Consider the following 53,839-nt stretch of genomic DNA (forward strand, 5'->3'; position numbering starts at 1 on the left):
AACCCAAAGTGTCGCGGGATGGAGCAGCCCGGTAGCTCGTCAGGCTCATAACCTGAAGGTCGCAGGTTCAAATCCTGCTCCCGCAACCAAAACAGTCGAACAAAGCACCAAACGAGCCGCCCAAGGGCGGCTTTGCTCGTTCTCAACAACCCAACCACCGCCGCCACAAAAAAGAAAGATAGGCGGAGGCGGCATTAATGCGCAATCGAAGCTCCCAAGACGCAGGCTACGACCGACAAACGAACCACCGAGCCACGTCAGCGATCGGTCAGACTGCGTACACCCTTACACGCGCGCTTTTTCAAATGCAGCCCAAGCGACTTCAAACTTCTCGAAATTGAAGCCGGGTTCAGAAGCCGCGCTCAGAATTATTCGTTCGGTTTCAAAGAGTTTCAGAATGGCGTGTTCGATCCGATCAATCAGATCAGCAGGTACGACAACAGCACCATGCCGGTCCGCATGGATAAGATCCGATGGATTGACCGTCAGGCCGAAGATCGAAACAGGCGTGTCGATTTCTCGGACGTGAACGAAACCATGGCTGGGCCCGATAGAGCCGGCGATGACCGGGAATCCTTGCTGCATGTCACCAAGGTCCCGCATGACCCCGTTGGTGAGTGCGCCGGCCATTCCGAACCCTTTGTGCAAAGACGTATTGATTTCGCCCCAATAGGCGCCGATGCAGGAGGGGAAATCGACATCCTCAACCACTGCAACAGAGGGAGCCGGGGCCTCGGCCATGTATCTGTAATAGTCCATTCGCCGCTGCCTGATGACTTCTGGCGCTTCGGAGGGCGGCTGCACCGCAGCGATCTTGGCTGTACGGGCAAATCCGACGATTGCGCCCTCGGACGGGGCCGAGCAGAACATCGTACCACGCGTGAATTGGTCAAACCCGCGCTTGCCTTGTGCCATCTCGATGGCGTTGCAGACTGTGGGTGTGTCGACCTTGCGTAGCAAGGCAAGTAGGGACGGTGTCATGGAACCTCCAACCAACGGCGCAACGCCGCTGTGGTTTCCTGGGGTCGCTCGAGGGTGGGCAGGTGCCCCGCACCGATTACGACCTCCAGCGTGCTGTTTCCGAGAAGCTTGTGCATCAGTTCGTGCCGCTCCAACGGACATAGTCTGTCATCCTCGCCGCATAGAACGAGGCTTGGACCTTGAAATGCGGACAAGGTGTCCGTTTGATCCGGGCGGCCCATGAGTGCGATGGACTGGCGAAGAAAGACCTCGGGGCCCAGATCGGCTGCCATGGCCATGCAAAGGTCAAGAATTGCGCCCTGCCGAGGGCCATCGGCCAGATAGTTCGGCTTCAACTCGTCACGCATTACCTGCCGCAATCCACCTTGGCGCACGGCCTCCATCTGCGGACCGCGCCGGGTTTTGACCTCGTCTGCTTCGGCCAGAGGGTTCGTGTCCAGAAGGGCCAGCCGTTCCACACGTTCTGGCGCCTGGCGCAGAACTTCCATGGCAACGATCCCGCCCATGGAAAGTCCCGCAAGGGCAAATACCGGCGGTGCATGGCTCAGTACATCGGCGGCCATTGCCTCGACGCTGTCTTGGACGCTCAGCGGGTGGGTCATCAACGGCACCCGTCCGGACAGGGCCTCGATTTGCGGCCCGAACAGTCGGGCATCGCACATCATTCCGGGAAGAAGAACCAGGGGCGTCATGCCGATGCCAATCTTGCACCTTCGGCCAGGGAGGCCAGCTTGGCATAGGCGATGTCGGGGTCGACCGCGCCGAAGCCGGCAAAAGTGCCAAACCCACAGTCACTCCCGGCGATGACCCGTTCCGCCCCAACGATGTTGGTGAACCGCTCGATGCGTTGCCGCACCAGCTCGGGGTGTTCGATGAAATTCGTTGTCGTGTCTACGACGCCGGGCACAAGGATCTTGTCGTCCGGGATTTCGCTCTTGCGATCTCGGAAAACGGTCCACTCATGGGCGTGGCGCGGGTTCGATGTTTCGAACAGAACATAGCGGGATTTGGTTGCCATCAGGGTTGTGAACACCTGATCCATCGCAATGTCGCAGCAATGCGGGCCTTCGTAGTTGCCCCAGCAGATATGCACCCGGACCCGATCTTGCGGGACATTCTGCAGCGCGTGGTTCAGGGCTTCGACATGCATCTCGGCGATCGCGATGAATTCGGCATCGGACAGATCAGCGAACAGCATGTGCCGGGACAGGGCCAGATCGGGGCAGTCCAGCTGAAGATCCAGTCCCTCTGCGACGATCGTTTCATATTCCTGCTTCATCGCATCGGCGAGTGCGGCCAGATAGGCCTCGCGGCTGGGGTAGTGGGCGTTCTGCAGAAACAAAGAAATCACCCCGGGCGAGGCGGCGTTCATGAAGCCATGTTCGACTCCGTACTCAGCCATTGCCTGCTTGAGGTTGCGGATATCCTTGTTCAGTTCGTCCTGGCCTTTCGAGCGAACGTCGCCCGTGCATTGCGGCCGGGCGTATTGGGGTGTGCCCCCTTCGTTGGCAAGACGTTGCAAAAAGCTGGGAAACATCTTCAGGTCCGCGGGGGCATTCCGTGGACTGTCCCCCGAGAAACCTGTGTAGCGGTCCTTTACGTATGTCGCATACGAGATTTTTGAGGTCTCTCCGTCGCTGACGATGTCCACACCGGCCTCGACCTGACGCCGAACCGTTTCAGACACGGCCTTGGTCATGCAACTGTCGAACGCAGCGGCGTCATAGGGCTCATTCCGCTCGCGCGCAAAGATGAAGTCGACAACTTCCTGGGATCGGGGCAGAGACCCCACATGGGTGGTGAGTATCTTTGTCATGCGGGGTCCTTTCTTGATCAGTCGCCGGTCCAGGTTGCGCCAGCAGGATCGTCGGTCGCGGTGATGCGATACAACCCGGCCGTTCCGGTCATGGATGGAGTGATGGTATAGGCTTCGCCGGGCAGCACCAGTACAGTATCCCCGCCCGAAATCGTGGTTTCGACATCCTCGACAGTGACCCGCCAATGGCCGCTTGCCGGCATCAGCACGACGGGCTTGGCCGATTTGGTGGGGTCTTGAACACCAGAGCCACGGGTCAGGAAGTCGACCTCAAAGCCGGGCTTGTCCTTGATCAGACCGTTTTCACCGATCACCTTGGCGGGTTTGTCGGCCGCCAGCGCCATCAGGTCCCAGTAGCGTGCCACGTATTTTCCAATCACGGCTTCGACCGGCACTTCGGGATAGGATTTCAGCTGCTCCTCGGTCAGCAAGGGCATAGGCCGGACGTTGTGCGGAAGGTCCTGACCCTTCTTGCTGTCGTAGAGTACGCCGTTGTCACCCAGCATCAATCCATGCGCACGGGCGTCTTCAATGACCTGAGGTGCCCAGGTTACGCCGCCGCCGGCATCGTCACCGCCCAGAATGGACATGATCATCCCGTAGTCGTCGCCCACGTTCTCGAACCCGCGGAAAATGCCGGTAGGAATGTTGAAGATGTCACCTTCCTCGGCAATGAACTCGCCCGCCGTGCCGTAGCGACCCCAGAAAAACCGCCAGCGGCCCTTGGCGACAAAAAAGACCTCGGCCGTCGTATGGCTGTGCAGCGAGTTGCGGCATTTGGGCGGCTGGCCGGCGGCCCCGATATTGAAGCCGATCTTGTCGGTAATATGAACGTGCTGATCCGGCGACTCCGAAACACCGCCGCCGATGATGGTAAAGTTCTCTTTCTGATCGCTGCCCGGCGTGTGGGCATCAATGAAGGCCGTCTTGCACGGCTTGAGCTCTCCATAACGGACGATGCGTGATGCGATGGTTGATTGTGTCATGGTACTGGTTCCGGATTATGCGTTTGAGGGAATGGTCGGCAGATGCTCGATCACGTTCCCGGAGGCCGCAAATTCAGGCGGCGCGCTCGAAGGCTTTGCCGGAATAGGTGAAAGCGCCGGCTTGCACCGGTCTCGCGCAGGCCACAGGCCAGAACACGATATTCGACCGGAGCGAGCATTCAGACCTCTGTGCCCTGCAGAAGGATCTGCTTCCAGACCGAGGTTTCATCAAACAGGGTGTATTCGCGGCGCAGCTTGGGCTGGCCACTGATCAGTTCACCGAATTCGGCATGGCTGATGCCCAGAACATAGACCTGCGCTCCGGTGGGGGCTCCAAACACCCCCCAGCCGTCATTCTTGCCCCACAGGCTCCAGCGCAGTGCGGCACGGGGTGGCATGTTGGGATCGTCGCGGCCGATCTGGTGCTCGATGCGGAACTCGGCGTTGGGGAAGCTGGCCCGCAATCCCATCCAGAACCGGTCGACCGAGTCCCAACCGTGTCCGGTGACCCCGCCGACATATTCCGACTGCACCGCGCGGTCGTATTCAGCCCCGATCGCGCCCATGTCGGCGTTCATGATCCGGGTCAGAATATCGGCATAGCGCTGGCCCCATTCATTGTCGTTGCCTCGACCCTTGTAAGGGCCGGGCTGGTCGATCTCGGGCGTCAGAGGTTTCACGCAGTTTTCCGGCCCACCTTCGCGAGCGATCAGGTCGGCTGCGTATTCCTTGGGGTCCCAGCCCATCTGGCGCACGATAGCCCCCTGATCGCGGATCAGCCATTCATCGTTGATCTGATTGTCGATCGCATGGCAATCGGCCAGAATCCGGTACCGCAGCTTGGTTCCGGTTGGTTTGCCATAGACACCTTCGGCAAGGTGCGTAGCGGTCGAGATAATGCGGTGGGAACTCAGCATCCCCTCTTCGGGCGTGCCCGACCAGATCACGTCTTCGCCCAGAAGCTGCCGGTCGGGAAATTCGGCCAGGGTCGCCATCGTCGCGCCGATGACGCTTTGATTGCCCAGCACGACTGAACCCGGTGAACGGACAACGATGTCGTCGCTGTAATATTCATGCAGCGTGGCGATCCCGCGATCTTCCCAGATTTCCTTGGTGATGCCGATGATATAGTCGGGAAAATCCCGGAATTTGGGGTCAAATCCCTTCATGTGTTCGTCCTTTTCGGGTTCCATCCCTTGGGCAACCGGGCCGAGGTTCGTACGATCAGCGGTCCGTCAATTGCCACCTTGCGGGGTTCAGAAGTCTTGGGTTCTTCGATGTGATCAAGCAGCGCGGCAACGGTTTCCGCGACCATCAGGTTCGCCCGCTGCCGGATCGTCGTCAGATTGTATGCGGGCCATCCGGCGGGGGGCACATCGTCATACCCCACGACCGAGACGTCTTCGGGGATGCGCAGGCCCAGCTCAAAGCGTAGAACATCCATGACCGCCAAAGCCATGTGATCGTTGGCGACGAAAACCGCGTCAGGTCGGCGCTCCGGTGCCACGTCGAACATGGTTCGGGCCGCCGCACGGGCATTTTCGGTGTGAAACTCGCCGATCCCATGTGCAAAAAGATCGCTCCCGGCGTCGCGCAGTGCGGCAAGGAAACCAGCCTCGCGGTCGCGCTGGGTCGAGGCACCCTGCCAGCCCGCGATATAGGCGATACGTTGATGCCCGCCCGCCAGCAGAAACTCGGCCACCTTGCGGCCGCCGGCATAGTTGTCCGAGGTCACGGTGGTGATACCCTCAAGATCCTGGCTTCGGTTGAACAGCACCACCGGAACGCCCGCTTGCTGGCAACGGGTAGCGATATCCGACGACATCGGCACCGAGGCCAGAATGACCCCGTCCACCTGATAATCCAGGATCTCTTCCATCACGTCGTCGATGTTTCCGGCCGAGCGCGAGGCCATGAAGATCAGCACGTGATAGCCATGCTCCTGCAGGCGGTTGGACAGTTTCTCCAACGCCTCGGGATAGAAGTAGTTGTCCAGGTAGCCGACCACCAGGCCGATGATCCGGCTTTTGCCCGACACCATCGCCCGCGCCAGCACGTTGGGACGATAGCCCAATTCGGCCGCCGCCTTTCGCACCTTTTCCTCGGTCTTCTTGCTGACCGAAGCGCCGGGCGTGAAAACCCGGCTGACCGCCGACTGGCTGACGCCGGCCAATTGCGCGACCTGAAGCGATGTGACCTTTTCCGCCATCAGTCCGCCGTCCATCCGCCGTCGATCAGCATCGACGTGCCGGTGACCAGACCCGAGGCGTCGGAGGCAAGATAGAGAACCGCGCCCATGATATCCTCGACCTCGCCCACGCGGTTCAGCTTGATCTTGTCCATGATCCAGGCCGCGCGTTCGGGGTTGTCGAAAGTCGATTGCGTCAGCGGGGTTCGGATGAAGGTCGGGCAGACCGTGTTGATGCGGATGCCCTGCTTGCCCCATTCGATCGCCATCGCCTTGACCATACCTTCCAGCCCGTGCTTGGTCGCACAGTACAGCGCCCGGTCGATGCCGCCGACATGGCCCATCTGGCTGGAGATATGGATGATCGAACCGGGCCGCCCGGCCGCCATCAGCGCCTTGGCCGCGTAGGCCGACAGGAAATAGGCCGAGCGTAGGTTGACACTCGTGACCGCGTCGAAATCCTCGGGCGTGGTGTCGACCGCCGGCCCGTGCCGCGCGGTCCCGGCCGAGTTCACCACCACGTCAAAGACCCGGCCGTTAAACAGCGCATGCAACGCGGTCAGGTCGCCCTGATCCATCACCCGCCCCTCGGCCGACCAGCCCTGCGCCTGCAGGGCGGACACCGCTTCGTCCAGCCGCTCGGCCCCGCGCGCGGCGCAGACCACATGCGCCCCGGCCTCGGCCAGGGCGACAGCGCACCCCAATCCGATGCCCGAAGACGCGCCGGTGACCAATGCGGTCTTGCCGCTCAGCGAGAACGAAGGGGTGCGGGGCAGTTGTGTCATCAGCTCATTCCATCCGGGGTTTCAATGCGGCCCAGGTTCCGGGCCTTGTTGAATTCCCGCAGGCGGGCAAAGACGTCAACACCAAGCTGCGCATAGGCGTCCAGAAGATCGACCAGAACCCAGTTTTCGCGAAGCAGTCCGTTCTCCAGTCGCCAGAAATCGAGGCTGCGCATGGTGATCCGCTTGCCCGAGGGCGCAATGCCCATCCACCCGTCATGGGTGACGGTCTGGATCATGTTGGGCCAGCCGGTCACCGCCGCGTAATCGCCATCGCCGAAGAAATGATAAGTGATGTCATCGACATATTGCCCGCGATCCGGCATTCCGTTCAGGAACGGGATCTGGTGCCAGTTGCGGAACCCGGCATAGCCGCGCCCGGTGCCGATACCCGAAGGCCCGTACCAGTTCATGCGCGGATGCCAGAACCGCTCCATCTCCATCACCTCGGGGCCACCTTGCGAAGGGTGTTTTTTCAGATGTTCCAGCATGTCGATGATGTGCTGGCAGGTGGCGCGGCCCTGGTCGGCGTCATAGGGCCCCGGCACCAGACCGTCCTGCGTGGCCGGGCCGGGCACATGCCATTCGCGGCCCAGGCTAGGCGCCATCGGCCAGGCACGGGCCTGCATCATCACCTCGGGGATGTCCCACAGGGCCTGCATTTCAACGATCCGGCCGTTCTCGAACCGGTAGAACTCGTGAAACCGCATGGTGACCTGATGGCCGGTGGGCGGGATGTCCAGCCACGGACCGGTGAAAGTGCCGGTGTAGTAGCCGCCGCAGCCGACCCAGTCGGCGCCGAACTCGTCCGGCCCGGCCATCACGATATAGTCGCGCCGCTCGAGGTCCGGCCAGGCATCCAGCAGGCCCTTGTAGGCCAGATCGTAGAACGCCTCGCTGCCGGTGCTGTCACCGAAGGGGTGGCACAGGCGGAACAGGGCGTCGGGCGCGGTCACCTGGGCCAGCGCGGCCCGCACGCCGGGTTCGTCGAAATCATACATCGCCGCCCGAAGCGGCGCGATCAGCGCTTTGTGCTGCGTATGCCTGTCACTCATTCGGCGGCATCCCGGTATGGGGCCGGCGCGCCATAGGGCACGTTGATGCCGCCATAGCGGCGCACCCGCACGTTGCATTGTTCGGCATGCCCCACGAAGCCTTCCAGCAGACACAGGCGCGAGCCGTACTCGCCGATCAGGGTTGCCGCCTCGTCGGTCAGAATTTTCTGATAGCTGTGGGTCTTCAGGAATTTGCCCACCCACAACCCGCCGGTATAACGCCCGGCCTTCTTGGTGGGCAGCGTGTGGTTGGTGCCGATCACCTTGTCACCGTTTGATACGTTGGTGCGCGGCCCCAAGAACAGTGCGCCATAGCAGGTCATGTTCTCCAGAAACCAGTCATCGCGGTCGGTCATGACCTGAACATGCTCCGAGGCGATCTCGTCGGCGACCTGCAGCATCTCGTCATAGCTGTCGCACAGGATCACCTCGCCATAGTCCTGCCAGCTGACCCGCGCGGTGTCGGCCGTCGGCAGGATGCCCAGCAGGCGGTCGATCTCGGACAGGGTCTCTTCGGCCAGCTTGCGCGAGTTGGTGACCAGAACCGCGGGCGAGTTGTAGCCGTGTTCGGCCTGCCCCAGCAGGTCGGTGGCGCAGATCTCGGCGTCGACGGTTTCGTCGGCGATCACCATGGTCTCGGTCGGGCCGGCGAACAGGTCGATGCCGACGCGGCCGAACAGCTGGCGCTTGGCCTCGGCCACGAAGGCATTGCCGGGGCCAACCAGCATGTGCACCGGGTCGATCGTTTCGGTCCCCAGCGCCATGGCGCCGATGGCCTGGATGCCACCCATGACATAGATCTCATGCGCGCCGCCCAGATGCATGGCGGCGATCACCGCCGGATTCGGCTTGCCCTGGAACGGAGGGGTGCAGGCGATGATGCGCGGCACACCCGCAACGCTGGCCGTTGCCACGGACATATGGGCCGAGGCCACCATCGGGAACTTGCCGCCGGGCACATAGCAGCCCACCGACTGCACGGGGATGTTCTTGTGGCCCAGGATCACGCCCGGCAGGGTCTCGACCTCGATATCGGTCATCGAGGCGCGTTGCGCGCGGGCAAAGTTCGTCACCTGCGCTTGCGCGAACTTGATGTCGGCCAGCTCGCGGTCTGACAGCTGAGCGATCAAGTCGTCGATCTCGTCCTGCGACAGGCGGAACGAGGCGGGCGAATAGTTGTCGAACTTCTCGCTCAGCTCGCGCACCGCGGCGTCGCCACGGATTTCGATATCCTTCAGAGTCGCCTCGACCACGGCGCGGGTCTTGGCGTCATCCTCGGCCCGGTCTGCGTCGGACTTGCCGCGTTTGAGATACTCGATTGCCATTGTCTTGATCCTCAGTTGTCGGGGCGGGGCGGAGTTTTCTCTCCCCGGTCATATGCTTCCCAGCCGTGGCCCTGGAACAGGTCGACGCCCAGCTGCGCGGCGACATGGGCGAAATCAACGTTCACCCAGTTGTCGACGATCTTGCCGTCGACCACTTTCCAGAAATCCATGTAGCGGATCTCGACCCGCTTGCCGGTGGGCGGGATGCCCAGGAATTCGCCCGAATGGGTCGCCTCCTGCCGGCCGAAGGCCGCGGCCCATTCACCCATGTAAAGCCGCGCCTCGTCGATGCAGACCTTGTCGGAAAACGCGGCCTGGAAGGGGCGCTGCCAGTTGTCCTGAAACTCTTGCAGACCGTTCTTCGTGCCGCAGCCCTGGTTGCCCATCCAGCGGAATCCTTCGGCGAAGAACTCGCCGATGTCGTTGATGCGGTGGTCATTCAGGCCGTCGACCATGGATTCGATCACGCGGCGCGTGTCTTCGGTCTTGGTCAGGTCAGTGTCGCGGGTCAGAACCGCTTGTTCAGGTCGGGAACCTTTCATCGTCTTGTCCTTGTCAGGTTGTCAGGGATTGGGGATCGGGGGGACATGCCCCCAAATCCGGGAAAATCCCTGGGCAACCTGTTCAGCGCCGGATGGCGCGTCAGGGCGTTATGGCGGAACCGGCGGCTCATCAGCCTTTGACCGCGCCGGCGGTCAGGCCGCTGACGATCTGGCGCTGGAAGATCATGACCAGGAAGAACAGCGGCGCGGTGATCGACACGGCGGCGGCCACGGCGACGACCTGGTCGGTGGTGGTGGTTTCGCGGTTGAACATGCCGGCGATGGCCGGAACCATGGTCTGGTTCTGCGCGTCCAGCAGCAGCGAGGTCACCAGAAAGTCGTTGTAGGCCAGCAAGAAGCTGAACAGCCCGGTGGTGATGACGCCCGGCCACATCACAGGCATGATCACCCGACGGAAGGCTTGGAAATGGTTGCAGCCATCCACGCGCGCGGCTTCGTCCAGCTCGGCCGGGATGTTCTGGAAGAACGACCGCAGCATCCAAATGGTAAAGGGCTGGTTGATCGCCACCAGAACCGCGATTACGGCAAAGGGCTTGCCGTACAGCGTGGGCGCGTTTTCCCCCAAGATCGGGCGCAGCCATTCGGCCGAGTTGATGAAGACGGGCAGATAGCCCGCCACCAGAACCGAGTGCGGCAGCGCGCGAAACACCAACGCGACAATCAGGATCCAGAACGCTAGCGTCGAGCCCGACCGCGCCAGCCCATAACCCGCCAGCGTGCCCACGGTCAGCGACACGGTCACGACGCCCGCGGTAACGATCAGCGAGTTCTTGAAGTTGTTGGAAAAGCCGCGGTCGATCCAGACGGTCTTGTAGTGCTCGGTCGTCAGACCAATCACGTCCCGCCCCAGCGGGCCGAACAGTGGGTTCAACACGTTCAGAACGGCCGGCAAGATCACGAAAAACACCAACAGAAAACCCATCACCAAGGCCAAACCGCCGATGATCCAGCCGAACCAGGCCTGACCCGGCTTGGTGTAGGTTCTGACCATCGAGGGCAGTGTCTTGGTCGTCGCAATCACCGCGACCCAAATGGTGACGATGCCGAGGATGATGTCGAGGATGGAAAGGCCTTCCCCGGTCGCAAGAGTCGCTGGACCGAAGATCACGTTCAGCGCGTTGCTGTCGAATGCGTCCACGGGTGATTTGAAGCTCATCACCGCGATCCAGAAGATCGGGAAGGCCGCCACCAGGCACCAGAACGCCAGAAACAGGTTCGACGACAGGCGTAGGCCGAGCGGTTGGCGAAGGGCGCGCGAGGACATATCAGTGACCTCCTTTGTGGTCGCGCCATGTCCGGCGCAGCGGTGCGATGAGAAGGATGACGATGCCGACCATGGTCAGCATGGCGCTGGCCGAAGCCCGACTGATCGAACGGTTGCCCGCCTGATCCGGCACGAGGAAGTCGTAGGTCAGCCATTGCAGCGAGATGACGTAGCCCTGGCTTGAGAAGCCGACGATTTCTTCGAACACCCGGTAGGAGTCCATCAGATGGATCATCGACACGAAGATAATCAGCGGCATCAGGTGTGGGATGACGATGTATTTCAGGCGCTGCCAGCGGCTTGCGCCGTCGATCACCGCACTTTCAAGGCTGTCCTGGTTCACGGTCTGAAGACCGGCGTAAAACACGATCGCGGCAAAGGGTGCGACGTGCCAGACGCGGTACAGCATCATCAGCAACTCGATCGTCCAGGCCTGCGCGAACAGCGCGATGTCGCGGTTCAGCCACCATTCCAGCAGGGCCGTGAGGATACCGTCGCCGCGAAACAGCCAGTTGATCGAAAGGGCCCCGATGACCGGCGTGATGATGAAGGGCAGGAGCGACACAAAGATCACCGGACCACGTATTGCCGATGCAGCATTGTTGATCACGATGGCGATCAGCAGCCCGGTACCGATCACCAAGGGCAAAGTGATCAAGGTAAAGGTCAACGTAAAGCGCAGCGCCTTCCAGAAATTGATCGTGGACAGCACGCTCCAGCTGCCCTCGCTGATCGCGCGCCAGGCGCGTTCGGGCTCCAGCACGTTGCGATAGCTTTCCAGCCCGACAAACTGGGTCTGCGTGATGATCTCGCCCTCTTCGTCCAGCCTCGGAATGGACTTTTCCTCGGTCACGCAGGTCTGTGTCAGGAAGCCCGGCGTGCAGGTCTCGACCTCGACCGTCTCATAGATGGGCTGGGTGACGTAGAAACTCTGCTTGAACACGCTGACCAGCGGGAAAGCGATAAAGAGAAGCATCATAAAGACAGAGGGGCCGACAAAGGCGGCAAATGTCCGGAAATTCATGGCTCTGCCTTTCTCATGGTTCTCGTTGGATTGGGTGCGGGAGGGTCTAGGCCCTCCCGCGGCAGGATCAGTTGTTGACCAGTCCGGCCTCTTTCGCGGCAGTCAGATAGTCCGCCTCGATGTCTGCCAGCGTGGTCTGTGCGTCCTTGGCGCCAGTCAGGTAATCGGCCAGGCCATTGCCAAGCGCGGTGTGCATGATCCCCATCGGGCCAGATGCGGGATAGGCTTTGGCGCCGGCTTCTGCCGAAGCGGCTGCACCTGCGGCCAGATCACCGGGCTTGTAGGCAGGGTTCAGCCAGACGGCGGCGTTGTTGTTGGCCTCGACCATTTCTGCGTCCATGCCTTCCAGCGCCACGCGGAATGCGGCATCGGCTTCCTCGTCGCTCATGTTCGAGGCAAGAACGATACCGTCCCACCAGATCGTGGTTGCCGGAGCGGCCGAGCCCATCGGAGCGGCCGCCATGACGACCTTGCCGACGACCTGGCTTTCGGCCTCATCGTTCATTGCGGCCGCGCGGCTGGCCCACAGGTTGGCCATGGCGATCTTGCCTTGTTGGAACTGCTGCTGAACGTATGTGGAATCCGACACCAGATACTCGGGGTCCATGTATTCGGTCATGGCCTTGAGCGTCTCCAGAGCCTTCACGCCCTGATCGTTGTTGATCGCAGGCATGTTGCCGTCAGCAAAGAACTCACCGCCTTCGCCCAGGTACATGTTCACGAATTCCTGACCCAGGTTCCAGCCGGTCTTGAAAGTGCCACCGATGGGGTAATCCATGACGCCGGCCTCTTTGATCTTGGCTGCAGCGGCCAGAACATCGTCATAGGTCTTGGGTTCTTCGATCCCCAGATCGGCCAGAACGTCGCTGCGGTACATCAGGTGCTGGGCGTTCACCATCATGGCGATGGCCATGGTTTGGCCGTCCACCTTGATCAGCTGGTTCGGCAGCAGGTCCTGGCCATATTTCGCGACCAGATCATCCAGCGGACGAATGGTGCCCGCGTTCAGCAACGGCACCAGCGTCGCGTTCGACACGCCGCCGATCTGGTACAGAGCCGGATCCGCCGCGAAGGCTTCGGGCTGCTTCTCGCGGAACTCCTGGTCCAGCGATGCGCCGAAATTGCCGCACTCGGCCATCGCGTCGGTGACAGCCTTCCAGGCTTCGAACCCGGCGGACAGTGATTTGAGCGGAACGGTGTTCTCGAACGAACACGCCGCCCATGCTGTGCTGGTCACCATGGTCATGGCGCCTGCCATCAGAATTGTCTTGAGTTTCATGCGTTTCTCCCTGTCAGGATCGGTCCGTCGTCGACGTCCGGACCGTTGGTTGGCCCTTTCGGGCTTTGGTTGGGGTCAGCCCCCGATCCGCGCACCGCTCTCTGCTTCGAACAGGTGACAGATTTCTTTCGGCACCGAGAACGAGACCATCTCGCCTATTTCGGCGCGGAATGCTTTGTCGGCTTTGACCGAGACCAGTGCACCGCCGACCCGGACCGATATCATGGTCGCGTCGCCCAGCAGCTCGAGCGTGTAGATCGGTGCAGTGATCTGGCCCTGACCTTCGGCCAGTGTCGCATCCTCGGCGCGGAACCCCAAGGTCAGCGGGCCATCAGCAACATCCAGTCCCGGGATTTCGACACCCTTGGTCCGGAATACGCCGCCCTCAACCTGACCATCCATCAGGTTCATGGCGGGCGAGCCGATGAAACTGGCGACGAAAGTGTTGGCCGGGCGGTCGTAGATTTCGGTCGGGCTGCCGACCTGTTGTACGATGCCCTTTTTCATCACCACCACGCGGTCGGCCAGCGTCATGGCCTCGATCTGGTCATGGGTGACATAGATCGTGGTGACGGCCAGTTCGTGGCTGAGATTCTTGATCTGCGCGCGGGTGGATACACGCAGCTTGGCGTCGAGGTTGGACAGCGGCTCGTCCATCAGGAACACGTTCGGTTCGCGCACGATCGCGCGGGCCAGGGCGACCCGCTGGCGCTGACCGCCCGACAGTTCAGCGGGCTTGCGATGGAGAAAATCGTCCAGCTCGACCATGGCGCTGGCGCGGCGCACCTTTTCGTCATGGGTTGCGGGGTCGATCCCGCGGACCTTCAGCGGGAAGCGGATATTTTCATAGACATTCATGTTGGGGTACAGGGCATAGCTCTGGAACACCATCGCCACGTCGCGGTCCTTGGGTTCAAGATCGTTGACCACCTTGCCGTCGATCAGGATGTCGCCCTCGGTCACGTCCTCAAGCCCCGCGATCATGCGCATTGTCGTGGTCTTGCCGCAGCCGGACGGGCCAAGCAGAACCAGAAACTCGCGATCGGCAATCGTCAGATCGAAGTTGTGAACCCCAACAAACGATCCCCATCGCTTGCCGACATTGCGCAGTTGAATTTCCGCCATGAAGCCCCCCGGGAAGGAATCGTTTTGCATACGTTTGCAAAAGGGTATTATTGGTTTACCAATTCTGGCAAGACATTTTTGCATACGTATGCAAATATACCTGAAATCAGTGATTCACCCCCAGGCAATAACAGGCGCAAGATGCTGCAAAACAATGAAAAACAGATGAGCTTTCAAAAAGAGAAAGATCTGGTGAAGGCGTTCTATGAGGACCTGCAGTTGGCCACCAACGACAAGCTGTCAGATGTCATGGGGCGATTCTGCACGCCGAATCTGCTGTGGCGCGGCTTTCACCCGTTCGGTCAGATTTCGGGGGTCCACGACGTAGCAGAAAACTTCTGGGGCCCGCTGCGAAACAGCCTCAAACGCATGCAGCGGCGTCAGGACATATTCTTTGCGGGGTGCAACTCGCTGACCGACGAGCGCGAGGTCTGGGTGGTTTCCATGGGCCACCTGATGGGTCTGTTCGACCACTCCTGGTTGGGTATTCGACCGACAGGCAAAATGGCATTCCTGCGCTATTGCGAGTTCAACAAGGTGCAAGACGGCAAGATCGTCGAGACCGCGATGTATTTCGATATCCCGCATCTGATGGTGCAGGCCGGTCAGAACCCGTTTCCGCCCCAAACCGCAGCCCATCTTATACAGCCCGGGCCCCTGACACACGACGGTATCCTAGGCACGGATCAACCCGCCGAAGAAGGGGAGCAGACTCTGGCGCTGATCAACGCCATGATTTCTGACCTGGGCCAGTGGAAAAGTGGCCTGACCCTGAGCGAAGAGCTGAGCCGTACCTGGCATGACGACATGATCTGGTGGGGGCCCGAGGGAATTGGCGCTACTTACACGATTGAACGGTATGGCAAGCAACACGCCGGTCCCTTCCGCGCGGCATTCGCCGAGCGGTCAAAGACCAAACATGTCTGCCGGCTGGCCGAAGGTCACTACGGCGGATTTTTTGGCTGGCCGAACTTCACGGCTGTTCCGACCGGAGGGTTCATGGGTATGCCGGCGACCCAAAAGCCCGGTGAGTTTCGGGTGATCGACATCTATCGCCGCGCTGGCGACAAACTGGCCGAGAACTGGATCTTCATCGACCTTCTGCATTTCTGGAAACAGCAGGGCGTGGACGTACTGGAAAGAACCACGGGCATCGGAACGGCGCAGATTTAGCCCGGGGGGGGCGATCTGGATGCGATGGAAGGGGATTTGGTGGAGCCTAGGGGAGTCGAACCCCTGACCTCTTGCATGCCATGCAAGCGCTCTCCCAACTGAGCTAAGGCCCCTTTCCGGTACCGCCTGTGCGGTGGACGGACGTTTATGAAACGACGTGCGCGAGTGCAAGACCAAAAAATCGGATTCGGTGAAAAAAGATGCGCGGCGCACGGGGCGCGGGGCAGCCTGCGCCGCCCCGGCCGGATCACGAGTCTTCGTCTTCCGACGCGACGTCGGTGATGTCGTCCAACGAGACGTTGTCTTCGTCGTCGTCCTCAAGCAGATCATCGTCCAGATCGACATCGACTGCGTCATCATCGTCCAGCAGTTCGTCATCGGACGAGGCTTCGCGCGCCTTGACCGACGCTGCATCTTCAGCGTCGGCTGCGATCATCCGGCTTTTGCCGGTTTCCAATTCCACGATCTCGCCGGTATAGGGGCTGATGATCGGGTCCTTGTTCAGGTCATAAAACCGCTTGCCAGTGGTCGGACAAACGCGCTTTACGCCCCATTCTTCCTTGGGCATGTCAATTCCCCTTGATATCAGGTGAGTCGTATCAACGATTCAGGTCACCTGCCACATGCGGCGGGTACTGTCAAAGCCTTTGCGCCAAGGAGATCGCACCATGGGGCGACATTCATTGCCCGGACAGCCTCCCGTTGCGCTGACCTTGCGCAAATCGGCGCGGGCACGCCGCATAAGCCTGCGGATTTCCCAGTTGGATGGCCGGGTTACGTTGACTTATCCGCAGGGTGTGTCCGAATCCGAGGCGATCGGCTTTGCGCGCTCAAAGGAAGACTGGATCCGCCAGCATCTGGGCGCGCGACCCGTTCCGGCGTCAGTCGGCTTCGGGGAAACCCTGCCGGTCGAAGGTGTGCCAAGGCGAATCGTGCCGGCGGAGGGGCGCCGGGTCAGTTTGCACGCCGATCAGGTTGCGGTGCCCGAAGGGGCCGAGGCGCGGCGCCTCGCCCGCTTTTTGAAAGAGCTGGCGCGTAATCGCCTGACCGAAGCCTGCGACGACTACGCGGCCATGCTGGGGCGGGGCTACTCCAGTCTGACGATGCGCGATACACGGTCGCGGTGGGGGTCGTGCAGTGCAGCGGGGGGGTTGATGTTTTCGTGGCGGCTGATCCTAGCGCCCCCCGAAATCCTGCACTATGTCGCGGCTCATGAGGTCGCGCATCTGGCCGAGATGAACCATTCGGCGGCGTTCTGGGCGCAGGTCGAGCGGCTTTTCGGGCCGTACAAAGCGGCCCGGCACTGGCTGCGCGACAATGGGGCCGAACTGCACCGTTACAGGTTCGATGCGCCCGCCGGTTGACGTCACGGGGATTTGTGATCACATGAGGGGATGTTGACCACCCGCAGCTCCGACTCCCAGATCGCGACCCATGATCAGGTATACCGCGCCCTGCGGTCTCGAATCATGCATGGAGAAATCCCGCCCGGTCAGGCGCTGACGCTGCGCGGCATCGGCAAGGAGTTCGGTGTGTCCATGACGCCGGCGCGCGAAGCCGTTCGCCGTCTGGCCGCCGAAGGGGCGCTGTTTCTGTCCAACTCGGGTCGGGTTTCCACGCCCGAACTCACCAACGACCGGATCGAAGAATTGGCCGCGCTGCGGGCCCTGCTGGAGGTCGAGCTGGCCAGCCGTGCGCTGCCTCGGGCGCATATGGCTCTGATCGACCGGTTGCAGAGCATCAACATGACCGTGGCCGAAATGGTGACCAAGCGCGATGCGGTCGGCTACATCCGAACGAACCTCGAGTTTCACCGCACGCTTTATCTGCGGGCGCAGGCTCCGGCCATGCTTGCGATGGCCGAAACAGTCTGGCTGCAGCTTGGTCCGACCATGCGGGCTCTTTATGGCCGCCTGCGACGGACCGAGCCGCCGCATTACCACAAGCTGATCATCGCCGCTCTGAAGGCGGGGGACGAACCGGGTTTGCGGTTGGCGGTGCGATCGGATGTGACCCAGGGTCTGCGCCTGCTGGTCAGCTGAGCGGGCCTTTGCTCAAAGTGTGAAATCCAAACGGGCGGCGGTTGCGAAGCTAGCCTCAAGGCATTTGCTGCGCTACGCTGCTGCCAACAACAAACAAGAGCAGATTTCAGCCATGATCAATCGACGCACATTCTCACTGGGCCTCGGTGCAGGTTTCCTGAGCGCCTGCGCGGGCGGGTCCGCGCCAACCGGAACAACTGCGTCGCGAATGCGGGCAGTGCCCAATGCCGGCTGGGATTCTTGGGTTGCAAGTTTCAAGGCGCGCGCGGCGGGGCAGGGTATTTCGCAAGCGACGATCGACCGGGCGTTTCAGGGGGCCGGTTACCTGCCAGATGTGATCGAACGCGACCGCAACCAGGTCGAGTTCAAGCGCTCGCTCGAAGATTATCTGGCCATTGCAGCGTCAGACGAGCGGATCAGTACCGGCAAGCAGATGCTGCAACGCCACAACGCGACCCTCACGCAGATCGAGTCGCGCTATGGCGTGGACAAAGAGGTCATCGTGGCGGTCTGGGGGCTGGAAAGCCGCTATGGGCAGCGGCGGGGCGATGTGCCCGTGATTTCGGCCCTTTCCACGCTGGCCTACGACGGGCGTCGCGGGGCGTTCTTCGAAAGCCAGCTGATTGCGGCGTTGAAGATCCTTCAGAACGGTGACACGTCGCCGGCGAACATGACCGGTAGCTGGGCCGGCGCCATGGGGCATACGCAATTCATCCCGACCTCGTATCTGGCCTACGCAGTGGATTTCACCGGAGACGGCCGACGCGACATCTGGTCCGACGATCCGACAGACTCGCTGGCTTCGACAGCCGCCTACCTGTCGCGGGCGGGTTGGGTGCGGGGCCAGCCTTGGGGAGGTGAGGTCGGATCTGCAGCGGCAAATTCGGGCACACCGGTAGCAGTTCTGCAGCCGCAGAAACCCGGACCGCGCATAGCGGTGTTCCGCAATTTCCAGGTGATCAAACGCTACAACAACTCGGACAGCTACGCGATCGGGGTCGGGCACCTGTCCGATCGGATCGCTGGTGGCGCACCCTTTCAGGCGTCATTCGGGCCCGACGAAACCGGCCTGACGCTGGAAGATCGCAAAGAGTTGCAGCGGCGTTTGACTGCTGCCGGGTATGACACGCAAGGGGCTGATGGGGTGATCGGCAAGAACACCACCGCGGCCATCACCGCGTATCAGCAAGCCAAGGGCCTGCCCGTTACGGGCGTGCCCTCGGTCAGCTTGTTGCGCTCTTTGGGTGGCTGACGGATCAGGCCGCCAGTCCCTTGGATCCGAGGTCCAGGAACTTCTGACGCCGGTCCTTGATCAGTGCGGCGGCATCCCTGCCGTTCAGATCCTTCAGCATCTTGGCGATCGCCTTGCCTACGGATTCGATCGTGGCCGGGCGGTCGCGATGCGCGCCACCTTTGGGTTCGGGGATGATCAGGTCGCAGACGCCCAGCTTTTGAAGGTCCTGCGCGGTCAGGCGCAGCGCCTCGGCGGCCTCACGCATTTTTTCGGCATCTTTCCACAGGATCGACGCGCAGCCCTCGGGCGAAATAACCGAGTAGATCGAGTGCTCCAGCATCGCTACCCGGTTGGCCGTGGCAAAAGCCACCGCGCCGCCCGAGCCGCCTTCGCCGATGATGACAGACACCAGCGGCACACCGATTTTCAGACACATCTCGGTTGAACGGGCGATCGCTTCGGATTGCCCGCGTTCTTCGGCGCCCTTGCCCGGATACGCGCCGGCAGTATCCACCAAGGTGATCACCGGCAGACCAAACCGACCAGCCATTTCCATAAGGCGCACGGCTTTGCGATAGCCTTCGGGGCGGGCCATGCCGAAGTTGCGCTCGATCCGCGATTTGGTGTCCGAGCCTTTTTCATGGCCGATCACCATCACCGGCTGATCGTTGAACCGTGCCAGGCCGCCGATGACCGCCAGATCGTCGGCAAAATTTCGGTCACCAGCCAGCGGGGTGAATTCGGTGAACAGGGCCTCGACATAATCCTTGCAGTGCGGACGTTGGGGATGGCGGGCTACCTGGCATTTTCGCCAGGGCGTAAGGTCCTTGTACAACTCGTCCAGCAGCTTGGCCGCCTTGGCGTCCAGCGCGGCGGCTTCGTCAGCTACGTCCATCTCTTCGTTGGCGCGGGCCAGGGCGCGCAGCTCTTCGGCTTTGCCTTCTATCTCGGCCAGCGGTTTTTCGAAATCCAGATACTGGGTCATGACGCCTCTCAACGCGAAAGTTCTCCGCTATATGACCCGAGGTCGCCCCGGATGCAACTCGGCACCGCATGTCAGGGTACGTTTCCCTGCGCGTGGCGAAAAGGTACGCGGTCAGGCGACCTCAGTCTGGCCACAGCACCGGGTGCAAGGAAATCACCAGAAGAACCGCCATCGACCAGTTGAACACGGTCAGACGTCGCCGGTTGGTCAGCACGCGCGCCATCTGCTGGCCCAGAACCGTCCAGGTGCTGACAGATGGCAGATTCACGCAGCCGAATACAATGGCAACCAGCGCAATGGCTTGCAGGGTCTGGCCCGGGGCATAGGCGGTCGTCGCCGTCAACGCCATGGCCCAGGCTTTGGGGTTCACCCATTGAAACGCCGCCGCCTGCAGAAACGTCATGGGTCGTCCGGCGTGTCCCGGGCCCTTGGCAGGAGCCGCATTGGCAATTCGCCACGCGAGGAATAGCAGATAGGCCACCGACGCGATTTTGAGGATCACGTGGCTGACGGGATAGGCTTCGAACACCTGCACCAACCCTGCGCCGACCAACAAAACCATCAGCATGAAACCCAGGCCGATACCCAGCATATGGGGGATTGTCCGCCGGAACCCGAAATTCGCCCCTGAGGCCATGAGCATCAGATTGTTCGGTCCCGGCGTGATGGACGAGACAAAGGCAAAGGCGACCAGCGCAAGTAGAATGTCGTAAGTCATGGCGCAAAGATCGCCCAGGTTTGGTCAAATGAAATTGCGATTTCGCGCTCGATTACATAATGCTTGCAACAAATGGCGAGTATTGACCTCAAGAATCAGCAAATATTGCAAGAGCTGGCCCGGAATGGCCGGATCAGCAACCTTGAACTGGCGGACCGCGTAGGGCTTTCGCCGTCAGCCTGTCTGCGCCGGGTTCAAGAGCTTGAGCGGTCGGGCATTATCAGCGGGTATCGCGCCGTTTTGAACCCTGCGGCGATGGGTGTCGGTTTTGTCGCCTATATCGGCGTCGGACTGGGTGAGCATACAAAGACCGCCCAGGAAGGTTTTGAAAAAGCGGTGCAATTGGCGCCCGAAGTGGTCGAATGCCACAACATCACCGGTACGATCGAATACTTGTTGCGGGTGGAATGCGCCGACCTGTCGGCCTACAAGACCTTCCATACCGACGTATTGGGCACGTTGCCCCATGTCACCTCGATCACGTCCTACGTGGTCATGGGATCCCCGAAAGACCTGAGGGCCTGAGCTTGAACCCACTGCCGCAAGGACCTTGCAGGCATATGTATCCCGGAATATCGTCAGCCTGAAAGCGCCAGAAACTCGGCATCAGATCGAACAGGGCGCGATGTCAGGGAGACACGATCATGAGTTTTGTTCGGACAGGCGTACTGGCGGCCGTGATGGCGATTGTCGCCGGTGCCGCATTTGCCGCGCCTTTGAAATTGCAGCCCGCCAACCCGCAGCCCAATCCCAAGGCGGGGTTGAACGTGAAATATGTGGGGCAGGGTACTCAGAGAAAGATCCGCGATCTGAGCCAGGCCAAAAGCGTGTTGTCCAAGGCCAAGCCGGGCAAGCCACTGCGCGGGCTGGACTACGCCGACACCAACAAGGGCGAGCCGGTTTTGACATTCACGGACCCCTACAATGTTGCCGCTGAAATCACCGGGTACATGCGCTTTGATTCTCCGGGCATTTACGAGCTTGAAACATGGTCCAATGACGGGATCGAGGCCTATGTCGGTGGTCAGCAGATCGGCCGTGTCACCGGGATCCAGGGGTGTGAAGCCAACCAGCGCACCGAGGTCGAAGTTCCAAAGGCGGGCTGGTACCCTCTGAAGATCATCTATTTCCAGAAGCTGGGAACGTCCTGCCTGATGATGAAATCCGGCAAGCAGGGTGAGAAGTTTACCTGGACCCCAAACAACGTGTTCGGCCGCTGAGGCCAACCGAAGTCAGGAAAAGGCGCTCGGAACGAGCGCCTTTTTTTTGAAGCCCCCATCAGCCGTTTGCGGCAATCAGCTCGGCCTGCGCCACGATCACCTCGGCCTGCTTGATCGAGGCGATGTCGACCAACCGCCCCTTGTAGACCGTGGCGCCTTCGCCATTGGCCTTGGCTTGCTCCATCGCGGCCAGGATCTCGCGCGCTTCGGCCACCGCCTCGTCCGACGGGGTGAAGACCTGATTGGCCAGCGCGATCTGCTTGGGGTGGATCGCCCATTTACCGACCATGCCCAGCGTCGCCGAACGGCGCGCCTGGGCGATATAGCCTTCGTCGTCCGAGAAGTCGCCGAACGGCCCGTCGACCGGCAGCACCCCATGGGTGCGGCAGGCGGCCACGATGGCAGCCTGTGCCCAGTGCCACGGGTCCGACCAGTATTTCTGACCCTCGCGCAGCATGTAGTAGTTTTCCTGCGTGCCGCCGATTCCCGTGGTCTGCATCCCCATCGAGGCGGCGAAATCGGCCGCGCCCAGGCTCATGGCCTGCAGGCGTGGGGAGGAGGCCGCGATTTCCTCGACATGGGCGATACCGGCGGCGGATTCGATGATGACCTCGAAGCTGATGGGCTTGGTGCGGCCCTTCGCGCGTTCGATCGCAGTGACCAAGGCGTCAACCGCATAGACATCCTCGGCGCAGCCCACCTTGGGGATCATGATCTGATCCAGCCGGTCGCTGGCCTGTTCCAGCAGGTCAACGACATCGCGGTACCAATAGGGCGTATCCAGCCCGTTGATGCGCACCGACATGTACTTGTTGCCCCAATCCACGGTGTTCAGCGCCTCGATCACATTGGCGCGGGCGGTGTCCTTGTCGGACGGGGCCACCGAATCTTCGAGGTCGAGGTTGATCACGTCCGCGGCCGAGGCGGCCATCTTGGGGAACAGCTTGGTGTTGGAACCGGGGCCGAACAGCTGACAGCGGTTTGGTCGCGCCGGGGCGGCGGGTTGGATACGAAAGCTCATCGGCACCTCGTTGGGTAATGAAATTGCGATTTCAGTTGGCAATTGGGTATTAAATTGCGCGACCCTGCGCAAGCCTGATTGTGCAACTGCGGCAATGCTGTTGCAGAAAGCTGTGCGCAACCCCCGGAATGCGGCGGTCAAAGTTTCATCGTTTTGAAAATTTCGAAGCTTTTTGCGCCGTTCGGGGAAATCTTGCAAAATTCTCCGGTCGAGGTGCGGGAGGTCGGAGGAAAACGAGAAACGCTCGTTGACGGCCTTCAATAGGTTGGGGCGGAAGAAAAGGAGAGCGCGCGATGATCGAGACACCGTATCTGCTGTTTTTGGGTGATGCCCCCGACCAACTGGCCGCCAAGGTCGCGATCGGCATTCGGGACTGGCGCCCGGAAAACGCCGTGGGTCAGCTGCGGATGGAGGGCTGCAAGGCCGATCTGGGCCTGACCGACATGACCCTGGCCGAAGGCAAGGCCGCCGGCGCCAAGACGCTGGTCATCGGTGTCGCGAACCGCGGTGGCGTCATCAGCCAGGCTTGGAAAGAGGTCCTGATCGCCGCGCTGGAAATGGGCTATGACCTGGCCTCGGGCCTGCACAACCTGCTGCGCGACGAAGGCGATCTGGTCGCCGCCGCCCAGACCCATGGCTGCACGCTGCATGACGTTCGCGTGCCCACGGTGGGCTATCCGATCGCCAACGGCCGCAAGCGCAGCGGCAAGCGCTGTCTGGCGGTGGGCACCGATTGTTCGGCGGGCAAGATGTACACGGCCATGTCGATGGATGCCGAGATGCGCAAGCGCGGCATGAAATCGACCTTCCGCGCCACCGGCCAGACCGGCATTCTGATCACCGGCCAGGGCGTACCGCTGGACGCCGTGGTGGCCGATTTCATGGCCGGTTCCGTCGAGTACCTGACGCCCGAGAACGATCCTGATCACTGGGATCACATCGAGGGGCAGGGGTCGCTGTTCCATGTCTCGTATTCCGGCGTGACCATGGCCTTGATCCATGGCGGTCAGCCGGATGCTCTGGTTCTGTGCCACGAGCCGACCCGCACCCATATGCGCGGTCTGCCGGAATACTCTTTGCCGACGCTGGAACAGCTGCGCGACACGGCTTTGCCTTTGGCGCGCGTGGCGAACCCCGCCTGTCAGGTCGCGGGTGTGTCGATCAACACACAGCACCTGAGCGAGGAGGACGCGAAAGCCTACATCGCCAAGGTCGAGGCCGAGATGGGCCTGCCGACCACGGATCCGTACCGGTTCGGCGCGGGCAAGCTGGTGGACGCGCTGGCCGCGATGTGATCCAACCGGGGCGCCGATGGCGGGGATACCTGCCTCCGGCGCTGGAAACTGCAAAGACCAAGGAGTGGGCGCGTGCAGATCGACGTCTCTCGTGATGTGTTCCGGCTGGCGCAGGTGTTCACCATCTCGCGCGGGTCGCGGACCGAGGCCAAGGTACTGACGGTGCGCCTGACGGATGGGGCGCATCAGGGCTGGGGCGAATGTGTGCCTTATGCCCGGTATGACGAATCGCTGGAATCGGTCGAAGCCGAGATCCGCGGTTTGCCCAACACGTTCACGCGCCAGTCGCTGATGGACCTGCTGCCCGCCGGTGCCGCGCGCAATGCGGTGGATTGCGCCCTGTGGGACCTTGAGGCCAAGCGGGCGGGCAAGCGCGCCTGGGAACTGGCCGGCCTGCCCGCGCCCAAGCCCGAGATCACCGCCTATACCCTGTCGTTGGACACGCCCGACGCCATGCGGGCGCAGGCGGCGAAGAACGCGCATCGTCCGCTGTTGAAGATCAAGCTGGGCACGCCCGACGACATGCCGCGGCTCGAGGCCGTGCGGGCCGGGGCGCCGGATGCGAAGATCATCGTGGATGCCAACGAGGGCTGGTCGGCCGAGGTCTATGCCGATCTGGCGCCGCATCTGGTGCGGTTGGGCGTCGCGCTGGTCGAACAGCCGCTGCCCGCCGGCGATGACGAGGCGCTGATCGGGCTGGAGCGCCCGGTGCCGGTCTGCGCCGACGAAAGCTGCCACGATCGCGCCAGCCTGCCCGGATTGAAGGGCAAATATGACGTGATCAACATCAAGCTGGACAAGACCGGCGGTCTGACCGAGGCGCTGGAACTGCGCCGCGGGGCGCAGGCCGAGGGCTATGGCATCATGGTGGGTTGCATGGTCGGCAGCTCTTTGGCGATGGCGCCTGCGACACTGGTGGCGCAGGGCGCGCTGGTGACGGACCTTGACGGCCCGCTTCTGTTGGCCGAAGACCGCGACACCCCGCTGGTTTTCGACGCGGCCGGAGTACACCCGCCGCAGGCGGCGCTCTGGGGGTGACGCGCTGAGGTGAGGAATGGGCGCAGCCCAAGGACGAGAAGGATATGACATGACCCGCACCGTTTACGTGAACGGCGAATACCTGCCCGAGACCGAAGCCAAGGTCTCGATCTTCGACCGAGGCTTTCTGATGGCGGATGCCGTCTATGAGGTGACCAGCGTGCTGGACGGCAAGCTGATCGACTTCGAAGGGCACGCGGTGCGCCTGAAGCGGTCGCTGGACGAATTGCAGATGGCCGAGCCCTGCAGTAAGGACGAGCTGCTCGAAATCCACCGCAAGCTGGTCGAGCTGAACAGCATCACTGAGGGGCTGGTCTATCTGCAGGTCACCCGCGGCAGCGACGGCGACCGCGATTTCGTCTTCCCCTCGGCTGACACCAAACCGACGCTGGTTCTGTTCACCCAGAACAAGCCCGGGCTGGCGGATAACCCGGCGGCGAAGAAAGGGGCCAAGATCATCTCGATCGAGGATATCCGCTGGGGCCGCCGCGACATCAAGACGGTGCAACTGTTGTACCCGTCTATGGGCAAGATGATGGCCAAGGCCGCAGGGTGCGATGATGCCTGGATGATCGAAGACGGGTACGTGACCGAGGGCACCAGCAACAACGCCTATATCGTCAAGAACGGCAAGATCGTTACCCGCCCGCTGTCAAACGACATTCTGCACGGGATCACCCGCAAGGCGGTGCTGCGCATGGCGACCGAGGCGCAGATGGAAGTCGAGGAGCGCCTGTTCACGATCGACGAAGCAAAAGAGGCCGACGAGGCCTTCACCACCTCGGCCAGCGCTTTCGTGATGCCGGTGGTCGAGATCGACGGCGTAGCGCTGGGCGACGGCACGCCGGGCCCGATCGCCAAGCGGCTGCGCGAGATCTATCTGGACGAAAGCCTGAAGGCAGCGATTTGAATGCAAAGGCCCGCCGATCTGGCGGGCCTTTTCGTTATGGTGTCAGTCTTTTTTGCCCACGTTCTCTTCGAACGCGACCTTGAAGGCGGCCTGTTTTTCGGGGCTGGCCTCGGTCTGGTATTTGGACTTCCACTCATCCATGGTCATGCCATAGAAAATTTCGCGGGCTTCGTCCTTGCCCATTTCAATGCCTTTTTCATTGGCCGCCTCTTGATACCACCGTGCCAGGCAGTTTCGGCAGAACCCGGCCAAGTTCATCATGTCAATGTTCTGAACGTCGGTGCGGTCCTGCATCAGGTGTTTCTGCAGACGGCGGAAAGCGGCGGCCTGAAGTTCGATCTCGGTCTGGGGGTCCATGGTCGGGCTCCGGTTTGAAGGGATTTGATCCAGACCTAGCAAGCCCGAGGCCATTGCACAACGCGCGCCGGTTCAGACCAGCTTGAGGGCAATCCAGGGCATCAGGCAGAAGATCAGGGTCAGGATCTTGTAGTTGGCAAGATACTTGAAATAGGCCTTTCTGACCTCGGCCTTTTCCATCTGGAACATGCGGCCGTGAATGGCGGCGATGCGGTCCTGCAGGGCCACCACCATCAGGGTCGACAGCAGCAGGACCGCAAAGTTCAGAACGGTCATCCAGCCGAAAAAGGCTGTCAGGGTTTCAGGTGTCATGACGGCCTCCTTTCATCCCAGAGAATGGGGGCCGCCCGCGCGCCGCGCAAGAGCACGGGCGTCGTTTGGTCGCGGATATTTCCAGCGTTACAGCCCGCTTGCGGCAAGCGCATCCTGCAGGATCGGCGCCAGGCGCTCGGCCCAGGCGCGTTGCCCGGCATGATCGGCGATCAGGTCGTTGCGCAGCTCGATCAGTGCGTTGGGGCGGCCAAAAGCGGTGGCGTGCCGGTCGATCGCATCCCCCGGCAACACGCCGGTGTAGGGTTCGTTGACGCCGACGCACAGATCCTCCTCGGCCCGAAGCCGGTCGATCAGCGGGGCCGAGAACCGCTCGTCTGCGGTGTGCAAGATACCGACATGCCAGGGGCGCGGCGGGCGGCCCCGCAACTGGCGCGTGAAGGAATGCATCGAAACGATAACAGCGTGGGGCAGCGCGGCCATCTTGGCCAGCGCCTCGTGATAGGGGCGATAGCACAGGTTCAGGCGCCGTTCGCGTTCGGCGGCGTCGGCGTGACGGTTGGCTGGAATGATCGACCCGTCATACAGTTTCATCAGCAGCGTCGGGTCGTCCTCGCCCCGGTTCGGGTCGATCACCAGCCGCGAGAAATTGGCCGCGATCACCGGCGCGTTCAGGATCTCGCCCAGATGTTTTGACACCTCGTAGGCGCCTACGTCATAGGCGATGTGGCGCTCCATGTCCTCACGCGGAAGGCCAAGATCGCCGCCGTTGATCTGCGGCGGTACGGTGTTGGTGGCATGGTCACACGTGATCAGCCAGCGGGACGGGCGATCCGCCCCGTGCACATAAAACGGAGTGTATGTCATGAGCCTGTCATCTAGTTTGCCGCAGGTGTAGGACAGTTGCCACGGAAAGGGAATTGCGCAATAAGCGACCCGAACACTGTTTGCGGTAACATTCGGCCATCAAGGAGAGCAAGCGCGATGCGACGCCTGAGAAATGTGAAAATCGTGGCGACGCTGGGCCCGGCGTCCAACGACTATGATATGATCCGTGCTCTGCACGAGGCCGGCGCCGATGTTTTCCGCCTGAACATGAGCCATGGCAGCCACGACGAAATCCGTGAGCGCCACCGGATCATCCGTCAGATCGAAAAGGATCTCGACAGTCCGATCGCCATTCTGGCTGACCTTCAAGGCCCGAAACTGCGGGTCGGTGTGTTTGCGAATGATGCAGAAGAGTTGGTCGAAGGTGCCGCGTTCCGTCTGGATCTGGACGAAACTCCGGGCGATGTCAGCCGGGTCTGCCTGCCGCATCCCGAGATTTTTCAGGCGTTGGAAGCGGGGGCGCATCTGCTGGTCAACGACGGCAAGATCCGGCTTGTGGTTGAGAAATGCGGCCCCGATTTCGCGGATTGCAAAGTTGAAATCGGCGGGACCATCTCGAACCGCAAGGGTGTGAACGTGCCCGACGTAGTACTGCCGCTGGCGGCCCTGTCGGAGAAGGACCGGGACGATCTGGAGTTCGTTTGCCAGCTGGGTGTCGACTGGCTTGCGCTGAGCTTCGTGCAGCGGGCCAAGGACGTGTACGAAGCGCGCGCCCTGGCCGATGGCCGTGCCGCCATCCTGTCCAAGATTGAAAAACCCGCCGCGGTCGAGGCGTTCGACGAAATTCTCGACGCATCGGACGGTATCATGGTCGCCCGTGGCGATCTGGGGGTCGAACTCCCGGTCTCGGCCGTGCCTCCGATTCAAAAGCGACTGGTCCGCAAGTGCCGCGCCGCCGCCAAGCCGGTGATCGTTGCCACCCAGATGCTGGAAAGCATGATCGAAAGCCCGATGCCCACCCGCGCCGAGGTGTCGGACGTCGCCACCGCGATCTATGAGGGAACCGACGCCATCATGCTGAGCGCCGAGTCGGCCGCGGGCTCGTATCCGATCGAGGCCGTTCAGACCATGAACAAGGTCGCGATCGAGGTCGAAGCCGACCCAACATACAAACAGATCATCGACGCCTCGCGCCAGACCAAGGGAACGACCGTTGCCGACGGCATCGTGGCCGCGGCCCGTGAAATTGCCGAAAAGACCGACATCAAGGCGATCTGCTGCTTTACCCAAAGCGGCACCACCGCGCTGCTCACCGCCCGCGAGCGTCCCGGTGTCCCGATCATCGCCATGACGTCGCTGTGCGGCACCGCGCGGCGTCTGTGCCTCAGCTGGGGCTGTCACTGCGTGATGACGCCCGAGCTCGAGCGGTTCAAAAGCGCCGTGGTCAATGCGGCGCGCGCGGCGCGTGCCAGCGGATTTGCCGGCGCCTCGGATCAGATCGTGGTGACCGCCGGTGTTCCGTTCAACGTGCCAGGCTCGACAAACATCCTGCGCGTCGCCCCCTGCGACGAGCGTCTGATCTACTCGACGGATCCCGAATAGGATCAGCCACCCGGTCCGCCGGGTCTTGCTTTGGCGCCGACATGTTCTTTGACGGTCTCCATCACCGTGAAAGAGCTTGTCTGGTGTATCCCCGGAAGCTTGTTGATCTTGTCGCCCAGAACGGTTCGGAAATGCGCGATGTCGCGTGTCCGCACGGTCAGCATGTAGTCGAATGATCCGGCGACCATCAGGCAGGTTTCGATTTCAGGTACCCGTCGCACGGCCTCGTTGAAACGATCCAGCGAGTGTTCGGCTGTGGCCGTCAGCGAAACCTGCACCACCGTCAAGTGCCCCAGCCCCAGCCTCTCCTTGTCGATCACCGCGCTGTAGCCGGTAATGTACCCGCTCTTTTCCAGCCGTTTCACCCGCTCGGAACACGGCGTGTTGGTCAGGTTTACTCGGGCCGCCAGTTCGACTATTGGCAGGCGTCCATTGGCCTCGAGCTCGGCCAATATCCGTTGATCGATCTTATCCAAATCCCTGTCCATCAGGCAATTTCCCTGCGTTTTTGAGGTCTGGCGGCATATTTTCCTGAAAATAGACCGAAAAAATCTCCTTTTCCTAGTGATTTTTCCTGATACTTGACCGAAGGGCAGTCTTGTAAAACGAGTTCCAGGTTCCGGCTGCCCTGCCGGGGGCACGGGCCCCGGCCAAATCAACAAAAACGGAGGAACGAGATGACAACGAAAATTGTCATAGGACTGGACGGGACAGAGACCGGGGATCGCGCGGTCGGCTTTGCCAAGGATCTGGCAAGTCGGATTGGATCGTGTGAACTGCTGGTTGCCTATGTCATCGAATGGTCGCCCTATACTTTCCAAACTCCCGAGGAAAACGCCCTGCGGCACAAGCGGCGCGAGGAGGAGATCGCGCTTGCCACCAGCCGCGTGGTGGAACCCGCCGTCGAGGCCCTGAAGGCCGCAGGCTTCAGCGCCCGCGGTATTGTCCGCCATGGCGATGTGGCCGAAACGCTGAACGCGATCACGGTCGAAAACGGCGGATCGCAGATCGTCGTGGGACGATCCTCGGCTGACGGCATCAAAAAGCGAATCTTCGGCAGTTCGACCCAGAATCTGGTCATGCACGCCGACGTTCCGGTCACAGTCGTGAACTGACGGGAGGAGCAGACATGAAATCGATCAAAACCCTGGGCCTGTCCGGTGCGGCCGCGGCCCTGCTGGCCAACCCCGCATTTGCGCAGGAGGCCCCCGGTCTGGATGAAAAGATCAACCAGACTTTCGCGAATCTGACGGGCCCCTTCGTCAGCTTCATCTTCGCACCTTTTCCGGGGACGAGCTTTCCCTGGATCGTGATGTGGCTGGTCGTGGCCGCGACGGTGTTCACGCTGTATTTCGCCTTTGTGCAGATGCGGTTCTTCAGCCATGCGATCAGCTTGGTCAAAGGTGACTATTCCGACCCCAACGATGCGGGCGAGGTCAGTCACTTCCAGGCGCTGGCAACGGCGCTGTCCGGTACGGTCGGCCTGGGCAACATCGCGGGCGTCGCGGTGGCCGTCGGCATCGGCGGCCCCGGTGCGACCTTCTGGATGATCCTCGCCGGCCTTCTGGGCATGGCGTCGAAATTCACCGAATGTACGCTGGGTGTGAAGTACCGTAACGAGTACGAAGACGGCACCGTTTCGGGCGGCCCGATGTACTATATGTCCAAGGGCTTTGCCGAGCTGGGTCTGCCCGGCGGCAAGATCCTGGCGGTCCTGTTCTCGATCTTCTGTATCCTTGGCGCGCTGGGCGGGGGCAACATGTTCCAGGCCAACCAGGCGCACCAGCAGATCGCGGGCATCGTCGGTGACTATCCCGGTTGGATCACCGGCCTGGTCTTCGCGGCCGTGGTGTTCATGGTCATCGTGGGCGGCCTGAAGTCGATCGCCCGCGTGACCGAGAAGGTCGTGCCGTTCATGGGCATCCTGTATGTCGCCACTGCGCTGGTTATCATCATCATGAACGCTGACATGATCGGCTGGGCCTTCGGTCAGATCTTCGCTGGTGCCTTCACCGGTCTGGGTGTCGCCGGCGGCATGGTCGGTGCTCTGATCCAGGGCTTCAAGCGCGCCGCATTCTCGAACGAGGCAGGCGTTGGCTCGGCGGCCATTGCACACTCGGCTGTCCGTACCAAAGAGCCGATCACCGAAGGCTTTGTTTCGCTGCTTGAGCCGTTCATCGACACCGTGGTGATCTGCACCATGACCGCGCTGGTGATCATCATCACCCAGCAGCTGGTGATCGACCCGGCAACCGGCCTGTACGTGCTGAACGAAGCCGGCACGGCGATCGCAACCGTGGATGGCAACTCTGGCGTCAGCCTGACTTCGGCCGCTTTCGGCAGCGCCTTCAGCTGGTTCCCCTACATCCTTGCCATCGCGGTGATCCTGTTCGCCTTCTCGACCATGATCAGCTGGTCCTACTATGGCCTCAAGGCCTGGACCTATCTGTTTGGCGAGGGCCACACCAAGGAGCTGGCGTTCAAGCTGATCTTCTGCGTCTTCGTGGTGATCGGGGCTGCGGCCAACCTGGGCCCGGTCATCGACTTCTCGGACGCGGCGATCTTTGCCATGGCCGTGGTCAACGTCTTTGCGCTCTACTTCCTGATGAAAGTGGTGCGTCAGGAACTGGCCTCGTACAGCGCGCGACTGAAAAGCGGCGAAATCCGCAAGTTCGCCGACTGATGACACCAACCGGGGCGGCCCTGCTGCCCCGGTTCCCGACCCCGGTGCAAAAAGCACCCGAACGGGTCAAAAACCCCTTGCCAGCATGACCGAACTTGCGTAAACGGCGCATCTGATCGCGCGACCGGCCGATGTGGCATGCCGAGTCGCGTTTCGTACCGAACCCTGAAAGGAGACGGAAATGCCCAAGATGAAGACCAAATCGAGCGCCAAGAAGCGCTTCAAGGTGACCGCGACCGGTAAGGTCATGTCAGCTCAGGCCGGCAAGCGGCACGGCATGATCAAGCGGACCAAGAAGTTCATCCGCGACGCCCGTGGCACCACCACCCTGTCCGCCCCCGACGCCAAGATCGTCAAGGGCTACATGCCCTACGACCGCTAAGAGGAGATACCGATATGTCCCGCGTTAAAGGTGGAACCGTAACTCACGCCCGTCACAAGAAGGTCATCAAGGCCGCCAAAGGTTACTATGGCCGCCGCAAGAACACCTTCAAGGTTGCCCGTCAGGCCGTCGACAAGGCCAACCAGTACGCAACCCGCGACCGCAAGAACCGCAAGCGCAACTTCCGCGCCCTGTGGATCCAGCGCATCAACGCCGCTGTTCGTTCGCATGACGAAGCTCTGACCTATTCCCGCTTCATCAACGGCCTGAACCTGGCCGGTATCGAAGTGGACCGCAAAGTCCTGGCCGATCTGGCCGTGCACGAACCGGAAGCGTTCGGCGCGATCGTCGCCAAGGCACAGGCCGCTCTGACCGCCTGATCCTCTTTCGAGAGACAGTGAAAGAAAGGCCGTCCCGTTCGGGGCGGCTTTTTTCTTTGGATCGACCAGATTGGATTTCGCATAAACCAAGTATGGGATTCCGTCATGGTCACTACACGCATTTGGTGCAATCATCTGTTAAGTTTCACTGATGAATTGAATGCGGAATACTGAAATGCCTATTTGCCAAAGACTTACACAAGCCCTTCTTGTCTTGACGGCAGTGGCGATCTGCCACCCGACAGTGGCAAGATCACAGGACACGATCACCGAACCTGACCTTCCTGACGTTTTGGTTGAAACCTTTGATGGCGACGACACGACGCTCATGCTGGGTGGGCAGATCGACTTTCAATCGGCCAAGCCGCCCTGGGCTGTTTATGTGGCCGATGAAAAATTCGTCATGGAGAACAGACAGGATGCGCGTAGCCTTCAGTTCAACGATGTGGCGTGGGTGAAGTTTCCCGGCTCGGATTCGTTGGAGAGCACGCAGGACATGGTAATCTCTGCCGTGGTGGACGGAGAGTTCAGCGGCAAAAGCGGTGTGGGCATTCTGGTTGGCAGCGGAAAGTCCGGGAAGTATGTGGCGTTCACTGTGGACGACAAAGGGCGCTATCACGTACTGCAAAAGGACGGTCGCCAATTGCGGCTGGTACACGCGGACAGACATGACGCGATACGTGTCGGCGCCCCGAACAAGCTGACCTTCCAGGTCCGTGGGGCGCATGTGGTTTTCTTTGCCAACGGGACCAAGGTCGTTCAAACGCTGTTCTCAAAGCGAACGTCCACGAACTCCAGCCAGGGCGCTCGTGCGGGGATAGGCCTGGCAGCCTTTGGAACTGGCCGTTTCGAATTTGATGAAGTCGAAATCAAAAGGGCGAACTGACGCACAAAAACGCAGGTTGCACGAACTGGAGCTGCTTGGTGGGGTGGTTTCTAGGGTACTTGCCCCTCTGGCCTCCTCATTCAGTAAACAGTGAAAGAAAGGCCGCGCTACAAGGGGCGGCTTTTTTTGATGCCTGAGTGCCTGCTTTTTTGCGCAGGCAGACAATTAGACCAAAAACCGCTAGGCTTGCACGTGCTGAATTGACCAACATTGGTTTTGCGAGTGCCATGCTTGAATTTGATGCAGCAACAACGCGTCTACTCGATAGCGTGTATCAAGGTGCCGATGTCACCCGGCGGCGGCGAGGGTCTTTTGACGCGTTGCGACCAGCCCCGGGTGATACCATTGCGGACGTTGGATGCGGCAACGGTCTTTTGACAGCAGAGCTCGCGCGGGCGGTTGGTCCGACCGGGCGTGTTTTGGGGATCGATCCAAGTGAGGCGATGCGGAGTTCCGCCAAAAACCGCTGCCATGAATATGACTGGGTCCAGATCATGGAGGGTGAGGCAGGCCAACTTCCGGTCGAGGATGCGTCACTCGACAAGGCGGTATCGGTTCAGGTTTACGAGTATTTAGACGACATTGCCGCCGCGGTGGCGGAGGCCCATCGCTGTCTCAGGACGGCTGGTCTGCTTGTCGTGGGCGACATCCATTTCGACAGTCTGGTTTGGTACAGTGATGATCCGGCAAGAATGGATCAGATGATAAAAGCCTGGGACGAGCACTTTGTCGGGAGAGACGTGCCCGCACGACTGCCACCGATATTGAGAGACGCGGGTTTCAATGTGGAAAGCATCACGCCGATCACGATTTGCGATAACGAACTCCGGCCAGATGGGCTGGCCAATATGATGATCACCCTGCTGAAAAGGTTTGCCGAGTCCAACAAGCTCGTTCCGGATCAGGAAGCCAAGGAATGGGCGGATGAGCAGAGATCCTTGGCCGCGAGGGGCCGGTTTTTCTTTTCGCTAACTCATTTTGTCATCAGCGGGCGCAAATCCTAGACTTTGGTCTGGATGCGCTGATTGACTCAAACAAAGGCTATTGCCTGAGCAAATGGAGCTAAAAAAAGAAACCGGCGCGAAGAACGCCGGCTTCACTTGGTCTTTTATCCCGCGCTGGGTTTACCCGAACACACGCCCCAGTGCGCCATCAACCGCATCGGTGATTTGGTCGATGTCGTCCGCCGTGGCGATCAAAGCCGGAGAGAAGCATAGCGTGTTGTTGCGGCCGGGGACCGAGCGGTTGGTGACACCGATGATTACCCCTTGCGCCATGCAATCGGCCACGACCGCTTGGGCCAGCTTTTCATCCACCGGTTCTTTGGACGCCCGATCCGCGACCAGTTCGGCACCCAGGAACAGGCCCTTGCCGCGCACGTCGCCGATGACCTTGTGCTTGTCCATCAGTGCCTGCAGGTTGCCCATCATGCGATCCCCCATCGCTGCGCAATTGCCCAGCAGGTTCTCGTCTTCGATGATGCGCATGTTCTCGATCGCCGCCGCCGGCCCGGCGGTGCAGCCGCCAAAGGTCGAGATGTCGCGGAAATAGTTCATCGGGTCCGCGGCATCGTCTTTGAACATGTCAAAGACTTCCTCGGTGGTCACCATGCAGGCAATCGCGGCATAGCCCGAGGCCACGCCTTTGGCCATGGTCACGAAGTCGGGTTTCACCCCGTATTGCTGGTACCCGAACCAGGTGCCGGTGCGACCCACGCCGCAGACGACCTCGTCGATATGCAGCAGGATGTCGTACTTCTTGCAGATCTCCTGCACGCGCTGCCAGTAGCCTTCGGGCGCTTCGATCACGCCGCCGCCGGCGGTCACCGGCTCAAGGCACAGCGCGCCCACGGTGTCGGGACCTTCGCGCAGGATCACCGCTTCGATCTGATCGGCGGCCCATTCGCCAAAGTTCTCTTCGGGTGCGCCGTCCAGTTCGTGCTTGCGGTATTCCATGCAGTGCGGAACGCGCACGAAATCCGGCGCAAAGGGGCCGTATTGCGCGTTGCGCTCATCCTGACCGCCCGCCGACATCGCCGCCAGGGTCGAGCCGTGATAATCGCGGTCGCGATACAGGATCTTGGTCTTCTTGCCGCCGTACTTCTTGTGGGCGATCTGGCGGACCATCTTGAACGCCTTCTCGTTCGCCTCGCTCCCCGAGTTGGTGTAGTAGACCCGGCTCATGCCTGGCATCTTCTCGATCAGCTTTTCGGCGAAAAGCGCCCCGGGGATCGAGCCCGCCGAGTTCGCAAAATAGCACAGCTTCATCAGCTGGTCGTAGACCGCCTTGCAGATGGATTCGCGGCCATAGCCCACGTTCACCGTCCAGACGCCGCCCGAGACGGCATCCAGGTGTTCCTTGCCTTTCTGATCCCAGACGCGCATTCCCTTGCCTTCGACGATGATGCGCGGATCGTTCGTCTCGAACGGCTTGTGCTGGATCAGATGGTGCCAGATATGGGCGCGGTCGGCCTCGACCACGCGGGAAAGATCGTTTTCGTTGAACGTGCCGTCCATGACATGTCCTTTCAGTAAGACGCGACGCGCGGGAATCACGATGCCCGGCAGGCGCGGATGAACCAGATACCGCAGATCAGCCCGAAAGCCCGGTACGCAGTAGGGCCAGATTACCCGATCGCGTAGCTCCAGTATATTCGCCTCGCGTATTTTTACGGGTTTGTTTTGCGGCAACCTTTGTGCTCAATACGAAAAATCCGACGAATTGGGGAGGAGAGGCGGATGGCGACCCACAGCATTTATCAGCGCGATCTGGACAAAGGCCCGGCCAATTTCACGGCCCTGTCCCCGCTTAGTTATATCGAGCGGACGGCAGCCGTTTACCCTGACTATCCGGCCTTGGTCTATGGCGACCGGCGCCATAGCTGGGCGCAGACCTATGCGCGCTGCCGCCGGTTGGCCAGTGCGCTGGCCGCGCGTGGGGTGGGCACGGGCGATACGGTGTCGATCATCGCCGCCAACATCCCCGAAATGTACGAGGCGCATTTCGGCGTGCCAATGGCAGGCGCGGTGCTGAACGCCATCAACACAAGGCTGGACGCGCCGATCATCGCCTTCATCCTGAACCACGCCGAATCCAAGGTGCTGCTGGTCGATCCCGAATTCTCGGGTGTGGTGAAGCAGGCGCTGGAGCAGGTGGATCACGACATTCTGGTGATCGACATCGAGGATCCCAGTTTCGACGGCGGTGAGAAGCTGGGCGCGCTGACCTATGACGCGCTGCTGGCCGAGGGCGACCCGGAATTCGACTGGTCGCTGCCGCAGGACGAGTGGGACGCCATCACCCTGAACTACACCTCTGGCACCACCGGCAACCCCAAGGGCGTGGTCTATCACCACCGTGGCGCGGCGCTGAACGCCACCTCGAACATCCTGACCTGGGGCATGCCGCAACATTCGGTCTATCTGTGGACGCTGCCGATGTTCCACTGCAACGGCTGGTGTTTTCCGTGGACCATGGCCGCGAACGCGGGCACGTCCGTCTGCCTGCGCGCGGTGCGGGACGAGCCGATCTACCGCGCCTTCCGGAACGAGCGCGTGACCCATTTCTGCGGCGCCCCCATCGTGCTGAACATGCTGGCCAACGCACCCGATCACCTGAAGGATTTCGACCATGAAATCAAGGTAATGACCGCAGGCGCTCCCCCGCCTGCCGCAGTGATCGCCGCGATGGAGGGGATGGGGATCAAGGTCACCCATGTCTATGGCCTGACCGAAACCTACGGGCCGTCGGTCGTGTGCGCGTGGAAGGACGAATGGAACGACAAGCCCGCCGAGGAGCGCGCCGCGCTCAAGGTGCGGCAAGGGGTGAAATACGTCGCGCTGTCGGGGCTGATGGTGGCTGATCCCGAAACGCTCGAACCGGTGCCGGCCGATGGCGAGACCATGGGCGAGATCTTCATGCAGGGCAATATCGTGATGAAAGGGTATCTCAAGAACCCCGAGGCCACGCAGAAAGCGTTCCGCGGCGGCTGGTTCGCCTCGGGCGATCTGGGGGTGATGCATCCCGACGGCTATATCGCGCTGAAGGACCGGTCAAAGGACATCATCATTTCGGGGGGCGAGAACATCTCGTCGGTCGAGGTCGAGGATATCCTCTACAAACACCCCGCCGTGATGGAGGCCGCCGTGGTCGCCAAGCCGGACGAGAAATGGGGCGAGACGCCTTGCGCCTTTGTCGAGTTGAAGCCGGGCGCCGATGCGACCGAGGCCGATCTGATCGCGTTCTGCCGCGACCACATGGCCCATTTCAAGGCACCCAAGACGGTGGTGTTCGGGCCGCTGCCCAAGACATCGACAGGCAAGATCCAGAAATTCAAGCTCAGGGAACAGACGCGGGCGCTGGGCTAGGCGCCCAGCCGGTCAAAGATCGACAGGTCCAGGTCCAGCATCTCGCCCATCCAGATCGCCCTGTCGCGGTGATCGGGCAGGTGCTCGCCGGTTTCGGGGTGGGTGAACACGGTCAGCCCCTGCCGGTTCAGCATCAGCCACGGGATCACCTTGTCGAAGGCATCGGCGGCAAAGCTCAGCTGGCAGCTCCAACGCGGGTGGGGGCCGACATTGCGGCTGTGCATGCGGCCCATCTGGGCGGGGAACAGGCGGGCAGCCTCTTCGCAGACACGGCGGGCGGTCTCCTGCGTTTCGGCGTCGAAATAGACATGGGCGTGATAGCCGGTGATCTGTGGCATCGGGGGCCTCGTGCGGTGATTTCCGGCACAAGGCTAGGCCCGATCGGCGCCGGTGCACAGACGCATCGGCACACAGACCCTGTGCGCGGCTCAGCCCGGCGCGTGGGCGTCCGGGTGGGCCGCTGCAAATGCAGGGTGGTCGGCGCAGGCCGCCTCGACCGCCAGAACGCGCGGCAAGTCCGACAGGTCGACCTGCCAGCGCCGGGCGTTGTACATCTGCGGGATCAGGCAGAGATCGGCCAGCCCGGGCGCCGAACCCGTGCAATAGGGGGCCTGTTCGAATCCGGCCAGCATTGCCTCGAAGGCCAGCAGACCGGGGCGGATGAAATGGCGCATCCAGTCGCCGGGCATGTCGCCCCGGCCTCCGCTCAGCTGCGTGGCGTGGCGGGCGACTTTCAGGTTGCAGACCGGGTGCAAATCCACCGCGATGGCATGGGCCAGCGCCTGCGCCCTGGCCCGCGCAACCGGCTCGTCCGGCAGCAGGTTCAGACCCCGCGTCCGGTCGAGATAGTCGAGAATGGCCAGTGACTGGGTCAATTGCACGCCGTCGATCTCGAGCACCGGAACAAAGCCCTGCGGGTTGCGCGCCAGATGCGCGGGCGCGGTCTGCTCGCCCTTGACCAGATCGACGGTCTGCGTGCGATAGGCGATCCCGGCCAGGTTCAGCGCGATACGCACCCGATAGCTGGCCGAGGATCGCCAATAGTCATACAGGACGACGTCACTCATCGGGCTTTGGCCGCGTCGATCGCCTGTTTCAGGATGGTCCGGTCGCCGATGTGGTTGGCCAGCACCAGCACCAGCCGCGCATTCAGCGCATCGCTTTCGGCCTTGTCCAGACCGTCGTGCGCGGCCAGCAGATCGGCATAGAAATCATCCGCGCCGTCGATATTCGGGGTGAGGATCAGTTCATCCATTGTGCCTACTCCTTGCCGATGGCCCGGCGGATCGCATGCCGGAACGCGTTATCTTCATAGCTGTCGCGCCGCGCCGCCACATGCTGATCGGGCCGGATTAGATAGACCGCACCTTCCGCGTCGCCCAGATACCGCCGCTTCAGCGCCAGCGTGCGGTCATCCTTGACCGACAGCGCCAGTCGCTCGACCGTCACGCCCTCTTCCTCGATCGTTTCCGGGGCGTCGGCGTCGATGGTCAGCAGGGTGAACTTGCCTGCCAGCTTGGGCAACAGGAATTCATCCCCCAGCGGCGCATCGGGGCAGGGCGAACCGGGGCGCGTTTCGGCCGGGCCATCCAGCGCATCCGCCGAACTCAGCGGCGAGCCGTCATAGGTGCAGGGCACGCTCAGCCGTCCGGAATTCACCAGCGGGCGGGCGAACTCATAGTGTTCGCTTAGGTCCAGAACCGCGTCGCGCAGGATGCGCGACATTTCCGATTTCGGCGTGATGAAATCGGTCGAGCGGGTCGAGTTCAGGATGTTCTCGTCTGCGCCGTGGATGCGCTCGACATCATAGCTGTCCAGCAGGCTGTCGGGCGCGGTGCCGTCAAGGACCATCTTCAGCTTCCAGCACAGGTTGTCGGTGTCCTGCAGGCCCGAATTGGCCCCCCGCGCGCCGAAGGGGCTGACCTGATGGGCGCTGTCGCCGGCAAACAGGACGCGGCCGTGGCGAAATTTCTCCATCCGGCGGCACTGGAAGGTATAGATGCTGACCCATTCCAGCTCGAACTGGACATCCGCGCCCAGCATCGCCTTGAGGCGCGGGATCACGTTTTCGGGGCGCTTTTCGCGTTCCTTGTCGATGTCCCAGCCCAGTTGCAGGTCGATGCGCCAGACATTGTCGGGCTGTTTGTGCAGCAGCGCCGACTGGCCGCGGTTGAAGGGCGGGTCGAACCAGAACCAGCGCTCGGACGGGAAATCGGCCTCCATGATCACGTCGGCGATCAGGAAGTTGTCCTCGAACACGCGGCCCACGAAATCCAGCCCCAGCATCCGGCGGGTGGGCGAATTGGCCCCGTCGCAGGCGATCAGCCAGTCGGCCTCGACGGTGTACGACCCCTCGGGCGTTTCCACCTCGAGCTTGACGTGGTCGTCATGGGTGCCGATCGCCTCGACCTTGTTGCGGCCGCGGATCTCGAGCGGTGCGCCCTGGGCCTGCAACGCGCGGACCCGTTCGACCATGAACTGCTCAAAGTAGTATTGCTGAAGGTTGATGAAGGCCGGATGGGCATAGCCCTCATCGGGCTGAAGGTTGAATTCATAGACCTTGCGGTCGTCGAAGAACACCTTGCCGGTGTTCCACAGCACGCCCTTGCCCACCATAGGCCGGGCACACCCCAGCCGGTCGGCGATTTCCAGCGTGCGCTGGGCGAAACAGATGGCGCGGCTGCCGAAACTGACCTTGTCGTTGTCGTCCAGCACCACCACCTCGACGCCCTGCTGGGCCAAGTCGATGGCGGCGGCCAGCCCGACCGGGCCCGCGCCGATCACGATCACCTGATGCCGCACCGGGGCGGGGGCATCCTGATCGGGGCTGCGGGCATAGGCATAGAGCGGCTGTTCAAAAATCTTGTTCATGGGCTCTCTCCCCAAGTTCTGTGCGCCGGGCGCACATTCCCTGCCCACCGGCGCGGGGCGCCGATGGCTCTCCTCCATGGTTGCATCGTTTTCAGGCCGGCAACACGATCTGGATCAAGTTGCCGGGCCATTTCTCAGCCCTGCAGGGCTTCCCACATCTCCAGATCGCGCTGGGCGGTCCAGATGCGCGGGGTGTCAATGCCGCGCGCCTCGTCATAGGCGCGGGCCACGTTGAAGGGCAGGCAGTGTTCGTAGATGGCGTAGTCCGAGAATTTCGGATCGCATTCCGCACGCACCGCGTCCCAGGCCTCTTTCAAGCTGCCGCCGCGCGCCGCCACCTTGGCCGCCGGGCGATAGGTGCTTTCGACGAAATCGCGGGTGTTCTCGATGGCGGCGTTCACCATTTCCTTACCGACAAGCGCATCGCCGCGCCCCGGCGCGATGGCGTCCACGTCAAACCATTGGATCTGATCCAGCGTGTCGCCCCAGTCGCTGAAATGCCCGTCGCCGCAATAGCAGGCCGAGTGATATTCGACGATGTCGCCGGTGAACATCACGTTCTGGTCGGGCACGTGGATCACGATGTCACCAGCCGTATGGGCCCGGCCCAGATGCATCAGATCGATCCGGCGGTTGCCCAGATAGACCGTCATCGTGTCGTTGAAGGTGGTGGTGGGCCAGGTCAGGCCGGGGATGCTCTCATGCCCTTCGAACAGGCGCGGAAAGCGCTGGAACTCGCTGTCCCAGTCCTCTTTCCCGCGTTCGACGACCATGGCGCGGGCCATGTCCGACATGATGATCTGCTGCGCACCGAAGGCGCTGGCGCCCAGCACGCGGACCGCGTGGTAATGGGTCAGCGCCACATGGGTGATCGGCTTGTCGGTCACCGAACGGATGCAGTCGATCACTTTCTGCGCCAGGCGCGGCGTGGCCTGGGCCTCGACCACCATCACGCTGTCATCGCCGATGATCACGCCCGAGTTCGGGTCGCCCTCGGCGGTGAAGGCATAGAGCCCTTCGCCCACCTCGGTGAACGAGATCTTCTTTTCGGTCATGTCCCCCTGGGACGCGAATGCCTTTGCCATTTGGCGCTCCTTATCGTGCGTATGGGTCTTCACGGGCGGGCAGCACCGTGCCGGTGCAATCGCCGAAGCCGATCGTGTAGCCGTCGCCCCGGGCAGCGCCCTTCAGGGTCAGCGTGTCGCCGTCCTCGATGAAGCTGCGCGTTTCGCCGGTCTCCAGCGTGATGGGTTCCTTGCCGCCCCAGCTGAGTTCCAGAAGCGAGCCGCGGCTGTCCTTCGTCGGCCCCGAAATCGTGCCCGAGCCAAGCAGGTCGCCCACGTTCATCGGGCAACCCGAGGTGGTGTGATGCGCCAGTTGCTGCGCCGAGGAATAATACATTTCCTTGTAATTGGTGCGGGCGATGGTGGACGCCGGTTTGCCCTCGGGCGCCATCGTCACCTCGAGCTCGATGTCATAGAGCATCGGGCCGCAGTCCTTGAGGTGGTCCAGCAACTCGACCTCACGCGGGGGCGTGTCGCAGCGGAACGGGTCCAGCGCGGCCTTGGTCACGATCCAGGGCGAAATCGAGGTGGCGGTGGCCTTGGCCTGGAACGGGCCCAGCGGCTGATATTCCCAGGCCTGGATGTCGCGCGCCGACCAGTCGTTCAGCAGGACATAGCCAAAGATGTGGTCGTCTGCCTCCTGCACGGTGATCGGGCCGTCGGACGGGGTGCCGACGATGGCCCCCATCTCCAGCTCGATGTCGAAGCGGCGGCTGGGCAGGAAGGCGGGGCGGTCATGGTCGGGTGATTTCAACTGCCCCCACGGGCGGCGGATATCGGTGCCCGAGACTACCACAGACGAAGCGCGTCCATTGTAGCCGATGGGGATGTGCAACCAGTTGGGTGGCAGCGCGTTTTCCGGGCCGCGGAACATGGTGCCCACATTGGTGGCGTGGTGCTTGCCCGCGTAGAAATCGGTGTATTCGCTGACGGCAAAGGGCATGTGCAGTTGGGCCTCGGCCTGCGGAACCAGCAGCGGTTCGACCTTGTCCTGTTCTTTCGAACCTTTCGCCAGCAGGGCGGTCAGTCGCTCGCGCAGCGCGGCCCAGACCGCCGGTCCCTGCTCCATCAGCGGGTTCCAGAAGGGCAGGTCGAACAGCGGCTCGTCACCCAGCGTGATCAGCCCTTCGGCCTCGGCGGCGGACACATCAAGGATCATGTCCCCGATGGCCACGCCGCAGCGGGGTTCGGTGCCTTCGGTCGAAAAGACGCCATAAGGCAGGTTGTTCAGCGGAAACGGGTGGTTCGCGTCATTGGCCGAGGCCACCCAGGATTTCATCACAGACATTGCGTTTCCTTGTGCGGTGCGGTGGCCGTGGGGCCACCGGTGTCATTTCTTGCCGGGCGTGCCGTCGAATTTCTTCTCCAGATCCGTCCAGCAATCGATGTAGTCATCCTGCAGCGGCGCCTCGTTCGCGGCAAAGGCGGTCAGGTGCTGCGGAAAGCGGGTCTCGAACATGAAGGACATGGTGTTGTCCAGCTTGTCCGGCCCCAGATTGGCGTTGGACGCCTTTTCAAAGGCTTCCTTGTCCGGGCCATGCGGGATCATCATGTTGTGCAGGCTCATGCCGCCCGGCACGAAGCCCTGCGGCTTGGCGTCATACTGGCCGTAGATATTGCCCATCAGCTCGGACATGATGTTCTTGTGGTACCACGGCGGGCGGAAGGTGTCCTCCATCACCATCCAGCGTTCGCGGAACAGGACGAAGTCGATATTGGCCGTGCCCGGCACGCCCGAAGGTGCGGTCAGCACGGTAAAGATCGACGGATCGGGGTGGTCGAACAGGATCGCCCCGACCGGGCAATAAGTGCGCAGGTCGTATTTGTAGGGCGCGTAGTTGCCGTGCCAGGCCACCACGTCCAGCGGGCTGTGGCCGATCTTGGTGGTGTGGAACTGGCCGCACCACTTGATCGTCACGGTCGAGGGCACTTCGCGATCTTCGAACGCGGCCACGGGCGCCTTGAAGTCGCGCGGGTTGGCCATGCAGTTGGCGCCGATCGGGCCGCGGCCCGGCAGCTCGAATTTCTGGCCGTAGTTCTCGCAGACGAAGCCGCGGCAGGGGCCTTCCAGAACCTCGACGCGGTAGACCAGCCCGCGCGGGATGATGGCGATTTCCTTGGGTTCCAGGTCGATGATGCCCAGCTCGGTCGCAAAACGCAGCCGGCCTTCCTGCGGCACCACCAGAAGCTCGGAATCGGCCGAGAAGAAATAGTCGTCGACCATCGATTCGGTAACCAGATAGATGTGGCTGGCCATGCCGACCTGGGTGTTCACGTCCCCGGCGGTGGTCATGGTGCGCATGCCGGTCAGCCAGGTCAGCGGCTGGTCGGAATGGGGCACCGCGTCCCAGCGGTACTGGCCCAGGCTGATCACGTCCGGATCGACATTCGGGGCGCTTTTCCAATAGGGCAGGTCGGTCTTTTCATAGCGGTGCGAATGCTTGACCGACGGCCGGATGCGATAGCACCAGGTGCGCTCGGGCGGGTTGGCGGTGAAGGCGGTACCGCTGAGCTGTTCGCCATATAGGCCATAGTTGCATTTCTGCGGGCTGTTCATGCCCTGCGGCAGCGCGCCGGGCAGCGCCTCGGTTTCAAAGTCATTGCCAAAGCCGGGCATATAGCCTGCATGGGTGCCAACGGGCGTGCTGGCTTGGGTCAGAGCGTGCGGGTCAGTCGGACGATTCATCGGGGTTCCTCCGTTTGCTGCTTGTCGGATAATAGTTGATTTTGTAACTAACAACCATGACACAGCCAGATTCCGCCGAAAAAGATGACTTCGACCTGCGAAATTTCCTGCCCTTCCTGCTCAACCAGGCGGCCGAGGAAAGCTCGTTGGATTTCCAGAAGGTTTACAAGAACCGCTATGGGATGCTGCGCACCGAATGGCGCGTGTTGTTCCACCTTGGCAATTACGGAGAGATGACCGCCAAGCAGATCGGGGAACGTGCCAAGATGCACAAGACCAAGATCAGCCGCGCGGTGTACAAGCTGGAACAGCGCCGATACCTGCGGCGCACCCGCGATGAAAACGACCGCCGGATGGAGCGGCTGACCCTGACCCCCGCCGGTCTGACGGTGTACCGCGAATTGCGCGACATCGCCCGCGACTATGACGCCCGGCTGACGGGCATGTTCACCACGGGCGAGGCGGCGCTGTTGCGGATGATGCTGCGGCGGCTGGCCGGGATGGACTGACCTCTGGTAATCTGGCCCCGCAGCCCCCAAGTGGGGATCAGACCAGACGGAGCCCCAAGATGTCATCCACCGACCCCAAAGCCCGCGCCGATGATCTGATTGGATGGTTGCTGGACCGGGGGCTGGAAGGGGCCGAACAGTCGGAAATACTCGAAGGTTATTGCCTGCGGCTTGTGGATGCGGGCGTTCCCCTGATGCGCTTTCACGCCGCCCAGAGCGCCTATCACCCCACTTACGGCGGCACCGGTTTCAACTGGTACCGGGACGAAGGGGGCAGCGTCGAGAATTACGAGCACCGCGAGGAATTGCCTGATCAGTGGGTTTCCAGCCCGCTCTACGAGATGCTGCAGTCCGGTGCGAAGGAACTGCGTGAAAGGTTGAAAGACCAGAACGAACCCAGCCGATTTCCGTTTTTGAACGAACTGCACCAGAAAGGTGCCACAGACTACTTTGCATCCGGTCTGGTTCTGCAGAAGGTCGAGCCCGAAAACCGGATCGCCCTGGACCAGATGCCCGAGGGGGTCTTGATGTCGTGGACGACGGACCATGCCGAGGGGTTCGACGACATTCACCTGGATCTGATCCGATATGCTCTGCCGCATCTGGGGCTGGCCTTGAAATCGGCCTCGAACCGGAAAATGGCGCAGGATCTGCTGCGCGTCTATCTGGGGCGGGATGCGGGTCGGCGCGTGCTGTCGGGGGAAATCCGGCGCGGATCTTTGCAGCAGATCGACGCCGTGATCTGGAACTTCGACCTCGAGGGCTTTACCGGCCTGGCCGAACGCCTTCCCGGGTCGGACATCATCGCCATGCTGAACGACTATCTGGCCGTGGCGGTCGAGGTCGTTCAGGATTGTGGCGGCAATATCCTGAAATTCATGGGCGACGGGCTGATGGCCATGTTCGACGTGGGCGAGATCGACGAGGACGCCCGCGCCGCGCTGGCCGCCGTTGGTGTTCTGCAGACGCGTATGGCCGAGCTCAACGCGGAACGGGCCGCCGCCGGCCTGCCGGTCGCCAATTTCACACTTGCCTTGCATTCGGGCGAGATCCTTTATGGCAATATCGGTGCTGAAAGCCGGCTGGATTTCACCGTGATCGGACCGGCGGTGAACCAGGCCGCGCGTATCGCAGGCATGCACCGCTCGCTGGACCGGCGTATCTTGATCTCGGATGACGTGGCCCGTGCCGCTCAGCCCTGCGAACAGGACCTGATCTCGGTCGGGCGCTATATGCTGCGCGGCGTGCCCGAACCCAAAGAGCTGTTCACGATCTACGCGCCGACGGCCTAGAAGTCGATCTCGACCCCGGGCAGGTTCAGTTCACGCATCATGTCGCGCAATTCCTGACGGGCAGCGATGTTCGAAATATTGAGCTGTTTCACCCCGATATCCTTGAGGTCCAGCAGCGTCAGCCCGCGCGGGAACAGTTCGCGAAAGATCACACGCTCGGAAAAGCCCGAGGCGACGCGGAAGCCGATGCGCTGCGACAGCATCTCGATGGCGCGCTGCATCTTTTCCTTGTTGACCATGCGCTGGGTGCCCACGCGGTTGCGCACCACCACCCAATCGATCGGTTTCAGCCCGGCCTGAGCCCGCAATTGCCGCGCGTTCCAGACCATCTCGGAATAGACCGAGGGCCCGAGGATCTTTTCGCCCTTCGAGTCGATCCGGGCCAGCAGGTCGAAATCGATGAAACTGTCGTTCAGCGGCGTGATCAGCGTGTCGGCCAGCGAATGAGCCACCTGGCTCAGCCTTGTGTGCGAGCCGGGGCAGTCGATCAGGATGAAATCGCTGTCGCTTTCCAACTCGGCCACGGCGGCCGACAGACGGTGGTCATAGATGTTCTCGCCGGGTTTGAGCTTGCTTGCGTCGATCTCGGGCAGGTCATGGTGGCGCGGGCTGGGCAGCTCCAGCTTTTCCGTGGAAAGGAAATTGCGGCGGTTCTCGAAATAGCGGCCCAGGCTGCGCTGCCGCAGGTCCAGATCCAGGGTGCTGACCTTGTTGCCCAAACGCGCAAGCGCGGTTGCAACATGCATGGAAACCGTCGACTTGCCTGCGCCGCCCTTTTCGTTCCCCACAACGATGATATGTGCCATACCTGTATTCCCAAGTCGCGCCGTGTTTGCCTACACGTTGTTTGAACCCACTATATGTTGTGTGATCCGCGAAGAAAAGCGGTCCTGTAGGGTCTGCGGTACAATATCAGTGTCTAAGTTGGATTTTTTCGCGATACCCGCAGCTTGACGCTTGGTTGTTGCCAAACGGGGCGTCCGTCGCCACAGTCTGCAAACTGACTTGGACGCAAGGACCCGGCTTGGAGCACGTATTCCTGAACGTATTGAACATCGTTCTGCCGGTGCTGATCTGTGCCGGTGTGGGGTACGGGCTGGCGGTCGCGCGCGCACCGTTCGACAACAAGGTGATCGGCGGGATTGTCTCGAAGGTGGGATATCCGACACTGATCATCTCTCATCTGTCCGCCACCAAGATCCAGATTGCCACGTTTCTGGACATGATGGCGGCTGCTGCCCTCGCCATTGTGGCATTCGGCGTGCTCGGGTTTCTGGCGTTGCGACTGTTGCGCTGGCCGGTGCGGGCGTTTCTGACCCCGCTGATGCATGGCAATGTGGGCAATATCGGATTGCCAGTCACTCTGCTGGCACTGGGCGATGCGGGCATGGCCTATACGATGGCTTTTGTCGTCGTGGTGTTAGTGAGCATTTTCACGGTCGGCATGTGGATCCCGGCTGGAGAGTTCTCGGCCCGCAAGCTTGCAACGTCTCCGATCATCTATGCGGTTGTCATCGCGCTGACGCTGATGGCTACGGGTTCTGCCCTGCCGCAACCGATCGCCAAATCCTTTGACATCCTGGGCGGGCTGTCGATCCCGCTGATGTTGCTGACACTTGGTCACACGCTGGCCACGCTTCGGACGGGCAGCCTTGGCCGGGCAGTCGTTCTGACAGGTCTGCATCTCGTTCTGGCAGCCGGGATCGCCACCACGCTTGTCTGGCTGTTCGGCTTTACCGGGGTCGAACGCGGAGCGTTGATCCTGTGCTGCCTGATGCCGTCTTCGGTTGCGACATACCTGTTCATCGACAAGCATGTTCCGGAATATGGTCCGGAAGTGGCCGGGTACATCATGGTCTCAACCCTGACGACGATCCTCGTGCTGCCGCTCGCCTTGGCCTACTGGATCTAACTTTGCCCAACCAGGAACCGACATCATGATATTGCACTGCGTGTTCTTCACATTCCGATCAGATGCACCGCAGGACGCGCGTCGCGCCGTTCTGACCGGCCTGGCCGAGCTATGCGCTGATCTGGACGGGGCCTTGGCCTTTGAAAGCGGCCCCAATCTCGATTTCGAAGGAAAGTCGCAGGACTATCGCGATGGGTTCGTGATCCGCTTTGCGGATCGACCCGCCGTGCAGGCTTACGCCGAACACCCGACACACCGCCGGTTGGGCGGTCAGCTGTGTGATCTGTGTCAGAATGGTGCCGACGGGATCATCGTCTTTGACCTAGACGTGCCGGTCGCGCAATAGAAGCGGCCAACGAAAAAGGCCGCCCCCTCGGGGACGGCCTTGGAATTTCCGCAAAGGCGCTGGTTCAGAAACCCAGGCCTTCGTATTTCTTTTTGAACTTCGACACGCGACCGCCTGCGTCCATCAGGCGCGACGAGCCACCGGTCCACGCGGGGTGCGAGGAGGGGTCGATTTCCAGGGCCAGCTGATCGCCTTCGGCGCCCCAGGTCGATTTCATCTGAATCACGGTGCCGTCGGTCAGTTTGACGTCGATCATGTGGTAGTCGGGATGGATGTCTTTTTTCATCTTTCCGCTCCTTACGCCTCGGCGCCAGCCTTGGGCTTGTAGTTGGTGACTTCTGCGATACGGGCGGATTTACCGCGACGGGTACGCAGATAGTACAGTTTGGCGCGACGGACGCGGCCACGACGGACAACGGTGATGCTGTCGATGTTGGTCGAATACAGCGGGAACACACGCTCCACGCCTTCGCCAAACGAAATCTTGCGAACGGTGAACGATCCGGCGATGCCGTCGCCGTTTTTGCGCGCGATGCAGACGCCTTCGTAGTTCTGCACACGGGTGCGCGAGCCTTCGGTCACCTTGTAGCCGACACGGATGGTGTCACCGGCTTTGAAGTCGGGGATGTCTTTCCCCAGGGCGGCAATCTGTTCCGCCTCAAGCTGTGCGATCAGGTCCATCGCAGTTACTCCTATCTGCTCGTGGTTGGTCCACGAAGTTGGGCACGATCTGAGAGCTCTTGGTCTTCTCCGGGTCCCGCGATCTGCAGCCCGCCAGAGGTCAGGTCGAATGTTCCTTTTGGTCCGGGTTATTCCACAGCTTCCCTGATCCGAAGAAAGGCAGGTGCGTTCCTGCGATCAACCCAAAACACCGGAGTCGCCCCAAAGGCGGCACCGGATTGCGCCCGTTTAGTGAAGTCGGACGTGCATATCAAGCCCAAATCGCCGGATTTCAGGCCAAATCGCGGTGGATTTGGTGGGAATCCGCCGTCACCTGTACCGCGGCGTTGCCTTGTGCCGGGGATCGGGCATTCTGGATCATAATTCACGAGCAGGTTTAGAGGCAGAGCAACAGGATGAGCAAAGCGATTTTCTGCGTGGTTCTTGCACTGGCACTGATGTCTTGCGGGCGTCGTGCGCCGGCGCCCCAAATCGTAGACCAACCGGTGGTTGCGGGACTTTCCGGGCCTTCGGTTCTGTACCCCGCCTTTGCGGATGCCGACCCGCATGACTGGGAGCGGCGGCGGCCCGAGCACTATCCCGTGCATGGGCTCGACGTCTCGCGCTGGCAGGGGCCGATCGACTGGCGTCAGGCCAAGGCCTCGGGGGTCAGTTTCGTGTTCATAAAGGCGACCGAAGGGGGCGACGTGGCCGATCCGATGTTCCAGGATCACAGTCAGGGCGCCCGGGCCGCGGGGGTTCCGTGGGGTGCATATCACTATTACTACTTCTGCCGCCCCGCGGCCGAACAGGCCCGTTGGTTCATTCGCAACGTTCCCCGAGGGGCCGACCTGCCGCATGTGCTGGACATGGAATGGACCCCCCATTCCAAGACCTGCACCCTGCGCCCCGATGGCAAGACGGTGCGGGCTGAGGCGGAAAGGTTCCTCGACATATTGGAGCGACACTACGGTCGCCGGCCGATCGTCTACACCACGGTCGATTTCTACGAGGACACAGATATCGGACGGCTGCCAAAGACCGAGTTCTGGCTGCGCTCGGTCGCGGGGCATCCGCGCAATGTCTATCCCAAGGCAGTCTGGCGTTTCTGGCAGTATACGGGCACCGGTTTGGTTCCCGGTGTGCAGGGGCGGGTGGACATCAACGCCTTCAACGGCTCACCTGATATTTGGGCGCGTTGGAAGGCGGGCGCACCCTAATCGTCGGCTTCCCCGCGCGCCTTCAGGTAGGCATCCCACAGGTCCGGGCGGCGCGTGCGGGTAATCTCTTCCGCCATCTGGTGACGCCATTCGGCGATGCGCCCATGATGTCCAGACATCAGGATCGGGGGGATTTCGCGCCCGTTCCACTCGGCTGGCCGAGTGTATTGCGGGTGTTCCAGCAAGCCGGACGAAAAGCTCTCTTCCTCGGTCGAGGCCTGATTTCCCAGAACCCCGGGCAGCAGTCGCACGGTGGCGTCGATCAGCGCCTGCGCGGCGATCTCGCCCCCGGTCATTACGAAATCACCCAGCGAGACCTCTTGGATGCCGTAATGCTCCAACACCCGCTCATCCACGCCTTCGAACCGGCCACACAACAGGGTCATGCCATCGCAACGGGCCAAGTTCTGCATCATGCGCTGATCCATCCGGCGCCCGCGCGGGCTGAGGTAAATCAGCGGCCAGTTGCCCTGTACCCCATCCATAGTGTGATCAATGGCGGCCCCCAGTACATCCGGCCGCAACACCATGCCGGCACCGCCGCCTGCGGGCGTGTCGTCGACATTGCGATGCTTGCCGACACCGAACTGCCGCAGATCGACCGTTTCCAGTTGCCACAGCCCCTCCTGCAGCGCCTTGCCGATCAGGCTTTCGCCCAAGACGCCGGGAAAGGCAGATGGGAACAGCGTGATCACCTTGGCCTTCCACACGCCATGCAGGTCCGGCGTGGGCGTCAGCAGCTCACGCGGTTTCAGCGTGGGGCGAATAGCCTTGCGGCCATATGACTTTGCAGGTTTGTCCGTCATGTGTTCGTGGTCAGACTGATTTGAGCGCGTTCGACGATGCGGGCTTTCTGTCGGACCAGCGCCGCCTCGTCCAGCCCCGATCGGTTCAACTCGAGCATTTCGGACAGCGCTTCTTGCGGCAATGCCGGGTTTGACCGAGTGGGCTTGACCAGCAGGGTGGCCTTCTCGGGCGGCAGGTCCAGGAATTCGGCAAAAGGTGTGCCGGGGCCAAAGCTGCGCTCACGCAGGTCTTCCAGCCATTCGGTCTGCACTCGAACCGAGGGCAGCCGATCACGAACGGCGTCCGCAGTCTGCTGCAGCGAAGGGAGCTCTTCGAGCCTCTCGCGGAACGTGTCGAAATCCTGCACCAGCCGCGTGCGCTGAAGATCATGGGCCCAGAGACTGCGGATCCAACTGCCGCGCTGGCGCAGCGAGAGATATACGGTGATGTCCAGTTCCGACCCGACCAGCCGGTTGCGCAGCGTATCGACCAGGCAGGCGGCCAGATCAGGGGCTTCGGCGTATCCCACAACCAGATTGCGGCTGGGGCGAAGCCCCGAGAAGTTCTCCTCGCTCAGGATCAGGCCGCGCTTTTCCCCGAAATCCAGCGTCGCCAGAAGTTCGCGCCAGCGATTGCCGAATTCGGACAGCGTACCGAATGTCCCATACAGCGAATGGCGCGTGGCGGCTTCGGATAATCCGGATTTGCGGGTGACATAGGGCAGAACCAATGCGTGGCGCGGCCAGATCAACGCTCGGTTCTCGAACAGAAAGGATTGCGCGGCGGTCGTGCCGGTCTTGTGAAGGCCCAGATGCAGCAGGATGCGCCGCGTCACAGCAGGCCCTCGGGAGGGTCGGCGACGATACGCCCGGCCTCAAGGTCAACCGTGGGTACGGCCGCTTTGGTGAATGGCAGGAACACAGTCGATTTCAGCCCCGGCCCGTGCAGTTCGAGCAGGTCGTCGGCGCCGTGGTTCTGCACCGATTTGACGCGCCCCAACAGGGTTCCGCCGGTATCATAAACCTCAAGCCCCAAAAGGTCGGCGTGATAGAATTCGTCATCCGGCAGCGATGGCAACTGCTCGCGCCGGGCATAAAGGCGCAGCCCCTTCAGGGCGTCCGCCTGTTCCTTGGTTTCGACCCCGCCCAGACGCGCGGCAAATCCGTTCTTGATCGCGCGGGTGATGATCAGCGGATAGCGCTGGGCACCACTCTCGTCGGTCAGAGGGGAGTAGGTCTCGATATCCTCGGGGACCGCGCAGTAGCTTTTCAGGCGGACCTCGCCGCGTACGCCGAAGGACCCGGCGATGCTGCCGACACAGATCAGATCAGTCATTGGGCATTTCCGTTGTCACGCATATTCCACTTTCCCAGACACCGATTTCGTCACAGGCTTCGCGTTGATTGCTGCGCTCAAAGAACACGCCCACAATAAAGGCGATCAGCAGCAGGATGGGAAGGCGTATCAATCCAAACATGCCACCCTACCGCGTTTCCACCGGGAGGCTGCCGCGGCGGCACTCCCAGCCATGGGTTTCCAGTTCGGGCGTGTCCGAGCTTTCCTCGGGCCAGCCCACGCAGAAATAGCCGATCAGCCGCCAGCCCTCGGGCACCGACAGGTCGCGGGCCAGCCGGTCGGGATCGAGGATCGAAACCCAGCCCAGCCCCAGCCCATGTGCGCGCAGCGCCAGCCAGAACAAAGTGACGGCCGAGACCACCGAATAGCGGCGCATCTCTGGCATGGTGCCTGCGCCCAGCCCCTGGCCCTTGTCGGTGGCGTCATCGCAGAACACCGCCAGCTGAACCGGCGCCTCTTGCATGCCCGACAGTTTCAGCTGGCTGTACAACTGCGCTCGGTCACCGGAGTAGCCCGCCAGCGCCGCGTCATTTGCCGCCTTGAAGTTCTCCAGCGCCGCGGTCCGGGCCGCGGGGCGTTCGACGCGGATCACGCGCCACGGTTCGCTCAGCCCCACCGAAGGGGCCAGCTGAAACGCATCGAGGCAGCGCGTCAGCACTGCCTCGTCCACCGCGTCTGTGCGGAACCGGCGTACATCGCGCCGGAGCCGCATCAACAGATCGAACTGCGTGCGGAAATCTTCGGTGAAAGCCTGATCCTGCACGCGCCCGCCTGTTTACTCTTCTGCAGCAGCAGCTTCTTCTTCGGCCGGAGCGGCAGCAGCCTCTGCGGCTTCAGCAGCCTTGGCGGCTTTCTCTTCGGCGCGCTCCTGGGCTTTCTTGCCCGGGGTGCCCTTCTGAGGGTTGTTGCGCTCGGCTTTCTCTTTGGCGCCGGCGGCTTCCAGCATGCGGGCAATCCGGTCGGTCGGCTGCGCGCCCTGGTCCAGCCAGTACTGGATGCGCTCCATGTTCATCTTCACGCGCTCTTCGCTGTCTTTCGGCAGCAGCGGGTTGTAGGTGCCCAGCTTCTCGATGAAGCGGCCGTCACGCGGCATGCGGCTGTCCGCTGCAACGATGCGGTAGAAGGGGCGCTTTTTCGAGCCGCCACGGGCCAGACGAATTTTCATTGCCATTGTGGTATCTCCTTTGGATGGCGTTGGCCGGATTGCTCCGGCTATTTCTGGTGTTTGTTGAACCTCGGGTTCACTTCTGGTGTTTCTTGTGGTGTCGGATGACTTCCTGAATGATGAAATTCAGGAAAGCCTTGGCAAAATCGGGGTCCAGATCCGCCTCTTTCGCCAGGTCTTCGAGCCGTGCGAT

Annotated in this window: 62 protein-coding genes and 2 tRNA genes (1 of these 64 cut by a window edge); 23 read left to right on the forward strand and 41 right to left on the reverse strand. The window is 61.7% G+C overall.

Annotation, left to right across the window (positions count from 1 at the left end):
• The first annotated feature begins 12 nt into the window (after positions 1-12).
• Positions 13-89, forward strand: a tRNA-Met gene (locus ACR0IR_RS17130).
• 196 nt (positions 90-285) lie between these two features.
• Here the strand turns inward: ACR0IR_RS17130 and ACR0IR_RS17135 are convergent.
• From ACR0IR_RS17135 to ACR0IR_RS17200, 14 genes are all read right to left on the reverse strand, one after another.
• Positions 286-981 (reverse strand): RraA family protein, encoded by a 696-nt coding sequence (locus tag ACR0IR_RS17135; protein ID WP_170366134.1) that lies wholly within the window; start codon positions 979-981, stop codon positions 286-288.
• Positions 978-1,673: an alpha/beta fold hydrolase gene (locus ACR0IR_RS17140; RefSeq protein ID WP_170366136.1), complete on the reverse strand. Its 696-nt coding sequence runs from the start codon at positions 1,671-1,673 to the stop codon at positions 978-980. The genes ACR0IR_RS17135 and ACR0IR_RS17140 overlap by 4 nt, the downstream gene beginning before the upstream one ends.
• Positions 1,670-2,797 carry a cobalamin-independent methionine synthase II family protein gene (locus tag ACR0IR_RS17145; protein ID WP_170366138.1) on the reverse strand — a complete coding sequence of 376 codons (1,128 nt, stop codon included), beginning with the start codon at positions 2,795-2,797 and terminating at the stop codon, positions 1,670-1,672. Before ACR0IR_RS17145 ends, ACR0IR_RS17140 begins: the two co-directional genes overlap by 4 nt.
• A gap of 17 nt (positions 2,798-2,814) precedes the next feature.
• Positions 2,815-3,783, reverse strand: a complete 969-nt coding sequence (locus ACR0IR_RS17150; protein WP_170366140.1) for a cupin domain-containing protein — start codon at positions 3,781-3,783, stop codon at positions 2,815-2,817.
• Between the two features lie 179 nt (positions 3,784-3,962).
• Complete coding sequence (locus tag ACR0IR_RS17155; RefSeq protein ID WP_170366142.1) at positions 3,963-4,952, reverse strand: nuclear transport factor 2 family protein; 990 nt, start codon at positions 4,950-4,952, stop codon at positions 3,963-3,965.
• Positions 4,949-5,992, reverse strand: coding sequence for a LacI family DNA-binding transcriptional regulator (locus ACR0IR_RS17160; protein ID WP_217357157.1), 1,044 nt, complete (start codon positions 5,990-5,992; stop codon positions 4,949-4,951). Before ACR0IR_RS17160 ends, ACR0IR_RS17155 begins: the two co-directional genes overlap by 4 nt.
• A complete protein-coding gene (locus ACR0IR_RS17165; protein ID WP_170366144.1) occupies positions 5,992-6,756 on the reverse strand; it encodes an SDR family NAD(P)-dependent oxidoreductase in 765 nt (254 codons plus the stop codon). The genes ACR0IR_RS17160 and ACR0IR_RS17165 overlap by 1 nt, the downstream gene beginning before the upstream one ends.
• A complete protein-coding gene (locus tag ACR0IR_RS17170) occupies positions 6,756-7,808 on the reverse strand; it encodes an ester cyclase (protein WP_480779150.1) in 1,053 nt (350 codons plus the stop codon). Before ACR0IR_RS17170 ends, ACR0IR_RS17165 begins: the two co-directional genes overlap by 1 nt.
• Positions 7,805-9,133, reverse strand: a complete 1,329-nt coding sequence (gene hisD, locus ACR0IR_RS17175; RefSeq protein WP_480779151.1) for a histidinol dehydrogenase — start codon at positions 9,131-9,133, stop codon at positions 7,805-7,807. The genes ACR0IR_RS17170 and hisD overlap by 4 nt, the downstream gene beginning before the upstream one ends.
• A gap of 11 nt (positions 9,134-9,144) precedes the next feature.
• Positions 9,145-9,675 (reverse strand): ester cyclase, encoded by a 531-nt coding sequence (locus ACR0IR_RS17180; protein ID WP_170343348.1) that lies wholly within the window; start codon positions 9,673-9,675, stop codon positions 9,145-9,147.
• Positions 9,676-9,805: 130 nt separating this feature from the next.
• Positions 9,806-10,960, reverse strand: a complete 1,155-nt coding sequence (locus ACR0IR_RS17185) for a carbohydrate ABC transporter permease (protein WP_170366150.1) — start codon at positions 10,958-10,960, stop codon at positions 9,806-9,808.
• Position 10,961: 1 nt separating this feature from the next.
• Positions 10,962-11,984 (reverse strand): carbohydrate ABC transporter permease, encoded by a 1,023-nt coding sequence (locus tag ACR0IR_RS17190; RefSeq protein ID WP_170366152.1) that lies wholly within the window; start codon positions 11,982-11,984, stop codon positions 10,962-10,964.
• A 67-nt stretch (positions 11,985-12,051) separates the two neighbouring features.
• Positions 12,052-13,263, reverse strand: a complete 1,212-nt coding sequence (locus ACR0IR_RS17195; protein ID WP_170342797.1) for an ABC transporter substrate-binding protein — start codon at positions 13,261-13,263, stop codon at positions 12,052-12,054.
• Between the two features lie 75 nt (positions 13,264-13,338).
• Positions 13,339-14,388 carry an ABC transporter ATP-binding protein gene (locus ACR0IR_RS17200; protein WP_170343350.1) on the reverse strand — a complete coding sequence of 350 codons (1,050 nt, stop codon included), beginning with the start codon at positions 14,386-14,388 and terminating at the stop codon, positions 13,339-13,341.
• 165 nt (positions 14,389-14,553) lie between these two features.
• On the opposite strand from ACR0IR_RS17200, the gene ACR0IR_RS17205 reads away from it, so the two are divergent.
• On the forward strand, positions 14,554-15,561 hold the full coding sequence (locus ACR0IR_RS17205; protein ID WP_170366154.1) for a nuclear transport factor 2 family protein: 1,008 nt from the start codon (positions 14,554-14,556) through the stop codon (positions 15,559-15,561).
• A gap of 37 nt (positions 15,562-15,598) precedes the next feature.
• On the opposite strand, the gene ACR0IR_RS17210 is transcribed toward ACR0IR_RS17205, so the two are convergent.
• Positions 15,599-15,674, reverse strand: a tRNA-Ala gene (locus ACR0IR_RS17210).
• Between the two features lie 134 nt (positions 15,675-15,808).
• A complete protein-coding gene (locus ACR0IR_RS17215; RefSeq protein ID WP_170342794.1) occupies positions 15,809-16,129 on the reverse strand; it encodes a TIGR02300 family protein in 321 nt (106 codons plus the stop codon).
• Positions 16,130-16,229: 100 nt separating this feature from the next.
• Between ACR0IR_RS17215 and ACR0IR_RS17220 the strand changes: the two genes are divergently transcribed.
• The 3 genes from ACR0IR_RS17220 to ACR0IR_RS17230 all read left to right on the forward strand — a co-directional run bounded on the left by ACR0IR_RS17220 (position 16,230) and on the right by ACR0IR_RS17230 (position 18,855).
• Positions 16,230-16,925 (forward strand): M48 family metallopeptidase, encoded by a 696-nt coding sequence (locus ACR0IR_RS17220; RefSeq protein WP_254441608.1) that lies wholly within the window; start codon positions 16,230-16,232, stop codon positions 16,923-16,925.
• 30 nt (positions 16,926-16,955) lie between these two features.
• On the forward strand, positions 16,956-17,603 hold the full coding sequence (locus ACR0IR_RS17225) for a GntR family transcriptional regulator (RefSeq protein ID WP_170366158.1): 648 nt from the start codon (positions 16,956-16,958) through the stop codon (positions 17,601-17,603).
• 112 nt (positions 17,604-17,715) lie between these two features.
• Complete coding sequence (locus ACR0IR_RS17230; protein ID WP_170366160.1) at positions 17,716-18,855, forward strand: lytic murein transglycosylase; 1,140 nt, start codon at positions 17,716-17,718, stop codon at positions 18,853-18,855.
• Between the two features lie 4 nt (positions 18,856-18,859).
• Here ACR0IR_RS17230 and ACR0IR_RS17235 read toward each other — a convergent pair whose 3' ends face one another.
• On the reverse strand, positions 18,860-19,822 hold the full coding sequence (locus ACR0IR_RS17235) for an acetyl-CoA carboxylase carboxyltransferase subunit alpha (RefSeq protein WP_170366163.1): 963 nt from the start codon (positions 19,820-19,822) through the stop codon (positions 18,860-18,862).
• A gap of 121 nt (positions 19,823-19,943) precedes the next feature.
• The gene (locus ACR0IR_RS17240) at positions 19,944-20,540 is read right to left on the reverse strand and encodes a LysE family translocator (RefSeq protein WP_170366165.1); all 597 of its coding nucleotides are present in this window, start codon (positions 20,538-20,540) and stop codon (positions 19,944-19,946) included.
• 72 nt (positions 20,541-20,612) lie between these two features.
• On the opposite strand from ACR0IR_RS17240, the gene ACR0IR_RS17245 reads away from it, so the two are divergent.
• Together ACR0IR_RS17245 and ACR0IR_RS17250 are read left to right on the forward strand one after the other, a co-directional pair.
• Entirely contained in the window at positions 20,613-21,065 is a 453-nt protein-coding gene (locus tag ACR0IR_RS17245; RefSeq protein WP_170366167.1) for an Lrp/AsnC family transcriptional regulator, read from the forward strand.
• A gap of 119 nt (positions 21,066-21,184) precedes the next feature.
• Complete coding sequence (locus tag ACR0IR_RS17250) at positions 21,185-21,760, forward strand: PA14 domain-containing protein (protein ID WP_170366169.1); 576 nt, start codon at positions 21,185-21,187, stop codon at positions 21,758-21,760.
• 58 nt (positions 21,761-21,818) lie between these two features.
• Here the strand turns inward: ACR0IR_RS17250 and ACR0IR_RS17255 are convergent, their stop codons facing one another.
• Positions 21,819-22,781, reverse strand: coding sequence for an L-malyl-CoA/beta-methylmalyl-CoA lyase (locus tag ACR0IR_RS17255; protein WP_170453006.1), 963 nt, complete (start codon positions 22,779-22,781; stop codon positions 21,819-21,821).
• Positions 22,782-23,074: 293 nt separating this feature from the next.
• Here ACR0IR_RS17255 and dgcN point away from each other — a divergent pair, with 293 nt between their 5' ends.
• The 3 genes from dgcN to ACR0IR_RS17270 all read left to right on the forward strand — a co-directional run bounded on the left by dgcN (position 23,075) and on the right by ACR0IR_RS17270 (position 26,024).
• Complete coding sequence (gene dgcN / locus ACR0IR_RS17260) at positions 23,075-24,076, forward strand: N-acetyltransferase DgcN (RefSeq protein WP_170366173.1); 1,002 nt, start codon at positions 23,075-23,077, stop codon at positions 24,074-24,076.
• A 72-nt stretch (positions 24,077-24,148) separates the two neighbouring features.
• On the forward strand, positions 24,149-25,114 hold the full coding sequence (dgcA, locus tag ACR0IR_RS17265; protein WP_170366175.1) for an N-acetyl-D-Glu racemase DgcA: 966 nt from the start codon (positions 24,149-24,151) through the stop codon (positions 25,112-25,114).
• A gap of 49 nt (positions 25,115-25,163) precedes the next feature.
• Entirely contained in the window at positions 25,164-26,024 is an 861-nt protein-coding gene (locus tag ACR0IR_RS17270; RefSeq protein WP_170366177.1) for a D-amino-acid transaminase, read from the forward strand.
• 42 nt (positions 26,025-26,066) lie between these two features.
• Here the strand turns inward: ACR0IR_RS17270 and ACR0IR_RS17275 are convergent, their stop codons facing one another.
• The 3 genes from ACR0IR_RS17275 to ACR0IR_RS17285 all read right to left on the reverse strand — a co-directional run bounded on the left by ACR0IR_RS17275 (position 26,067) and on the right by ACR0IR_RS17285 (position 27,518).
• Positions 26,067-26,381 carry a DUF1244 domain-containing protein gene (locus ACR0IR_RS17275; protein WP_149776299.1) on the reverse strand — a complete coding sequence of 105 codons (315 nt, stop codon included), beginning with the start codon at positions 26,379-26,381 and terminating at the stop codon, positions 26,067-26,069.
• 72 nt (positions 26,382-26,453) lie between these two features.
• Positions 26,454-26,693, reverse strand: coding sequence for a DUF6868 family protein (locus ACR0IR_RS17280; RefSeq protein WP_005981131.1), 240 nt, complete (start codon positions 26,691-26,693; stop codon positions 26,454-26,456).
• Positions 26,694-26,780: 87 nt separating this feature from the next.
• Positions 26,781-27,518: an N-formylglutamate amidohydrolase gene (locus tag ACR0IR_RS17285; protein ID WP_170366179.1), complete on the reverse strand. Its 738-nt coding sequence runs from the start codon at positions 27,516-27,518 to the stop codon at positions 26,781-26,783.
• Between the two features lie 117 nt (positions 27,519-27,635).
• Here ACR0IR_RS17285 and pyk point away from each other — a divergent pair, with 117 nt between their 5' ends.
• On the forward strand, positions 27,636-29,081 hold the full coding sequence (pyk, locus tag ACR0IR_RS17290; protein WP_170366181.1) for a pyruvate kinase: 1,446 nt from the start codon (positions 27,636-27,638) through the stop codon (positions 29,079-29,081).
• Between the two features lie 2 nt (positions 29,082-29,083).
• Here pyk and ACR0IR_RS17295 read toward each other — a convergent pair whose 3' ends face one another.
• Positions 29,084-29,569, reverse strand: coding sequence for an Lrp/AsnC family transcriptional regulator (locus tag ACR0IR_RS17295; RefSeq protein WP_170366183.1), 486 nt, complete (start codon positions 29,567-29,569; stop codon positions 29,084-29,086).
• A 189-nt stretch (positions 29,570-29,758) separates the two neighbouring features.
• Between ACR0IR_RS17295 and ACR0IR_RS17300 the strand changes: the two genes are divergently transcribed.
• The 6 genes from ACR0IR_RS17300 to ACR0IR_RS17325 all read left to right on the forward strand — a co-directional run bounded on the left by ACR0IR_RS17300 (position 29,759) and on the right by ACR0IR_RS17325 (position 34,416).
• The gene (locus ACR0IR_RS17300) at positions 29,759-30,196 is read left to right on the forward strand and encodes a universal stress protein (protein WP_093965150.1); all 438 of its coding nucleotides are present in this window, start codon (positions 29,759-29,761) and stop codon (positions 30,194-30,196) included.
• A gap of 14 nt (positions 30,197-30,210) precedes the next feature.
• Positions 30,211-31,764, forward strand: a complete 1,554-nt coding sequence (locus ACR0IR_RS17305; RefSeq protein WP_170366185.1) for an alanine/glycine:cation symporter family protein — start codon at positions 30,211-30,213, stop codon at positions 31,762-31,764.
• 181 nt (positions 31,765-31,945) lie between these two features.
• Positions 31,946-32,146: a 50S ribosomal protein L35 gene (gene rpmI, locus ACR0IR_RS17310; RefSeq protein WP_039523697.1), complete on the forward strand. Its 201-nt coding sequence runs from the start codon at positions 31,946-31,948 to the stop codon at positions 32,144-32,146.
• A gap of 14 nt (positions 32,147-32,160) precedes the next feature.
• A complete protein-coding gene (gene rplT / locus ACR0IR_RS17315) occupies positions 32,161-32,526 on the forward strand; it encodes a 50S ribosomal protein L20 (RefSeq protein ID WP_170344760.1) in 366 nt (121 codons plus the stop codon).
• A gap of 244 nt (positions 32,527-32,770) precedes the next feature.
• Positions 32,771-33,412 carry a hypothetical protein gene (locus tag ACR0IR_RS17320; RefSeq protein ID WP_170361428.1) on the forward strand — a complete coding sequence of 214 codons (642 nt, stop codon included), beginning with the start codon at positions 32,771-32,773 and terminating at the stop codon, positions 33,410-33,412.
• Positions 33,413-33,639: 227 nt separating this feature from the next.
• Positions 33,640-34,416 carry a methyltransferase domain-containing protein gene (locus ACR0IR_RS17325; protein WP_170366188.1) on the forward strand — a complete coding sequence of 259 codons (777 nt, stop codon included), beginning with the start codon at positions 33,640-33,642 and terminating at the stop codon, positions 34,414-34,416.
• A gap of 120 nt (positions 34,417-34,536) precedes the next feature.
• Here the strand turns inward: ACR0IR_RS17325 and ACR0IR_RS17330 are convergent, their stop codons facing one another.
• Entirely contained in the window at positions 34,537-35,928 is a 1,392-nt protein-coding gene (locus ACR0IR_RS17330; protein ID WP_170366190.1) for an aminotransferase family protein, read from the reverse strand.
• 222 nt (positions 35,929-36,150) lie between these two features.
• Here ACR0IR_RS17330 and ACR0IR_RS17335 point away from each other — a divergent pair, with 222 nt between their 5' ends.
• The gene (locus tag ACR0IR_RS17335; protein WP_170366192.1) at positions 36,151-37,779 is read left to right on the forward strand and encodes an acyl-CoA synthetase; all 1,629 of its coding nucleotides are present in this window, start codon (positions 36,151-36,153) and stop codon (positions 37,777-37,779) included.
• On the opposite strand, the gene ACR0IR_RS17340 is transcribed toward ACR0IR_RS17335, so the two are convergent.
• From ACR0IR_RS17340 to hmgA, 7 genes are all read right to left on the reverse strand, one after another.
• Entirely contained in the window at positions 37,776-38,117 is a 342-nt protein-coding gene (locus ACR0IR_RS17340) for a DOPA 4,5-dioxygenase family protein (protein ID WP_170366194.1), read from the reverse strand. The genes ACR0IR_RS17335 and ACR0IR_RS17340 overlap by 4 nt on opposite strands.
• A 90-nt stretch (positions 38,118-38,207) precedes the next feature.
• Positions 38,208-38,846 carry a maleylacetoacetate isomerase gene (gene maiA / locus ACR0IR_RS17345; RefSeq protein WP_170366195.1) on the reverse strand — a complete coding sequence of 213 codons (639 nt, stop codon included), beginning with the start codon at positions 38,844-38,846 and terminating at the stop codon, positions 38,208-38,210.
• Entirely contained in the window at positions 38,843-39,034 is a 192-nt protein-coding gene (locus ACR0IR_RS17350) for a DUF2783 domain-containing protein (protein WP_149776332.1), read from the reverse strand. Before ACR0IR_RS17350 ends, maiA begins: the two co-directional genes overlap by 4 nt.
• Before the next feature lie 5 nt (positions 39,035-39,039).
• Positions 39,040-40,650 carry an FAD-dependent oxidoreductase gene (locus ACR0IR_RS17355; protein WP_170366197.1) on the reverse strand — a complete coding sequence of 537 codons (1,611 nt, stop codon included), beginning with the start codon at positions 40,648-40,650 and terminating at the stop codon, positions 39,040-39,042.
• 134 nt (positions 40,651-40,784) lie between these two features.
• Positions 40,785-41,735, reverse strand: a complete 951-nt coding sequence (locus tag ACR0IR_RS17360; RefSeq protein ID WP_170366199.1) for an MBL fold metallo-hydrolase — start codon at positions 41,733-41,735, stop codon at positions 40,785-40,787.
• 10 nt (positions 41,736-41,745) lie between these two features.
• Entirely contained in the window at positions 41,746-43,002 is a 1,257-nt protein-coding gene (gene fahA, locus ACR0IR_RS17365; protein ID WP_170366202.1) for a fumarylacetoacetase, read from the reverse strand.
• A gap of 42 nt (positions 43,003-43,044) precedes the next feature.
• Complete coding sequence (gene hmgA / locus ACR0IR_RS17370) at positions 43,045-44,400, reverse strand: homogentisate 1,2-dioxygenase (protein ID WP_170366204.1); 1,356 nt, start codon at positions 44,398-44,400, stop codon at positions 43,045-43,047.
• A 56-nt stretch (positions 44,401-44,456) separates the two neighbouring features.
• Here hmgA and ACR0IR_RS17375 point away from each other — a divergent pair, with 56 nt between their 5' ends.
• Complete coding sequence (locus ACR0IR_RS17375; protein ID WP_170366206.1) at positions 44,457-44,909, forward strand: MarR family winged helix-turn-helix transcriptional regulator; 453 nt, start codon at positions 44,457-44,459, stop codon at positions 44,907-44,909.
• A gap of 59 nt (positions 44,910-44,968) precedes the next feature.
• Complete coding sequence (locus ACR0IR_RS17380; RefSeq protein ID WP_170366208.1) at positions 44,969-46,201, forward strand: adenylate/guanylate cyclase domain-containing protein; 1,233 nt, start codon at positions 44,969-44,971, stop codon at positions 46,199-46,201.
• On the opposite strand, the gene ACR0IR_RS17385 is transcribed toward ACR0IR_RS17380, so the two are convergent.
• Positions 46,198-47,007 carry a division plane positioning ATPase MipZ gene (locus tag ACR0IR_RS17385; protein WP_093965175.1) on the reverse strand — a complete coding sequence of 270 codons (810 nt, stop codon included), beginning with the start codon at positions 47,005-47,007 and terminating at the stop codon, positions 46,198-46,200. The two genes, ACR0IR_RS17380 and ACR0IR_RS17385, sit on opposite strands and share 4 nt — an antisense overlap.
• Before the next feature lie 218 nt (positions 47,008-47,225).
• On the opposite strand from ACR0IR_RS17385, the gene ACR0IR_RS17390 reads away from it, so the two are divergent.
• Both ACR0IR_RS17390 and ACR0IR_RS17395 read left to right on the forward strand, forming a co-directional pair.
• Positions 47,226-48,113 carry an AEC family transporter gene (locus ACR0IR_RS17390; RefSeq protein WP_170366210.1) on the forward strand — a complete coding sequence of 296 codons (888 nt, stop codon included), beginning with the start codon at positions 47,226-47,228 and terminating at the stop codon, positions 48,111-48,113.
• Between the two features lie 25 nt (positions 48,114-48,138).
• The gene (locus tag ACR0IR_RS17395) at positions 48,139-48,459 is read left to right on the forward strand and encodes a Dabb family protein (protein WP_170366211.1); all 321 of its coding nucleotides are present in this window, start codon (positions 48,139-48,141) and stop codon (positions 48,457-48,459) included.
• 64 nt (positions 48,460-48,523) lie between these two features.
• Here the strand turns inward: ACR0IR_RS17395 and rpmE are convergent, their stop codons facing one another.
• Entirely contained in the window at positions 48,524-48,745 is a 222-nt protein-coding gene (gene rpmE, locus ACR0IR_RS17400) for a 50S ribosomal protein L31 (protein ID WP_093965180.1), read from the reverse strand.
• A gap of 11 nt (positions 48,746-48,756) precedes the next feature.
• Positions 48,757-49,140 carry a 50S ribosomal protein L19 gene (rplS, locus tag ACR0IR_RS17405; protein WP_093965183.1) on the reverse strand — a complete coding sequence of 128 codons (384 nt, stop codon included), beginning with the start codon at positions 49,138-49,140 and terminating at the stop codon, positions 48,757-48,759.
• A 395-nt stretch (positions 49,141-49,535) separates the two neighbouring features.
• On the opposite strand from rplS, the gene ACR0IR_RS17410 reads away from it, so the two are divergent.
• Complete coding sequence (locus ACR0IR_RS17410) at positions 49,536-50,339, forward strand: glycoside hydrolase family 25 protein (RefSeq protein WP_170366213.1); 804 nt, start codon at positions 49,536-49,538, stop codon at positions 50,337-50,339.
• Here ACR0IR_RS17410 and trmD read toward each other — a convergent pair.
• The 7 genes from trmD to ACR0IR_RS17445 all read right to left on the reverse strand — a co-directional run.
• The gene (gene trmD / locus ACR0IR_RS17415) at positions 50,336-51,145 is read right to left on the reverse strand and encodes a tRNA (guanosine(37)-N1)-methyltransferase TrmD (protein WP_170366215.1); all 810 of its coding nucleotides are present in this window, start codon (positions 51,143-51,145) and stop codon (positions 50,336-50,338) included. The genes ACR0IR_RS17410 and trmD overlap by 4 nt on opposite strands.
• Positions 51,142-51,960 (reverse strand): hypothetical protein, encoded by an 819-nt coding sequence (locus ACR0IR_RS17420; protein WP_170366217.1) that lies wholly within the window; start codon positions 51,958-51,960, stop codon positions 51,142-51,144. The genes trmD and ACR0IR_RS17420 overlap by 4 nt, the downstream gene beginning before the upstream one ends.
• On the reverse strand, positions 51,957-52,460 hold the full coding sequence (gene rimM, locus ACR0IR_RS17425; protein WP_093965189.1) for a ribosome maturation factor RimM: 504 nt from the start codon (positions 52,458-52,460) through the stop codon (positions 51,957-51,959). Before rimM ends, ACR0IR_RS17420 begins: the two co-directional genes overlap by 4 nt.
• Positions 52,453-52,602: a hypothetical protein gene (locus ACR0IR_RS17430; protein ID WP_170366219.1), complete on the reverse strand. Its 150-nt coding sequence runs from the start codon at positions 52,600-52,602 to the stop codon at positions 52,453-52,455. Before ACR0IR_RS17430 ends, rimM begins: the two co-directional genes overlap by 8 nt.
• Before the next feature lie 6 nt (positions 52,603-52,608).
• Positions 52,609-53,244 (reverse strand): 5,6-dimethylbenzimidazole synthase, encoded by a 636-nt coding sequence (gene bluB / locus ACR0IR_RS17435; RefSeq protein WP_170366221.1) that lies wholly within the window; start codon positions 53,242-53,244, stop codon positions 52,609-52,611.
• 12 nt (positions 53,245-53,256) lie between these two features.
• Positions 53,257-53,652, reverse strand: coding sequence for a 30S ribosomal protein S16 (gene rpsP / locus ACR0IR_RS17440; RefSeq protein WP_093965193.1), 396 nt, complete (start codon positions 53,650-53,652; stop codon positions 53,257-53,259).
• A gap of 70 nt (positions 53,653-53,722) precedes the next feature.
• Positions 53,723-53,839, reverse strand: the final stretch of a protein-coding gene (locus ACR0IR_RS17445; protein WP_170342735.1) for a chorismate mutase. 180 nt of this gene lie beyond the right edge of the window; the window shows 117 of its 297 coding nt (coding positions 181-297); the start codon falls outside the window, past its right edge; it ends in the stop codon at positions 53,723-53,725.

It is taken from the genome of Ruegeria sp. CF2 (assembly GCF_056537385.1).

Coding starts and splice junctions, on each gene's coding strand:
- hmgA (WP_170366204.1), bottom strand. CDS start 44,400: ATGAATCGTCCGACTGACCCGCACGCTCTGACCCAAGCCAGCACGCCC.
- ACR0IR_RS17350 (WP_149776332.1), bottom strand. CDS start 39,034: ATGGATGAACTGATCCTCACCCCGAATATCGACGGCGCGGATGATTTC.
- ACR0IR_RS17200 (WP_170343350.1), bottom strand. CDS start 14,388: ATGGCGGAAATTCAACTGCGCAATGTCGGCAAGCGATGGGGATCGTTT.
- rplS (WP_093965183.1), bottom strand. CDS start 49,140: ATGGACCTGATCGCACAGCTTGAGGCGGAACAGATTGCCGCCCTGGGG.
- ACR0IR_RS17335 (WP_170366192.1), top strand. CDS start 36,151: ATGGCGACCCACAGCATTTATCAGCGCGATCTGGACAAAGGCCCGGCC.
- ACR0IR_RS17270 (WP_170366177.1), top strand. CDS start 25,164: ATGACCCGCACCGTTTACGTGAACGGCGAATACCTGCCCGAGACCGAA.
- ACR0IR_RS17255 (WP_170453006.1), bottom strand. CDS start 22,781: ATGAGCTTTCGTATCCAACCCGCCGCCCCGGCGCGACCAAACCGCTGT.
- ACR0IR_RS17300 (WP_093965150.1), top strand. CDS start 29,759: ATGACAACGAAAATTGTCATAGGACTGGACGGGACAGAGACCGGGGAT.
- ACR0IR_RS17145 (WP_170366138.1), bottom strand. CDS start 2,797: ATGACAAAGATACTCACCACCCATGTGGGGTCTCTGCCCCGATCCCAG.
- ACR0IR_RS17170 (WP_480779150.1), bottom strand. CDS start 7,808: ATGAGTGACAGGCATACGCAGCACAAAGCGCTGATCGCGCCGCTTCGG.
- ACR0IR_RS17240 (WP_170366165.1), bottom strand. CDS start 20,540: ATGACTTACGACATTCTACTTGCGCTGGTCGCCTTTGCCTTTGTCTCG.
- ACR0IR_RS17195 (WP_170342797.1), bottom strand. CDS start 13,263: ATGAAACTCAAGACAATTCTGATGGCAGGCGCCATGACCATGGTGACC.
- ACR0IR_RS17355 (WP_170366197.1), bottom strand. CDS start 40,650: ATGAACAAGATTTTTGAACAGCCGCTCTATGCCTATGCCCGCAGCCCC.
- ACR0IR_RS17340 (WP_170366194.1), bottom strand. CDS start 38,117: ATGCCACAGATCACCGGCTATCACGCCCATGTCTATTTCGACGCCGAA.
- ACR0IR_RS17180 (WP_170343348.1), bottom strand. CDS start 9,675: ATGAAAGGTTCCCGACCTGAACAAGCGGTTCTGACCCGCGACACTGAC.
- ACR0IR_RS17325 (WP_170366188.1), top strand. CDS start 33,640: ATGCTTGAATTTGATGCAGCAACAACGCGTCTACTCGATAGCGTGTAT.
- rpmI (WP_039523697.1), top strand. CDS start 31,946: ATGCCCAAGATGAAGACCAAATCGAGCGCCAAGAAGCGCTTCAAGGTG.
- ACR0IR_RS17190 (WP_170366152.1), bottom strand. CDS start 11,984: ATGAATTTCCGGACATTTGCCGCCTTTGTCGGCCCCTCTGTCTTTATG.
- ACR0IR_RS17150 (WP_170366140.1), bottom strand. CDS start 3,783: ATGACACAATCAACCATCGCATCACGCATCGTCCGTTATGGAGAGCTC.
- ACR0IR_RS17360 (WP_170366199.1), bottom strand. CDS start 41,735: ATGGCAAAGGCATTCGCGTCCCAGGGGGACATGACCGAAAAGAAGATC.
- ACR0IR_RS17160 (WP_217357157.1), bottom strand. CDS start 5,992: ATGGCGGAAAAGGTCACATCGCTTCAGGTCGCGCAATTGGCCGGCGTC.
- ACR0IR_RS17385 (WP_093965175.1), bottom strand. CDS start 47,007: ATGGCACATATCATCGTTGTGGGGAACGAAAAGGGCGGCGCAGGCAAG.
- ACR0IR_RS17280 (WP_005981131.1), bottom strand. CDS start 26,693: ATGACACCTGAAACCCTGACAGCCTTTTTCGGCTGGATGACCGTTCTG.
- rimM (WP_093965189.1), bottom strand. CDS start 52,460: ATGACTGATCTGATCTGTGTCGGCAGCATCGCCGGGTCCTTCGGCGTA.
- ACR0IR_RS17230 (WP_170366160.1), top strand. CDS start 17,716: ATGATCAATCGACGCACATTCTCACTGGGCCTCGGTGCAGGTTTCCTG.
- ACR0IR_RS17245 (WP_170366167.1), top strand. CDS start 20,613: ATGGCGAGTATTGACCTCAAGAATCAGCAAATATTGCAAGAGCTGGCC.
- ACR0IR_RS17220 (WP_254441608.1), top strand. CDS start 16,230: ATGGGGCGACATTCATTGCCCGGACAGCCTCCCGTTGCGCTGACCTTG.
- ACR0IR_RS17250 (WP_170366169.1), top strand. CDS start 21,185: ATGAGTTTTGTTCGGACAGGCGTACTGGCGGCCGTGATGGCGATTGTC.
- ACR0IR_RS17235 (WP_170366163.1), bottom strand. CDS start 19,822: ATGACCCAGTATCTGGATTTCGAAAAACCGCTGGCCGAGATAGAAGGC.
- ACR0IR_RS17410 (WP_170366213.1), top strand. CDS start 49,536: ATGAGCAAAGCGATTTTCTGCGTGGTTCTTGCACTGGCACTGATGTCT.
- rplT (WP_170344760.1), top strand. CDS start 32,161: ATGTCCCGCGTTAAAGGTGGAACCGTAACTCACGCCCGTCACAAGAAG.
- ACR0IR_RS17275 (WP_149776299.1), bottom strand. CDS start 26,381: ATGGACCCCCAGACCGAGATCGAACTTCAGGCCGCCGCTTTCCGCCGT.
- ACR0IR_RS17215 (WP_170342794.1), bottom strand. CDS start 16,129: ATGCCCAAGGAAGAATGGGGCGTAAAGCGCGTTTGTCCGACCACTGGC.
- rpmE (WP_093965180.1), bottom strand. CDS start 48,745: ATGAAAAAAGACATCCATCCCGACTACCACATGATCGACGTCAAACTG.
- ACR0IR_RS17225 (WP_170366158.1), top strand. CDS start 16,956: ATGTTGACCACCCGCAGCTCCGACTCCCAGATCGCGACCCATGATCAG.
- maiA (WP_170366195.1), bottom strand. CDS start 38,846: ATGAGTGACGTCGTCCTGTATGACTATTGGCGATCCTCGGCCAGCTAT.
- ACR0IR_RS17165 (WP_170366144.1), bottom strand. CDS start 6,756: ATGACACAACTGCCCCGCACCCCTTCGTTCTCGCTGAGCGGCAAGACC.
- ACR0IR_RS17295 (WP_170366183.1), bottom strand. CDS start 29,569: ATGGACAGGGATTTGGATAAGATCGATCAACGGATATTGGCCGAGCTC.
- fahA (WP_170366202.1), bottom strand. CDS start 43,002: ATGTCTGTGATGAAATCCTGGGTGGCCTCGGCCAATGACGCGAACCAC.
- hisD (WP_480779151.1), bottom strand. CDS start 9,133: ATGGCAATCGAGTATCTCAAACGCGGCAAGTCCGACGCAGACCGGGCC.
- ACR0IR_RS17140 (WP_170366136.1), bottom strand. CDS start 1,673: ATGACGCCCCTGGTTCTTCTTCCCGGAATGATGTGCGATGCCCGACTG.
- dgcN (WP_170366173.1), top strand. CDS start 23,075: ATGATCGAGACACCGTATCTGCTGTTTTTGGGTGATGCCCCCGACCAA.
- trmD (WP_170366215.1), bottom strand. CDS start 51,145: ATGACGGACAAACCTGCAAAGTCATATGGCCGCAAGGCTATTCGCCCC.
- ACR0IR_RS17330 (WP_170366190.1), bottom strand. CDS start 35,928: ATGGACGGCACGTTCAACGAAAACGATCTTTCCCGCGTGGTCGAGGCC.
- ACR0IR_RS17155 (WP_170366142.1), bottom strand. CDS start 4,952: ATGAAGGGATTTGACCCCAAATTCCGGGATTTTCCCGACTATATCATC.
- ACR0IR_RS17185 (WP_170366150.1), bottom strand. CDS start 10,960: ATGTCCTCGCGCGCCCTTCGCCAACCGCTCGGCCTACGCCTGTCGTCG.
- ACR0IR_RS17430 (WP_170366219.1), bottom strand. CDS start 52,602: ATGTTTGGATTGATACGCCTTCCCATCCTGCTGCTGATCGCCTTTATT.
- ACR0IR_RS17305 (WP_170366185.1), top strand. CDS start 30,211: ATGAAATCGATCAAAACCCTGGGCCTGTCCGGTGCGGCCGCGGCCCTG.
- ACR0IR_RS17205 (WP_170366154.1), top strand. CDS start 14,554: ATGAGCTTTCAAAAAGAGAAAGATCTGGTGAAGGCGTTCTATGAGGAC.
- rpsP (WP_093965193.1), bottom strand. CDS start 53,652: ATGGCAATGAAAATTCGTCTGGCCCGTGGCGGCTCGAAAAAGCGCCCC.
- ACR0IR_RS17395 (WP_170366211.1), top strand. CDS start 48,139: ATGATATTGCACTGCGTGTTCTTCACATTCCGATCAGATGCACCGCAG.
- ACR0IR_RS17135 (WP_170366134.1), bottom strand. CDS start 981: ATGACACCGTCCCTACTTGCCTTGCTACGCAAGGTCGACACACCCACA.
- pyk (WP_170366181.1), top strand. CDS start 27,636: ATGCGACGCCTGAGAAATGTGAAAATCGTGGCGACGCTGGGCCCGGCG.
- ACR0IR_RS17285 (WP_170366179.1), bottom strand. CDS start 27,518: ATGACATACACTCCGTTTTATGTGCACGGGGCGGATCGCCCGTCCCGC.
- ACR0IR_RS17375 (WP_170366206.1), top strand. CDS start 44,457: ATGACACAGCCAGATTCCGCCGAAAAAGATGACTTCGACCTGCGAAAT.
- ACR0IR_RS17380 (WP_170366208.1), top strand. CDS start 44,969: ATGTCATCCACCGACCCCAAAGCCCGCGCCGATGATCTGATTGGATGG.